This window comes from Chryseobacterium hilariae (assembly GCF_051400735.1).
Classification (GTDB): domain Bacteria; phylum Bacteroidota; class Bacteroidia; order Flavobacteriales; family Weeksellaceae; genus Chryseobacterium.
Window position 1 is genome coordinate 515,368 of record NZ_JBLFFJ010000003.1, and the last position, 56,637, is coordinate 572,004.

59 protein-coding genes, 1 other RNA gene and 1 pseudogene (2 of these 61 cut by a window edge) are annotated in these 56,637 nt (G+C 36.8%); 23 read left to right on the forward strand and 38 right to left on the reverse strand.

Going from position 1 to position 56,637, the window contains the following annotated elements:
* A protein-coding gene (locus ACMGDK_RS12105) for a GIY-YIG nuclease family protein (protein WP_436808192.1) crosses the window boundary here: on the reverse strand, positions 1-206 show its 5' portion. The gene continues 160 nt to the left of window position 1, outside the view; 206 of the gene's 366 nt are visible here — the first part of the coding sequence; its start codon is at positions 204-206; its stop codon lies beyond the left edge, outside the window.
* Between the two features lie 68 nt (positions 207-274).
* Positions 275-2,890 (reverse strand): valine--tRNA ligase, encoded by a 2,616-nt coding sequence (locus ACMGDK_RS12110; RefSeq protein ID WP_436808193.1) that lies wholly within the window; start codon positions 2,888-2,890, stop codon positions 275-277.
* Between the two features lie 129 nt (positions 2,891-3,019).
* Between ACMGDK_RS12110 and ACMGDK_RS12115 the strand changes: the two genes are divergently transcribed.
* Positions 3,020-3,484 (forward strand): DUF1573 domain-containing protein, encoded by a 465-nt coding sequence (locus tag ACMGDK_RS12115; protein WP_436808194.1) that lies wholly within the window; start codon positions 3,020-3,022, stop codon positions 3,482-3,484.
* Between the two features lie 160 nt (positions 3,485-3,644).
* Positions 3,645-4,514 carry a polyphosphate kinase 2 family protein gene (locus ACMGDK_RS12120; protein ID WP_436808195.1) on the forward strand — a complete coding sequence of 290 codons (870 nt, stop codon included), beginning with the start codon at positions 3,645-3,647 and terminating at the stop codon, positions 4,512-4,514.
* A 125-nt stretch (positions 4,515-4,639) separates the two neighbouring features.
* On the opposite strand, the gene rnpB is transcribed toward ACMGDK_RS12120, so the two are convergent.
* Positions 4,640-4,964, reverse strand: an RNA gene (gene rnpB, locus ACMGDK_RS12125) — RNase P RNA component class A.
* 156 nt (positions 4,965-5,120) lie between these two features.
* On the opposite strand from rnpB, the gene ACMGDK_RS12130 reads away from it, so the two are divergent.
* Genes ACMGDK_RS12130 through ACMGDK_RS12140 form a run of 3 tightly spaced genes read left to right on the forward strand, consistent with a single transcriptional unit; the run spans position 5,121 to position 7,967 of the window.
* Positions 5,121-5,612 carry an RNA polymerase sigma factor gene (locus ACMGDK_RS12130; RefSeq protein ID WP_034706592.1) on the forward strand — a complete coding sequence of 164 codons (492 nt, stop codon included), beginning with the start codon at positions 5,121-5,123 and terminating at the stop codon, positions 5,610-5,612.
* On the forward strand, positions 5,605-6,279 hold the full coding sequence (locus ACMGDK_RS12135) for a DUF8845 family protein (RefSeq protein ID WP_436808196.1): 675 nt from the start codon (positions 5,605-5,607) through the stop codon (positions 6,277-6,279). Before ACMGDK_RS12130 ends, ACMGDK_RS12135 begins: the two co-directional genes overlap by 8 nt.
* A gap of 59 nt (positions 6,280-6,338) precedes the next feature.
* The gene (locus tag ACMGDK_RS12140; protein ID WP_436808197.1) at positions 6,339-7,967 is read left to right on the forward strand and encodes an AMP-binding protein; all 1,629 of its coding nucleotides are present in this window, start codon (positions 6,339-6,341) and stop codon (positions 7,965-7,967) included.
* A gap of 113 nt (positions 7,968-8,080) precedes the next feature.
* On the opposite strand, the gene rpoN is transcribed toward ACMGDK_RS12140, so the two are convergent.
* Together rpoN and asnS are read right to left on the reverse strand one after the other, a co-directional pair.
* Positions 8,081-9,544, reverse strand: a complete 1,464-nt coding sequence (gene rpoN, locus ACMGDK_RS12145) for an RNA polymerase factor sigma-54 (protein ID WP_436808198.1) — start codon at positions 9,542-9,544, stop codon at positions 8,081-8,083.
* A 157-nt stretch (positions 9,545-9,701) separates the two neighbouring features.
* Positions 9,702-11,150, reverse strand: coding sequence for an asparagine--tRNA ligase (gene asnS, locus ACMGDK_RS12150; protein WP_436808199.1), 1,449 nt, complete (start codon positions 11,148-11,150; stop codon positions 9,702-9,704).
* 321 nt (positions 11,151-11,471) lie between these two features.
* Between asnS and ACMGDK_RS12155 the strand changes: the two genes are divergently transcribed.
* The 3 genes from ACMGDK_RS12155 to ACMGDK_RS12165 all read left to right on the forward strand — a co-directional run bounded on the left by ACMGDK_RS12155 (position 11,472) and on the right by ACMGDK_RS12165 (position 14,433).
* Complete coding sequence (locus tag ACMGDK_RS12155; RefSeq protein WP_436808200.1) at positions 11,472-11,753, forward strand: DUF3817 domain-containing protein; 282 nt, start codon at positions 11,472-11,474, stop codon at positions 11,751-11,753.
* Between the two features lie 160 nt (positions 11,754-11,913).
* Positions 11,914-12,717, forward strand: coding sequence for an AraC family transcriptional regulator (locus tag ACMGDK_RS12160; protein ID WP_436808201.1), 804 nt, complete (start codon positions 11,914-11,916; stop codon positions 12,715-12,717).
* A 66-nt stretch (positions 12,718-12,783) separates the two neighbouring features.
* Entirely contained in the window at positions 12,784-14,433 is a 1,650-nt protein-coding gene (locus ACMGDK_RS12165; RefSeq protein WP_436808202.1) for a serine hydrolase domain-containing protein, read from the forward strand.
* Positions 14,434-14,497: 64 nt separating this feature from the next.
* On the opposite strand, the gene rimM is transcribed toward ACMGDK_RS12165, so the two are convergent.
* From rimM to ACMGDK_RS12190, 5 genes are all read right to left on the reverse strand, one after another.
* Positions 14,498-15,040 (reverse strand): ribosome maturation factor RimM, encoded by a 543-nt coding sequence (gene rimM / locus ACMGDK_RS12170; protein ID WP_436808203.1) that lies wholly within the window; start codon positions 15,038-15,040, stop codon positions 14,498-14,500.
* Between the two features lie 12 nt (positions 15,041-15,052).
* Positions 15,053-15,616, reverse strand: coding sequence for a 30S ribosomal protein S16 (locus tag ACMGDK_RS12175; protein WP_436808204.1), 564 nt, complete (start codon positions 15,614-15,616; stop codon positions 15,053-15,055).
* Between the two features lie 180 nt (positions 15,617-15,796).
* Positions 15,797-16,309 carry a nitroreductase family protein gene (locus tag ACMGDK_RS12180; protein ID WP_436808205.1) on the reverse strand — a complete coding sequence of 171 codons (513 nt, stop codon included), beginning with the start codon at positions 16,307-16,309 and terminating at the stop codon, positions 15,797-15,799.
* 251 nt (positions 16,310-16,560) lie between these two features.
* The gene (locus ACMGDK_RS12185) at positions 16,561-17,010 is read right to left on the reverse strand and encodes a hypothetical protein (RefSeq protein ID WP_260542815.1); all 450 of its coding nucleotides are present in this window, start codon (positions 17,008-17,010) and stop codon (positions 16,561-16,563) included.
* Positions 17,011-17,128: 118 nt separating this feature from the next.
* A complete protein-coding gene (locus tag ACMGDK_RS12190) occupies positions 17,129-17,659 on the reverse strand; it encodes an SRPBCC family protein (RefSeq protein ID WP_436808206.1) in 531 nt (176 codons plus the stop codon).
* Between the two features lie 240 nt (positions 17,660-17,899).
* Between ACMGDK_RS12190 and ACMGDK_RS12195 the strand changes: the two genes are divergently transcribed.
* Entirely contained in the window at positions 17,900-19,936 is a 2,037-nt protein-coding gene (locus ACMGDK_RS12195) for a M3 family metallopeptidase (RefSeq protein WP_436808207.1), read from the forward strand.
* Positions 19,937-20,067: 131 nt separating this feature from the next.
* Here ACMGDK_RS12195 and ACMGDK_RS12200 read toward each other — a convergent pair whose 3' ends face one another.
* Positions 20,068-20,445 (reverse strand): winged helix-turn-helix transcriptional regulator, encoded by a 378-nt coding sequence (locus ACMGDK_RS12200; RefSeq protein WP_436808208.1) that lies wholly within the window; start codon positions 20,443-20,445, stop codon positions 20,068-20,070.
* An 86-nt stretch (positions 20,446-20,531) separates the two neighbouring features.
* Between ACMGDK_RS12200 and ACMGDK_RS12205 the strand changes: the two genes are divergently transcribed.
* Positions 20,532-21,356 carry an alpha/beta hydrolase gene (locus ACMGDK_RS12205; RefSeq protein WP_436808209.1) on the forward strand — a complete coding sequence of 275 codons (825 nt, stop codon included), beginning with the start codon at positions 20,532-20,534 and terminating at the stop codon, positions 21,354-21,356.
* Between the two features lie 154 nt (positions 21,357-21,510).
* On the opposite strand, the gene ACMGDK_RS12210 is transcribed toward ACMGDK_RS12205, so the two are convergent.
* Positions 21,511-22,911, reverse strand: coding sequence for an MFS transporter (locus ACMGDK_RS12210; RefSeq protein ID WP_436808210.1), 1,401 nt, complete (start codon positions 22,909-22,911; stop codon positions 21,511-21,513).
* Between the two features lie 40 nt (positions 22,912-22,951).
* Positions 22,952-23,515: a TetR/AcrR family transcriptional regulator gene (locus ACMGDK_RS12215; protein WP_436808211.1), complete on the reverse strand. Its 564-nt coding sequence runs from the start codon at positions 23,513-23,515 to the stop codon at positions 22,952-22,954.
* 314 nt (positions 23,516-23,829) lie between these two features.
* On the opposite strand from ACMGDK_RS12215, the gene ACMGDK_RS12220 reads away from it, so the two are divergent.
* From ACMGDK_RS12220 to ACMGDK_RS12230, 3 genes and pseudogenes are all read left to right on the forward strand, one after another.
* The gene (locus ACMGDK_RS12220; RefSeq protein WP_436808212.1) at positions 23,830-24,453 is read left to right on the forward strand and encodes a hypothetical protein; all 624 of its coding nucleotides are present in this window, start codon (positions 23,830-23,832) and stop codon (positions 24,451-24,453) included.
* A 408-nt stretch (positions 24,454-24,861) separates the two neighbouring features.
* Entirely contained in the window at positions 24,862-25,035 is a 174-nt protein-coding gene (locus ACMGDK_RS12225) for a hypothetical protein (RefSeq protein ID WP_436808213.1), read from the forward strand.
* A gap of 12 nt (positions 25,036-25,047) precedes the next feature.
* A pseudogene (locus tag ACMGDK_RS12230) lies at positions 25,048-25,314 on the forward strand (GNAT family N-acetyltransferase); the annotation flags it as partial.
* Between the two features lie 175 nt (positions 25,315-25,489).
* On the opposite strand, the gene ACMGDK_RS12235 reads toward ACMGDK_RS12230, so the two are convergent.
* From ACMGDK_RS12235 to panD, 8 genes are all read right to left on the reverse strand, one after another.
* On the reverse strand, positions 25,490-27,004 hold the full coding sequence (locus tag ACMGDK_RS12235) for a helix-hairpin-helix domain-containing protein (RefSeq protein WP_436808214.1): 1,515 nt from the start codon (positions 27,002-27,004) through the stop codon (positions 25,490-25,492).
* Between the two features lie 2 nt (positions 27,005-27,006).
* On the reverse strand, positions 27,007-28,233 hold the full coding sequence (locus ACMGDK_RS12240) for a PP2C family serine/threonine-protein phosphatase (protein WP_436808215.1): 1,227 nt from the start codon (positions 28,231-28,233) through the stop codon (positions 27,007-27,009).
* Positions 28,234-28,271: 38 nt separating this feature from the next.
* Positions 28,272-29,315, reverse strand: a complete 1,044-nt coding sequence (locus ACMGDK_RS12245; RefSeq protein ID WP_436808216.1) for a TerY-C metal binding domain-containing protein — start codon at positions 29,313-29,315, stop codon at positions 28,272-28,274.
* A gap of 20 nt (positions 29,316-29,335) precedes the next feature.
* Positions 29,336-29,974 carry a vWA domain-containing protein gene (locus tag ACMGDK_RS12250; RefSeq protein ID WP_436808217.1) on the reverse strand — a complete coding sequence of 213 codons (639 nt, stop codon included), beginning with the start codon at positions 29,972-29,974 and terminating at the stop codon, positions 29,336-29,338.
* Between the two features lie 77 nt (positions 29,975-30,051).
* Positions 30,052-30,723, reverse strand: a complete 672-nt coding sequence (locus ACMGDK_RS12255; RefSeq protein ID WP_436808218.1) for a TerD family protein — start codon at positions 30,721-30,723, stop codon at positions 30,052-30,054.
* Positions 30,724-30,754: 31 nt separating this feature from the next.
* The gene (locus ACMGDK_RS12260) at positions 30,755-31,330 is read right to left on the reverse strand and encodes a TerD family protein (protein ID WP_436808219.1); all 576 of its coding nucleotides are present in this window, start codon (positions 31,328-31,330) and stop codon (positions 30,755-30,757) included.
* Positions 31,331-31,505: 175 nt separating this feature from the next.
* Positions 31,506-32,588 carry a lysylphosphatidylglycerol synthase transmembrane domain-containing protein gene (locus ACMGDK_RS12265; protein ID WP_436808220.1) on the reverse strand — a complete coding sequence of 361 codons (1,083 nt, stop codon included), beginning with the start codon at positions 32,586-32,588 and terminating at the stop codon, positions 31,506-31,508.
* Positions 32,589-32,591: 3 nt separating this feature from the next.
* Entirely contained in the window at positions 32,592-32,942 is a 351-nt protein-coding gene (panD, locus tag ACMGDK_RS12270) for an aspartate 1-decarboxylase (protein WP_306843255.1), read from the reverse strand.
* Between the two features lie 398 nt (positions 32,943-33,340).
* Here panD and ACMGDK_RS12275 point away from each other — a divergent pair, with 398 nt between their 5' ends.
* Entirely contained in the window at positions 33,341-33,631 is a 291-nt protein-coding gene (locus ACMGDK_RS12275) for an HU family DNA-binding protein (protein WP_002976900.1), read from the forward strand.
* 232 nt (positions 33,632-33,863) lie between these two features.
* On the opposite strand, the gene pdxH is transcribed toward ACMGDK_RS12275, so the two are convergent.
* Positions 33,864-34,505 carry a pyridoxamine 5'-phosphate oxidase gene (gene pdxH, locus ACMGDK_RS12280; RefSeq protein WP_436808221.1) on the reverse strand — a complete coding sequence of 214 codons (642 nt, stop codon included), beginning with the start codon at positions 34,503-34,505 and terminating at the stop codon, positions 33,864-33,866.
* A gap of 24 nt (positions 34,506-34,529) precedes the next feature.
* Between pdxH and ACMGDK_RS12285 the strand changes: the two genes are divergently transcribed.
* Positions 34,530-35,078 carry a YqgE/AlgH family protein gene (locus ACMGDK_RS12285; protein ID WP_436808222.1) on the forward strand — a complete coding sequence of 183 codons (549 nt, stop codon included), beginning with the start codon at positions 34,530-34,532 and terminating at the stop codon, positions 35,076-35,078.
* Between the two features lie 49 nt (positions 35,079-35,127).
* Complete coding sequence (locus ACMGDK_RS12290) at positions 35,128-35,766, forward strand: N-acetylmuramoyl-L-alanine amidase family protein (protein WP_436808223.1); 639 nt, start codon at positions 35,128-35,130, stop codon at positions 35,764-35,766.
* Between the two features lie 82 nt (positions 35,767-35,848).
* Here the strand turns inward: ACMGDK_RS12290 and ACMGDK_RS12295 are convergent, their stop codons facing one another.
* From ACMGDK_RS12295 to ACMGDK_RS12360, 14 genes are all read right to left on the reverse strand, one after another.
* On the reverse strand, positions 35,849-36,658 hold the full coding sequence (locus tag ACMGDK_RS12295; RefSeq protein ID WP_436808224.1) for an aminotransferase class IV: 810 nt from the start codon (positions 36,656-36,658) through the stop codon (positions 35,849-35,851).
* A 77-nt stretch (positions 36,659-36,735) separates the two neighbouring features.
* Entirely contained in the window at positions 36,736-37,122 is a 387-nt protein-coding gene (locus ACMGDK_RS12300; protein ID WP_202089068.1) for an START-like domain-containing protein, read from the reverse strand.
* 190 nt (positions 37,123-37,312) lie between these two features.
* Entirely contained in the window at positions 37,313-38,488 is a 1,176-nt protein-coding gene (locus tag ACMGDK_RS12305; protein ID WP_436808267.1) for an aspartate aminotransferase family protein, read from the reverse strand.
* Positions 38,489-38,623: 135 nt separating this feature from the next.
* Positions 38,624-39,403 carry a hypothetical protein gene (locus ACMGDK_RS12310; RefSeq protein ID WP_436808225.1) on the reverse strand — a complete coding sequence of 260 codons (780 nt, stop codon included), beginning with the start codon at positions 39,401-39,403 and terminating at the stop codon, positions 38,624-38,626.
* Entirely contained in the window at positions 39,403-40,230 is an 828-nt protein-coding gene (locus ACMGDK_RS12315; RefSeq protein WP_436808226.1) for a hypothetical protein, read from the reverse strand. Before ACMGDK_RS12315 ends, ACMGDK_RS12310 begins: the two co-directional genes overlap by 1 nt.
* Position 40,231: 1 nt before the next feature.
* Complete coding sequence (locus ACMGDK_RS12320) at positions 40,232-41,155, reverse strand: hypothetical protein (RefSeq protein WP_436808227.1); 924 nt, start codon at positions 41,153-41,155, stop codon at positions 40,232-40,234.
* Between the two features lie 258 nt (positions 41,156-41,413).
* A complete protein-coding gene (locus tag ACMGDK_RS12325; RefSeq protein WP_436808228.1) occupies positions 41,414-43,147 on the reverse strand; it encodes an OstA-like protein in 1,734 nt (577 codons plus the stop codon).
* Positions 43,148-43,150: 3 nt separating this feature from the next.
* Positions 43,151-43,624, reverse strand: coding sequence for a Fur family transcriptional regulator (locus ACMGDK_RS12330; protein ID WP_034706517.1), 474 nt, complete (start codon positions 43,622-43,624; stop codon positions 43,151-43,153).
* Between the two features lie 73 nt (positions 43,625-43,697).
* Entirely contained in the window at positions 43,698-45,689 is a 1,992-nt protein-coding gene (locus ACMGDK_RS12335; RefSeq protein ID WP_436808229.1) for a KUP/HAK/KT family potassium transporter, read from the reverse strand.
* A 117-nt stretch (positions 45,690-45,806) separates the two neighbouring features.
* Positions 45,807-46,787 carry a pyruvate dehydrogenase complex E1 component subunit beta gene (locus tag ACMGDK_RS12340; protein ID WP_034709939.1) on the reverse strand — a complete coding sequence of 327 codons (981 nt, stop codon included), beginning with the start codon at positions 46,785-46,787 and terminating at the stop codon, positions 45,807-45,809.
* A 93-nt stretch (positions 46,788-46,880) separates the two neighbouring features.
* Positions 46,881-47,495 (reverse strand): DUF8845 family protein, encoded by a 615-nt coding sequence (locus tag ACMGDK_RS12345; RefSeq protein ID WP_436808230.1) that lies wholly within the window; start codon positions 47,493-47,495, stop codon positions 46,881-46,883.
* A gap of 1 nt (position 47,496) precedes the next feature.
* Positions 47,497-47,994, reverse strand: coding sequence for an RNA polymerase sigma factor (locus tag ACMGDK_RS12350; protein ID WP_436808231.1), 498 nt, complete (start codon positions 47,992-47,994; stop codon positions 47,497-47,499).
* A 108-nt stretch (positions 47,995-48,102) separates the two neighbouring features.
* A complete protein-coding gene (locus ACMGDK_RS12355; RefSeq protein ID WP_306843209.1) occupies positions 48,103-48,522 on the reverse strand; it encodes a DUF2147 domain-containing protein in 420 nt (139 codons plus the stop codon).
* A gap of 278 nt (positions 48,523-48,800) precedes the next feature.
* Positions 48,801-50,729: an LTA synthase family protein gene (locus ACMGDK_RS12360; protein ID WP_436808232.1), complete on the reverse strand. Its 1,929-nt coding sequence runs from the start codon at positions 50,727-50,729 to the stop codon at positions 48,801-48,803.
* Between the two features lie 89 nt (positions 50,730-50,818).
* Between ACMGDK_RS12360 and ACMGDK_RS12365 the strand changes: the two genes are divergently transcribed.
* The 4 genes from ACMGDK_RS12365 (at position 50,819) to ACMGDK_RS12380 (ending at position 53,500) form a co-directional block, all read left to right on the forward strand.
* On the forward strand, positions 50,819-51,532 hold the full coding sequence (locus ACMGDK_RS12365) for a CDP-alcohol phosphatidyltransferase family protein (RefSeq protein ID WP_436808233.1): 714 nt from the start codon (positions 50,819-50,821) through the stop codon (positions 51,530-51,532).
* A 92-nt stretch (positions 51,533-51,624) separates the two neighbouring features.
* Positions 51,625-52,389 (forward strand): 3'-5' exonuclease, encoded by a 765-nt coding sequence (locus tag ACMGDK_RS12370; protein WP_307220630.1) that lies wholly within the window; start codon positions 51,625-51,627, stop codon positions 52,387-52,389.
* 3 nt (positions 52,390-52,392) lie between these two features.
* Positions 52,393-52,791: a putative signal transducing protein gene (locus ACMGDK_RS12375; RefSeq protein ID WP_436808234.1), complete on the forward strand. Its 399-nt coding sequence runs from the start codon at positions 52,393-52,395 to the stop codon at positions 52,789-52,791.
* A 103-nt stretch (positions 52,792-52,894) separates the two neighbouring features.
* On the forward strand, positions 52,895-53,500 hold the full coding sequence (locus tag ACMGDK_RS12380; RefSeq protein WP_436808235.1) for a fumarylacetoacetate hydrolase family protein: 606 nt from the start codon (positions 52,895-52,897) through the stop codon (positions 53,498-53,500).
* A 51-nt stretch (positions 53,501-53,551) separates the two neighbouring features.
* Here the strand turns inward: ACMGDK_RS12380 and ACMGDK_RS12385 are convergent, their stop codons facing one another.
* On the reverse strand, positions 53,552-54,472 hold the full coding sequence (locus ACMGDK_RS12385; protein WP_436808236.1) for a DUF535 family protein: 921 nt from the start codon (positions 54,470-54,472) through the stop codon (positions 53,552-53,554).
* Positions 54,473-54,827: 355 nt separating this feature from the next.
* On the opposite strand from ACMGDK_RS12385, the gene ACMGDK_RS12390 reads away from it, so the two are divergent.
* Positions 54,828-55,265, forward strand: coding sequence for a universal stress protein (locus tag ACMGDK_RS12390; protein WP_436808237.1), 438 nt, complete (start codon positions 54,828-54,830; stop codon positions 55,263-55,265).
* Positions 55,266-55,343: 78 nt separating this feature from the next.
* On the opposite strand, the gene ACMGDK_RS12395 is transcribed toward ACMGDK_RS12390, so the two are convergent.
* On the reverse strand, positions 55,344-55,577 hold the full coding sequence (locus ACMGDK_RS12395; protein WP_111956350.1) for a DUF6341 family protein: 234 nt from the start codon (positions 55,575-55,577) through the stop codon (positions 55,344-55,346).
* 42 nt (positions 55,578-55,619) lie between these two features.
* Here ACMGDK_RS12395 and ACMGDK_RS12400 point away from each other — a divergent pair, with 42 nt between their 5' ends.
* Positions 55,620-56,525 carry a DUF6427 family protein gene (locus ACMGDK_RS12400; RefSeq protein WP_436808238.1) on the forward strand — a complete coding sequence of 302 codons (906 nt, stop codon included), beginning with the start codon at positions 55,620-55,622 and terminating at the stop codon, positions 56,523-56,525.
* A gap of 5 nt (positions 56,526-56,530) precedes the next feature.
* Positions 56,531-56,637, forward strand: partial view of a DUF3109 family protein gene (locus ACMGDK_RS12405; RefSeq protein WP_111956346.1) — the 5' portion only. Its footprint extends 478 nt past the window's final position; only the first 107 of its 585 coding nucleotides appear in the window; it begins with the start codon at positions 56,531-56,533; its stop codon lies beyond the right edge, outside the window.

Consider the following 56,637-nt stretch of genomic DNA (forward strand, 5'->3'; position numbering starts at 1 on the left):
TTCACTTGTTTTTCAAATAAAATAGCCTGCATAATGTCATTAAATTCACAAAAGAAGACCAATTCTACAGGTCTTCTTTTGTGTGTATAGCTTTCAGGAAATTTTCCAGACTGATGCTGAGCCAATCTGGCTTCAATATCATTGGTAACTCCTGTATAATAAGAGCCGTCGGAACATTTTAAAATATATACAAAATATTGTTTCATTTTAAGATATCAGGCTTCGACTCCGCTCAGCCTGACATTCCGACAAACTTACTGTCTATCTTTTAAATTTACAAACTTTTCAGCTTCTCTTCTAAAATAGCAATCTTATCCTGAGCATCTTTCTGCTTCTGGCGCTCTACTTCTACAACTTCAGGTTTAGCGTTAGCTACAAACTTTTCATTGGAAAGCTTCTTATCAACAGAAATTAAGAATCCTTTTAAATATTTCAATTCTTCTTCTGTTTTCTTTTTCTCTTCACCCAAATCTAAATTCTCACTCAAAGGAATAGAAACTTCTGTTGCACTAACAAGGAATGTAAAGCTAGGCTTATCTGTCTTTGCTCCGAAATGAATTTCAGTAACATTGGCCAGCTTTCTAATCACCGCTTCATTTTCAAAGCTTGAGGCACTTGTATAAACCTCAACAGCTTCTTTAGGAGAAATCCCTTTGGTCTGACGGTAGTTTCTGATTCCGGAAATGATCTCTTCAGCAGTTTCGAAGTTTTTAATAATCTCTTCATTAAATGCTCCGGCTTTCTTCTGCTGAGCAATAATTAAAGCTTCTTCAATGCTTCTCTCTGAGATAAGCTGCCAGATTTCTTCAGACTGGAACGGCATAAACGGATGAACAAGTTTCATCAGCTCTTCAAAGAAGGCTATTGTTGTCTGATACACTTCTTCAGAAACTCCTTCCCCATAGTTTGGTTTCACCGCTTCAAGGTACCATCCACAGAAATCATCCCAAATTAGTTTATAGATCAGGTGTAAAGCATCAGAAATTCTGAATTTCTCAAACTGCTGCTCAATCTCACCGATTGTTTTATTTAATTTATGTTCAAACCATTCGATTGCATTTTTATCTGAATCGTTCAATGGTTTATCTTCTCTGTTCCATCCTTGTGTTAAACGGAATGCACTCCAGATTTTCGTCATAAAGTTTCTTCCCTGAAGCATCAGATCCTCGTCAAAAAGAAGATCATTTCCTGCTGCAGAACTCAATAGGATTCCTACACGAACTCCATCTGCACCATATTTATCCATCAATTCAAGCGGATCCGGAGAGTTTCCTAAAGATTTTGACATCTTTCTTCTCTGCTTATCTCTTACAATACCTGTAAAATATACATTTTTGAACGGAACTTCTTTTCTGTATTCCAGTCCGGCCATGATCATTCTGGCTACCCAGAAGAAAATAATATCCGGGCCTGTAACCAGGTCAGAAGTTGGATAATAATAGTTGATATCTTTATTTACAGGATCAAGCAGACCGTCGAATACGGACATTGGCCATAACCATGATGAGAACCAGGTATCAAGAGCATCTTCGTCCTGTTTCAGACCTTCAAGAGTTAATTCCTGTTTTCCTGTTTTTTGTTTTGCCAATTCTAAAGCTTCTTCTTTAGTCTCTGCAACCACAAAATCATTTTCTCCATCTCCGTAGTAGAATGCCGGAATCTGCTGTCCCCACCAAAGCTGACGGGAAATATTCCAGTCGCGGATGTTTTCCATCCAGTGCTTATAGGTATTTTTGAACTTTTCAGGATAGAACTTCACCTCATCTTCCATTACTACATCCAAGGCAGGTTTAGCAATTTCAGACATTTTTAAGAACCACTGAACAGAAACTTTAGGTTCAATAACCGCTCCTGTTCTTTCTGAAGTCCCTACCTTATTTACGTAATCTTCGGCTTTCAGTAAAAGACCTTTTTCCTGTAATTCTTTTGCAATCTGCTTTCTTACCTCAAACCTGTTTTTACCTGCATAATGTAAACCGTGCTCGTTAAGATTTCCATCATCATCCAAAGCATCGATCATTTTCAATTGATGCTTCTGCCCGATTTCATAGTCATTGGTATCATGGGCAGGCGTAATTTTCAACGCTCCGGTTCCGAATTCAATATCTACATATTCGTCTTCGATGATAGGAATCACTCTGTCAACGATCGGTACGATTACATTTTTCCCTTTCAGATGAGCGTATCTTTCGTCATTAGGATTGATGCATACCGCAGTATCCCCGAAAATAGTCTCAGGACGTGTTGTTGCTACGGAAAGAAATTCTTCCGAGCCTTCTATTTTATATTTAAGGAAATATAATTTCCCGTTCTGTTCTTTAAATATTACTTCTTCATCAGAAATATTGGTCTTGGCTTCCGGATCCCAGTTAACCATTCTGTAGCCTCTGTAAATCAGTCCTTTATTATACAGGTCTACAAAGCTTTTGATTACCTGTTGGGAAAGTTTCTCTTCCATCGTGAAACGGGTTCTGTCCCAGTCGCACGAACATCCCAGCTTTTTCAGCTGTTCCAGAATGGTTCCTCCATACTTATCGGTCCATTCCCAGGCATGCTTTAAGAATTCTTCCCGGGTAATATCTGATTTGCTGATCCCTTCAGACTTCAGTTTGGCAACAACTTTGGCTTCAGTGGCAATTGAAGCGTGGTCTGTGCCCGGAATCCAGCAGGCATTAAAGCCTTGCATTCTTGCACGGCGGACGAGAACATCTTGAATGGTATTGTTCAGCATATGTCCCATGTGTAATATCCCCGTTACGTTTGGCGGAGGAATTACCACAGTATATGGTGGTTTCTCATTAGGCTCCGAATGGAAAAATTTGTTTTCCATCCAGAAGTTGTACCATTTCTGTTCAGTTTCCTGTGGATTGTACTTTTCTGAAATCTGCATAAAATTCTATTTCTTTTGCTTACAATTTGCAAAAATAGTCTAAAGAAAAAAAATTTTAAGTATGAATTAAAATAATTTTTAACTTTGTTTCTTGAAATTTATCTAACAAACATATTAACATTCAAGAATATGAAAAATTTAATTGCAGGAATTGCATTATTTGGAACGTTTGCATTGGCCTCTGCACAAACGATTACGTTTGACAAAACTACTTTTGACTATGGTACTATCAAGCCAAGTGCTGACGGTACAAGATTCTTTACAGTAACGAATACAGGTGACAAACCTTTGATCCTTTCTAATGTAAAACCTTCTTGTGGATGTACTACCCCTGAGTTCAGCCAGGATCCTATCATGCCTGGAAAATCTGCTAAGATTAAAGTGGGATATAACACTACTCTTAACGGACCTTTTAATAAGATGATCGAAGTTTTCTCTAATGACCCTGCTAACAGCAGAAGCGTAATCTACATCAAAGGTAATGTAGACCCTAATGCTCCTGAACCAAAGCCTTTAACAGCTGAAGAGCAGAAAGCAGCAGCAAAAGCTGAAAAGAAAGCAGCTAAACTTGCTAAAAAAACAGCAGCGAAGTAATCTCTACTAAAAAAATAAAGGAACCGTCTTCATTTGGAGACGGTTTTTTTATTACATTTAAATAAGATATTAGATTTTAGAAGTTAGATATTAATTAATGATATTTCTTAATTTCTCAATCTTTAAATATTTCAATTTTCAATCATTTAATATTAAAAGTATGGATACCAATTTTTCAGATGACTTCCTGGTAAAGGGAAAGGTTTCGATAAAAAAAATTTCAACAGAATATAAAGGAAAGCTCACAAAAGAAGAAGGCGGGCAGTTGTTAATCGCAGAAAAGGAAAAACTTCGTGAATTGCAGGAAAAACTTTATGCTGATGGCAGCAAATCCCTGCTTGTGATCCTTCAGGCAATGGATGCAGCGGGAAAAGACAGTCTGATAGAGCATGTTTTCGGGGGTGTAAATCCGCAGGGCTGCAGCGTTACCAGCTTTAAAGCTCCAAGTTCAAAGGAATATTCCCACGATTTTCTATGGAGACATTATCTGGCTCTTCCACAGAAAGGAATGATTGGTATTTTCAACAGATCTCATTATGAGAGTGTTCTGGTATGCAAGGTTCATCCTGAATATAACCTCAGCGAAAAAACATGGTCTTCGGTAAAGGATTTCGATGCAAGGTTCTGGGAAAACAGGTATGAAAGTATCCGAAATTTCGAACAGCACCTGGCACAGAACGGAACTACTATTGTGAAGATATTTTTAAATGTTTCTAAGGACGAGCAAAAGAAAAGGCTTCTGGACAGAATCAATGAGCAGGAAAAAAACTGGAAATTTTCTGCTGCAGATCTCCCTGAAAGGGCACTTTTCCCAAAATATATGGAAGCTTATGAAACTGCTATTAATGAAACTTCAAAGGATCATGCGCCTTGGTATGTGCTTCCGGCAGATAATAAATGGTTTGCAAGAGTGGCCGCTATACAGATTATTATTGATACTCTGGAGAAGATGGATCTGAAATATCCACAACTTGGGGACAAGGAGAGGTTGGAACTTAGTGAGGCTAAAAAAACACTGGAAAATGAATAATCAGGAAGGTTATCACAGCTGAATAGTAATAAATAATACGTCAAAAGAAAGTTTGATATGTCTTTAATAACAAAAGCGGAGTACAGTCTCCGCTTTATTTATCATTGAATATAACTTTCTAAAAAATCACGAGAAAATCTGTAAGCCGGATTTTGTTCTTCCGAAGGAAGTGCCTGTTATTTATCTGCGTCTTACATTGCTGCAAAACTTGAGCTGATTACCCCTCGGCTTTCAGGACGAGCCGCCCCTATTTTCATTTCTGAAAAGAACCGATATACTTATCATTGCACCGCAAAGAGTTTACCTGGTTTCACTACAGCCGAACTGTACCTGCTTTCTGTTGCACTTGTCCTACCCTCACGGGTGACGGATGTTATCCGCTTTGCTGCTCTATGGTGTCCGGACTTTCCTACCCCTGCCGAAACAGGAATCAACAAGCCGATTTTCTCGCGGTTGCAAAGATACGCGATAATTTCGACAATTGAGAATTTTAGAAATAGCTCAGTTTGAAATCTTAAAATGGAGTGGCTTTCCAAATTAACAAATTATACCATCACATATCAACAAATTACCGCATTATTATTATCTTCGTGCCATTATATATCTATGACTTCCAGAGAAAAAGAATTTGCGCAGCTTATTAAGGATAATCAGGGCCTGATTATTAAAGTTTCGCGTTTGTACACCAATTCTCTTGAAGATGAAGAAGATCTGTTTCAGGAGATCGTACTGCAGCTTTGGAGAAGCTATGATTCTTTTAAAGGAAATTCTAAAATTTCTACGTGGATGTATCGCGTAGCGCTTAATACAGCCATTACTCTTTTCAGAAAAAAAAGCAAAAGCCTTCTTACGAATGAATTGGATATCAATCACAGAGATTTTGTAGAGGACGACGACGAAAAGCAGCAGCAGATATCGCTTCTGTATACTGTGATCAAAACACTTCCCAATGTAGAAAGAGCAATTGTAATGATGTATCTTGATGACCTGCCTTATAAGGATATTGCAGAAAACCTCGGGATTACCGAAGTTAACGCACGTGTGAAAATGAACAGATTAAAGAAAACCCTTAAAGAACAGATGCAAAAATATGCCTGATTTTGATTTAGACAGTTTTAAGAAAACATGGCAAGAGCAACCTGTTCAGCCGAAATACGACAGCAGTGAAATCCTGCAGATGTTGAACAGAAAATCACGTAATTATGTGAAGTATATTTTCTGGATCAGTGTGGCAGAATTCTTATTCTTTTCCGTTCTGGGATTATTTTATTTCTTTCAGGGCGAGGAATCGGATAGCTTCCGTAAAATCTTAGAAAAACTGGGAGCTCAGAAGTCCCCTGAAATAGAGACTAATTTTGACCATGCTTATTTAGCTATAAAAATTATAAGTCTTTTAATCACCGCCTACTTCGTTCTAAAGTTTTATCAGAATTACCGCAAAATAAAGATCGAAGAAAATCTCAAAGACCTTATTATACGGATCATTAAGTTCAAGAAAACCGTTAATGCTTTTATCCTGATCAGCATTGCGTTGCTGGTAGCTTTTACATTTGTATTCACTGCATTTATTTTCTATGTTTTAAATTCCCAAAATGTACGGCCGGATAATTCCAATCTTATTATTGTTATTATCGGAATTATTGTGAGTACAGTATTATGCGTCCTGCTGATCTGGCTCTATTACAGACTTGTGTACGGAATTATCATCAGAAAACTGGACAAAAATCTGAAACAGCTTAAAGACATAGAATCTCAGGAAAATTAGCATAAGCAGGCATCATTTAAAGATTTTTCATTAATTTTACTTCCACCAAATCTTAAACTATGCCATTATCTTATGTCTATGGAGCTTCCGCCATACCATTACTGGGACAAACCATCGGGGGAAATCTAAAAAAGACTGTTGAAAAATACTCAAACCAGGAAGCCTTAGTCTGTGTTCATCAGAATTACAGAGCTACCTATCAGGAATTTTATAATCAGACCACTGCTGTTGCAAAAGCTTTAATATTCTTAGGCGCCAAAGCAGGAGACCGGATCGGGATCTGGTCCTCGAACCGTTATGAATGGGTTCTTCTTCAATATGCTACGGCCCGGATAGGAACCATACTGGTGAATATTAATCCTGCCTACAGAACTCACGAGCTTACCTATGTGATCAATCAATCCGGAATCCGGTTTATGTTTTCTTCTTTAAGCTTTAAAACGAGCAATTACAAGGAAATGGTAGAATATGCGAAGGAGGTCTGTCCCAGCCTGGAACATGAGATTTTCTTTGATGACAACTGGGAACATTTTTTAAACAACGGACAGGATATTTCGGATGATACGCTTCACAGCTTTGAGGAGCATGTACAGTTTGATGACCCCGTAAATATTCAATATACTTCCGGAACTACAGGCTTCCCAAAAGGCGTCACTCTTTCCCATCACAATATTTTAAATAACGGATATTTTATCGGCATCCGCTTAAAATATTCGGAAAAAGACCGTGTCTGTATTCCTGTACCTTTTTATCATTGCTTTGGAATGGTGATCGGAAATATATGCTGTACAGCTCACGGTGCATGTATGGTGATCCCTAATGACAGCTTTAATCCTGAAATTACCTTAAAAACAGTTTCTGAAGAAAAATGTACCTCTTTATACGGAGTTCCGACAATGTTTATTGCAGAACTGGCTGTTAAGGACTTTGATACCTATGATTTCTCAAACTTAAGAACCGGTGTCATGGCTGGCTCCGTATGCCCTCCTGAAATTATGAAAAAGGTGGAAAACCTTATGAATATTAAAGAAATGAGTATCTGTTACGGAATGACGGAAACTTCTCCGGTTTCTACACAGACACTGATAGGAACACCATTGAAAAAACAGGTCAGTACCGTAGGAACCGTACAGGACCATCTTGAAATAAAGATTATTGATGAAAACGGAAGGACCGTAGCCCGTGGTGAACAAGGCGAATTGTGTACGAGAGGCTATTCCGTAATGCTGAAATACTGGAATGATCCGGAAAACACAAAGAAAGTACTGGATGATGCCCGGTGGATGCATACCGGCGATATGGCTGTCATGGACGATGAGGGCTATATTACAATCTCCGGAAGAATAAAGGACTTGATTATTCGCGGAGGTGAAAACATTTCCCCTAAAGAAGTTGAAGATTTCCTATACACCTATCCGAACATACTGGACGTACAGATTATCGGGGTTCCGAGTGAAAAATTTGGGGAAGAAGTAATGGCCTGGGTAAAAGTCAGGAAAGGATTTGAGGTATCGGAAACTGAGCTCTTAGAATACTGCCAGGGAAGAATTGCTCATTATAAAGTTCCGAAATACTGGAAATTTGTGGATGAATTCCCGATGACGATATCCGGAAAAATAAGAAAAGTGGAAATGCGGGAGATTTCTATAAAAGAGCTGGAACTGGATAAATTGAAACAGCGTTCCTAAGGAAAATGTATAATAAAACTTTGCGTTAAAATATCTCGCAGATCGAGCATATTTTCACTTTAAAAACAAAAAAGCCCAGAAATACTGGGCTTTACTTATGTATAGAAAACTTATTAAAGTTCTTTTCTTAATCTTGCTACCGGAATATTGAGCTGTTCACGGTATTTGGCGATCGTTCTTCTGGCAATATTATAGCCTTGTTCTTTCAGCATCACTACCAACGCGTCATCTGTAAGGGGTTTTCTTTTATTTTCCTTTCCAATCACTTCCTGAAGATGAGTCTTGATTTCTTTGGTAGAAACTTCTTCACCGTCATCATTGGTCAGACTGTCAGAGAAAAGATCTTTAAGATAAACAATTCCGTTCGAGGTATCGGCATATTTACTTTTTACTACTCTCGAAATGGTAGAAATATCAAATCCGGTAATATCAGCAATGTCTTTCAGGATCATCGGTCTCAGTGATTTTTCGTCACCTGTAATAAAATAATCCTTCTGAAATTTTACGATAGCTGTAATCGTTTGCAACAGGGTATTCTGACGCTGGTTAATAGCATCTATATACCATTTTGCAGCATCTAATTTCTGTTTGATGAATAACGCCGCCTGTTTATGCTCAGAAGAGTTTTTATCGTGCGAATAGGTAGTTAAAATATCTTTATATTCTTCAGAAACTCTTAGAGTCGGCGCATTTTTACTGTTGAGCATCGGAATTACCATTCCATCTTTTACCTGGACCACAAAATCCGGAATAATTTCCTGATTAATGGTGATCGTCTGCGTATCAAAGTTTCCTCCTACTTTTGGTGAAAGTTTGGAAATCTCGTCCAAGGCATCTTTAAGGTCATCCTCCTCAATATCATATTTCTGGATAATCTTGTTGTAATGCTTATTAGTAAGTGCATCGAACTGATATCTTAAAATATTGGCTGCCAGAGAGACCGCTTTGTCAGAGCTTACTTTTTTCTCGATCTGAAGCAGCAGACATTCCTGAAGGCCTCTTGCTCCTACTCCTGGCGGATCAAGCTTCTGAATATAATTTTCCAGAATATCTTCCACTTTTTCCTTGGTAGTATAAATTCCCTGGGAGAAAGCAAGATCATCTACAATAGCTTTAATTTCTCTTCTTAAATATCCATCGGTATCTAAATTTCCAATCACATATTCAGCAATCTTCTCATCTTCTTCATTGATATTGACCAAATGGATCTGCTCCAGCAGATAGTCGTACAAGGACTGTCCTTCGGTGAGAAGACTTTCGTTGTCGAATTCTTCATCGTCCGGAGAATAGTTGCTTGATGCAGTTTTATAGCTAGGTTCGTCATCGTAAATATACTCGTTGACGTCAAAATCTGTTTGAATACTTTCTGTTCCTTCATCCTGATAAGCATCTTCAAGAGAAGAGTATTCATCTTCTTTAGGATCTTCCTTAACAATTTCCAAAGCAGGATTCTCCTCTAGCTCTCTTTCCAGCTCCTCTTCAAATTCCAGTGTATGAAGCTGAATAAGCTTCATCAACTGAATCTGCTGAGGTGCCAGCTTCTGTCCTAATTTGAGTTGTAAGTGTTGTTTAAGCATATTAGTCTTTGTGTTTTAACATAAGATATCTACGAATTTAATAAATTAATTCGACAAAAAACGAATTTAGCATGATTTTTGCATTAACTTATTAACATAATAAACTATTAGAAAATAAAAAAAGCCTTAATTTTTATATTAAGGCTTTTTTATGTATCTAGAATTCAGCGCTTTTCGGCGTTCTAGGAAAAGGAATCACATCTCTGATGTTGGTCATTCCTGTTACAAAAAGAACGAGCCTTTCTAGTCCCAAACCGAAGCCTGCATGTGGTACAGAACCGAATTTTCGGGTATCCAGGTACCACCAAAGCTCGTGCTCGTCTACATGCATATCTGCCATTTTCTGCTTCAGCACATCCAATCTGGCTTCTCTTTCCGATCCTCCGATGATTTCCCCGATACCTGGGAAAAGAACGTCCATTGCAGCAACGGTCTTATTGTCATCGTTCAGCTTCATATAAAAGGCTTTGATCTCTTTAGGATAGTCGAACAATACTACCGGGCTTTCAAAGTGTTTTTCAACCAGGTATCTTTCATGTTCAGACTGAAGATCCGTTCCCCAGTTTTCAACCGGATACTGGAATTTCCCTTTTTTATTTTCTTTTGAGTTCATCAGGATCTCAATTGCTTCAGTATAACTTACACGCTTGAAACGTTTCGATATAACATTCTGAAGTTTCTCGATAAGCCCTTCTTTTGCTCTGTCTTTTTCAGGTTTTCCTTTCTGCTCTTCCTCAAAACGTTTGTCCAGGAACTCAAGATCATCTTTACAATTGTCCAGAACATACTGGATCACATATTTTAAGAAATCTTCCGCCAGGTCAATATTGTCTTCAAGGTTGTTAAAAGCCACTTCCGGTTCTATCATCCAGAATTCGGCAAGGTGTCTTGTCGTGTTTGAATTTTCAGCACGGAAAGTAGGTCCGAATGTATAAATTCTGCCCAATCCCATTGCTGCAGTTTCTCCCTCAAGCTGTCCGGAAACCGTAAGGTTGGTTTTCTTTCCGAAGAAATCCTGTGCAAAATCAATTTCGCCTGTTTCAGTTTTAGGGATATTGTTCAGGTCAAAGTTCGTTACCCCAAACATTTCTCCCGCTCCTTCTGCATCAGCTCCTGTGATTACCGGTGTATTGATATAGAAGAACTGGTTTTTGTTAAAGAATGAATGCACTGCAAAGCTAACAGCATGACGCACTCTGAAAACAGCTCCGAATAAATTCGTTCTGAATCTTAAATGGGCCTGGTCTCTCAGAACTTCCAAAGAGTGTTTTTTAGGCTGAAGAATTGTTTTATCTCTGTCTTCTGTAAAGTTATCTCCTAAAATAATAATTTTTTTGGCTACAATCTCTACGTTCTGTCCGGCTCCCTGGCTTTCTACAACTTCACCTACTACCTTTAATGAAGCAGCTGTACTGATTTTACTGATAACCTCTTCATCGAAATTTTCAAAATCAACAACAATCTGCAAATTATTAATCGTAGAACCATCATTTAGTGCTATAAAGCGATTGGCGCGGAATGTTCTTACCCAACCGTAAACCGTAATGTCATGATGTAATACTTTCTTGTAATCCTGTAGGATTTCTTTAATCGTCTGCTTTTTCATTTGTTGATTATAAATTTTCTTATAAAAATTAACGTCTGCAAAGTTACAAAAAAACAGCGCAACTTGATGATTACGCTATCTTTTTAAAAAATCATTTATCAAAATATTGAATCCAAAACTATGTCATGGATATTATCTAGGCGATGATATAGTTTAATGCACCAATTATAACTATTTATTAAGTCTTCTTCAATATGTTATAACTACACATGCTATATTTATTGTTCTGTTATAATTAATTTAGATTTTGTTAGAGCTTTAAATGGTAGATTAAAGTATATTAGTACCAAAAAATAATCTTTTGACAATATAATTATTCAGATGATCATCATATATCGTAAAATAGCTTTAATCGAAGGGCTTTCATATCTGATTCTGCTCTTCATTGCAATGCCTTTAAAATACTTTTTTAATATACCGGAAGGGGTGAAATATTTTGGATGGATCCATGGAGTTTTGTTTATTATATTTCTGATAGCTCTTCTGTTATCCGCAATAAAATACAGGTGGAGTTTAAAAAGAATCATATTGTATCTAATAGGTTCAGTACTTCCATTTGTACCATTTATACTGGATAAAAGGCTCAAAAAAGAATATTCATAAAAAACGGAATGGCTATTCCCTATTATATTTTATCAGTCACAATTATTTAAAGCATCAGATTAAAATTCAAAGTCTCTGAACACTTCCGGAAACCGCGACAGAAAAATATTTTCAATAAAAATGTATGATCAGATTGAAAATTTAAAACAAAAACTATAGCATGAAAAACCTTCATAATGGTGAATTTTTCGGGAAAACCAATGAAACCCTGCGTTTCGATGGACTAACCATCACGGATACGGAGTATACACATTCTTACGTTGACTGGCATTATCACGAAAATGCTTATTTCACTTTTCTGCTGCAGGGAAATATGACGGAAGGAAACAAAAAAGAAACTTATGACTGCCCGGCCGGAACACTGCTTTATCATCATTGGGAAGATGCTCACTACAACATCAAGCCTGAAATTTTTACGAGAGGATTTCATCTTGAACTCACGGAAGACTGGTTTGAAAAGTTTCAGATCCCAAAAGATTCTCTTGAAGGGAGCTTTAATTTGAAAAATCCTGCTTTAAAATTATTAATGTACCGGATCTTCAAGGAAACAAAAGTTAGTGATCTATCATTTGAGCTGTCTGTTCATGAGCTTTTGCTTACTATTTTCGGTCAATTATCCGAGAAAAGCCGGAGTTCTGATAAAAAGCCGGGATGGGTTAATACAATTGATGAGATACTTCACGAAACTTTCACAGAAAAACTCTGTCTTACAGAACTTTCAAAAAGCCTGGATGTTCATCCGGTTCATTTGAGCAGGGATTTCCGTAAACATTTTCACTGTACTTTAGGAGCGTACATCAAAAAACTGAAGATCAATAAATCCATTAATCTCATCAATACTCATCAATCCTTGGCAGAGATAGCTCTGGAATGTGGTTTTGCAGATCAAAGCCATTTCATAAGGCTTTTCAAAGAAAATACAGGAATTACTCCTTTGCAATACAAAAACCTAATGAAGAGGTAAATATGTTAATTTCATTCTATTTTTTCTGAAAATCGATTTATATTTTTGTTCAGATAAAATATTAGAATGAAATCTATACTGCTATTTGTTTTGCTTCTTGGTTCAGGACTTTATTCAGGTCAGTCCAAAAATATTACAGATCCTGATGCGATTATAAACCCTCTTCATAAAAAATACATCAGCAAAGTTATTTTCCTGGACAAAACTATTGCTTTAGATCAGTTAAAAGAATCTGATTTTCTTAAGACAACAATATTTCAGGAAGATAAAGATCTTGACATCCGTGTTTTTATGGACAATTCTCTGGTTAATTATCTCCATCAGATGGATTCTTCATTATCACCCGATGAATTACTAAAAAAAGGAAATTATCAATTCACCTTCTACGTTGACGGAAAATTAATTTATACCGAAAATTTGAATCCCGGAGCCGGAATGCCGGAAGATAAAAAGAAGAAAACCACATTAAGAATTCCTTTATTGAGCTCAAAAAATGAAGATGCATGGGGAAGATATATGTGGATGAGATTTTATCTTGCCAATGGTGGTATTGATGCGCTGGAAGAAGGAAACCATCTTTTAAAAATTGAAATCAAGCCTTATTTAAAAACTACATCATTAAAGATAGGAAATACCATTGCAGCCGGGGAAATTCATTTAACGGTTCCTCATAAAAATATTCCGGAGGAACAAATTGCCATACAAAAAATACAGCCCAGCAGCGGATGGATAGTGTCTGATGAAAAACCGGATGAAGAAAGGATCAGGCTTTTGAACAAAAAAATTGCAGAAAACAGATTCCGGGATATTACAGGTATTGTAATCATCAAGAATGAAAAGCTCCTTCTGGAAGAATATTTCAGCAATTCCGGGAGAGATTCCCTTCAGGATACGCGTTCTGTTGGTAAGTCTTTTGCTTCGGCTTTGATGGGAATTGCCATTAAAGACGGATATTTCAAAAGTGAAAACCAGATGCTGAAAGAATTTTATGACCTGAAACAGTTCAAAAATTATTCCCTACAAAAAGACAGCATTACCATTAAAAATCTTCTGACGATGAGCTCTGGGTTTGACGGAAATGATTCTGATGAAAGCTCTCCCGGAAATGAAGAAAATATGTACCCTACAGAGAATTGGGTGAAATTTGCACTGGATTTACCTATCACAGAAAACAAACCGGGAAAAAACTGGAATTATTTTACGGCAGGTGTTGTCGTAACTGGGGATATCTTAGATAAAACGGTTCCCGAAGGTCTGCAGAACTACGCTGAAAAGAAGTTGTTTCAACCGCTTGGGATTAAGAATTACAAATGGCAGCTGACTCCCCAGCAGAAGCCTTCTCTGGCTGGTGGTCTGCGGATGAGAACGCTGGATTTTGCAAAATTCGGGCAGCTTTATAAAAATAATGGTGTATGGAATGGTCAGAAGCTTATTGACAGAAGCTGGATAAAGAAATCTTTCACCAATTATTTCATAAATGATAAGAATTTTGAGGGATACGGATATCTGTTCTGGAGGAAGGTTTATCAAGTGGGAAAACAAAATTTTGAAGCTTATCAGTCCAGTGGAAACGGAGGAAACAAAATTATTATTTTCACAGAAATACCTGTTGTGATTGTTGTTACGGCTAAAGCTTATAACAAACCTTACGCTCATTCACAGGCCGATAAAATTGTACAGGATTATTTATTACCCTCAATTATGAATAATGAGTGATAAGTAATGAGTAATTGAAATAATGAGAACTTTTAAAAGTAGGGCAAGTCTGCCAGGTTTTAAATTATTCGTCTTTTTTAGAAGACACTAAAAAGACATCGATAAGTCCTTCCGGAAGCTGCATTTTGATGAACCTTTCTTCTCTGTTCACCTCAAGGATCCAGTCTTTGATGATCGGAATTACTACTTCTTTTCCGTCCAGATTGGTCACGAAATAGTTTTGGGCAGTCTGATCATTTACGGATCTTATCACACCGCATTCCCTATCATTTTCATCAAGGATATCGAAACCGATGATCTCATGATAATAGAATTGCTTTCCTGAAAGTTTTGGAAGTGTAGAAAGCGGTAAGTAGACGTTTTTTCCTAAGGATTGGTCTACCAATGCCTCGGAAGAGTTTTTAAACGCAAGATTCAGCGCATCGTTTTTACTCCATGCTGATTTTGCAATAAAAAAAGGAACCAATAATCCGTTGATTTCAACGAATATTGATTCCAATTTATTGTAAAGCTCGGGCTGGTCGGTATCCAGTTTAAGGATAACGTTTCCCGCAAGGCCATGTCTGCGTGTGATTTTTCCTAATAAATAGCAATCTTCTTTACGCATACAGGGTTATTCTTAAGCTTCAGTGTTTTCTTCAGTTTCAGCAGCAGGAGCTTCTCCTTCTGTAGCTTCAGCAACTTCTTCAGCAGGTGCATTAGCAGCTTCTTCAGCAGCTTTAGCATCAGCTTCAACTTGCACAGCAGCAGCGATTCTAGCTTCGTTTACTTTAGCTTCAGCTTCTAAAGCAGCTTTCTTAGAGTCAGCCTGAGCTTTAGATAAACCTTCAACTTTACCTTGTACTTTTTGTTCTTTAGATTCTAACCAAGCATTGAATCTTTTTTCAGCTTCAGCTTCATCAAAAGCACCTTTAGCAACACCACCTTGTAAGTGTTTTTTGTAAAGGGCACCTTTATAAGAAAGGATTGCTCTTGCAGTATCAGTTGGCTGAGCACCGTTGTTTAACCACTTTACAGCAGAATCAACGTTCAAATCGATAGTTGCAGGGTTAGTAATTGGGTTGTAAGTTCCTAGTTTCTCGATGAATCTACCATCTCTTCTAGCTCTAGAATCTGCAACCACGATGTGGAAGAAAGGCTTACCTTTTTTACCGTGTCTTTGTAATCTGATTTTTACTGACATAATGTTGTGAATTTTATGGGAACTCGTCCCAGTTAAATATTTAAGAGTGCAAAGATAAATAAAAATTTTTATTCAACAATTATTAAATGTAACAATTTATCAATCTGGCAATACAACATTGTTTTTATTTTTCTTAACTAAAAATTCATTGGTAAATTGGTCAACTTTTACATGGTTACTTTAATCTACCTTTCCCATATAGAAAAGGCCAAGGCATTTCTGGTTTTCTTCGATGGTTAAAGATTCTTTAAGGTGGCTTACAATTGCCGGAGAACTCCAGTAGCAGCCTACATTATTTGCGGTACAGGTAAGGTACATATTCTGAACCGCCATGGAAACAGCAGCAATCTCTTCCCATTCAGGAACCATGCCGCTGAAATTGACCACTATGGAAACGACAGTATCAGCTTTATTGATTTTGAAGCCGATATCCTGGTATTTTTTCTCCAGAAAAATCTGTTCGGGCTGCGTAGCTTTGTAAATAGCCTGCATTTCTGAAGCTAATTTTGATTTTTCCCCTCCTTTAAAAACCTTAAAACGCCATGGTTTTGTACGCTTATGATTAGGAGCCAAGGTTGCTGAATGTAAAATTTCATCTATAATTTCCTGAGATATTTCGTTTTCGGAATAATCTTTCGGGAATATACTTCTCCTTTGTTCTATGATGTTTTTTAAAATTTCTGCATTATTCATATTGCAAATTTACAATATGTAATTGAATGCATTACATTGATTTATGCCAGATTTTTCAGCAGTAAGCTTCGTTTTATGTACATTTTACATTCCGGATAAGATTTTACAGGATTTGAGAATTTGATAGTTTAAGAGTATGATTTACAAATTAGCTAAGGAAAATATTCAGCACAATTGAGTTTAAAGCTGCAAAAATCTGAAACCAGGTATCTTAACTCTTGATTCCTGGCTCTTGCTTCTTGCACGCGCAATCAAATCACCTCTACAATTTTCTGATGGATATTATTCAATGTAAAAGCATCACCGGATTTCATGCCCATCATTTTTTTAGCCATAGGACTTTCCGGGGAAATGGCGTAAAACCGATCACCTTCATAAAAGAATTCTCCTAATGAAACCGAAATATAGAAACGGGCTTTGTTAGTAATTACCAGAGAGCCCAGCTGTATCTTTTCTGTAGAGGTATTCAGAACTTTTGACATATTTCTTTTAAGATCATTCAAAGCACCTAGCTGACGCTGCATCTGATAAATTTCTTCCTGCATTTCTTCCCTCATACTGTCATATTTTGGGGTCTTTTTAATATCACGGCTTGCTTCCAGGGTAAACTCAATAAAATTTTTAAGTTTTTCTATTTTTTCAGAAATCACTGTTTTTACGTAATCTCTTATATCACTTTTTTCAAATACGATCTTCTCCATGAATCTAATCTTTACATAAAGATAATAATTTTTTAAAATAACCTGAGCCCGGATAATAAAATGTGTGGTCCCAAAAAGGCAGTAAAAAAAGCCTTGCATTTCTACAAGGCTTATATCTTTATTTTTCAGCAATCTTTTTAAGATCTCCCAACCCCTGATCAAACATCTTTTTCATATTCATATCCATCATAGGTTTCATGATCTTCATCATGGTAGTCAGTTCATAATCAATTGCCCAGGTTACTTTGGTTCCGTTTCCGTCAGGAGTTAGCACAAAAACAGTTTTAGCATCGCTTTCAAAAGGTTTGATAAAATGAAGTTTTGTAATTAATTTTTCATTGGGTACAATTTCAGTGATGGACTGCTCGCCCTCTCCTACCTGATCATTCCCTTTCCAGTGGTAGGAATCTCCCAGTTTGTCGCCGGCTCCGGAATAGGTGATCATGATATTTTTGTCTGCTTTGGAAAAAGGGTCCCAGACATTGTATTCTTTTAATGAGCCCACATGCTGCCATACTTTTTCTTTCGGAGCATTGATTACAACTGATCGTTCAAAATGATAATTTTTATCAAAAGCCAACATTGCAATAATTGCATATACAACGGCTAAAAGGATGATTACGCCAAGGATTTTTAAGAGTGTTTTCATAGTTTTTGATTTATTTTGAGTTGTTTTTTTAGCTTTTTAACACTTAGCATATTTAATTCAATAGTGTATAATTCCCTGCTTTCAAAATTAGTCATTCCACCCTCGCCACCTCTTTTCATATGACAAGATTATTAAAGATAAAACTTTTTTGTCACATCTTGATATCCGGGCATTATTTTTGTGCATTCCAGCTCTGAATTCCAATGAATCATTAAATTTACCATACATAAAAATCGAAAAATGAATATTTTAACAGAGAAATTCAGTACACCATATCATGCAGCGCCTTTTAATGGCATTAAAAATGACGATTTTCTTCCTGCCTTCAGGGAACTGATCAAAAAATCTGAAGACGAAATCAATGCTATTGTCAGCAATCCTGAGGCGCCTACTTTTAAAAATGTTATTGAAGCATTGGCTTATTCAGGTGATCAGCTGGATGTGGTCTCGAATATTTTTTTCAATTTACATTCTGCAGAAACAAGTGACGAAATTCAAAAAATAGCTCAGGAAGTTTCTCCGCTTTTAACCGAATATTCTTCAAAGATCTCTCAAAATGAAGCTCTTTTCAGTAAGATCAAAAAAGTATACGACGAAAAAGAAAAATATAATCTGACTGAGGAACAGGCAATGCTGTTGAACGAAACTTATAAAGGTTTTGTAAGAAGCGGTGCCCTGCTAAATGAGGAGGATAAAGAAAAGCTGCAGAAGATCAATATGGATCTGTCTTTGAAGTCACTTCAGTTCGGGCAGAATGTTTTAGCATCTACCAATTCTTATTTTAAACATATTACCAATAAAGAAGAGTTGGCTGGAATTCCGGAAGCCATCCTTGAACAATATGCTGAAGAAGCGAAAGAAAGAGAACTGGAAGGCTGGGTAGTTACATTACAGTATCCAAGCTATATTCCGTTCATGACGTATGCTGAAAACCGTGAGCTGAGAAAGGAAATTACTCTGGCCAATGGTAAAAAATCTTTTGACGGTGGAGAATTCGACAATCAGGAGCTCATCAAGGAGCTTCTGCAATTAAAGCAGCAAAAAGCTGAATTATTAGGCTATCAGAATTATGCAGATTATGTTCTCGAAGAAAGAATGGCAAAATCTCCGGCAAAAGTTTTTGATTTTTTAAATGAACTTTTAACGAAAGCAAAGCCTTATGCAGATAAAGAGATTGAAGAGCTGAAATCTCTTGCCAAAGCAGACGGAATAGATGAATTACAGGGTTATGATCACACGTTCTACGCAGAAAAGCTGAGAAAACAAAAATATGATTTTAATGATGAAGAGCTGAAGCCGTATTTCCCCTTGAACCAGGTACAGGAAGCTGTTTTCGGCCTGGCAGGAAAACTTTTCGGACTCAGCTTTGAGGAAAGAAATGATATTCCGAAATACCATGAGGATGTAAAAGTATATGAAGTTTCTGAGACAGGAAGCGGAAATACACAAAAAAATTTCAAATCATTGCTGTATGTAGACTATTTTCCAAGAAAAGGCAAAAGAGCCGGAGCATGGATGACCAGCTATAAAAATCAGTATAAAAAAGACGGCGAAAACTCCCGGCCGCATATTTCTATTGTCTGTAATTTCAGCAAGCCAACGAAAGATACTCCAAGCTTACTGACATTCCAGGAAGTGACAACCTTATTTCACGAATTCGGGCATGCGCTTCACGGGATGATGGCGGATACACAATATCCAAGCCTTTCCGGAACTTCTGTGAAATGGGATTTCGTGGAACTGCCATCTCAGTTTCTGGAAAATTTCTGCTATGAGCCTGAGTTTTTAAAAACATTTGCCAAACATTATAAAACAGGTGAAGTACTTCCTGATGAAAAGATCGAAAAAATTGAACAGTCTAAAAGCTTTATGGAAGGTTATCAAACCATGAGACAGCTTGGTTTCGGGCTTCTGGATATGAACTACCATACGAAAGTTGGAGAATTGGAAACTGTGAGTGTGAAAGAATTTGAAGATAAATATACAAAAGCCACTTCGCTTTATCCTGTGAATCCTGAAACGGCTATGAGCCCGAGCTTTTCACATATCTTCCAGGGCGGATATTCCGCAGGCTATTATTCTTACAAATGGGCAGAGGTTCTGGATGCGGATGCATTCCAGTATTTTAAAGAAACCGGAATTTTCAATCCTGAAACGGCTGCAAAATACAAGGTTCTTCTTTCTTCAGGCGGAACAAAGGATCCGATGGAACTGTATAAGAGCTTCAGGGGAAGTGAGCCGAAAGTGGAGAGTTTACTGAAGAGAGCATTTGGATAAAATAAACTGAATCATAATCATCTTGCTCGACAGGAAAACTAATCCGACAATAACGGAATAAATCAAAAGAGGCTGCAGATTGGCAGCTTCTTTTTTTGTATTTATAACCAGAATAATGTCATAACACTATTTTAAGCCAGAGGACAAACTGAAATTTCTTTACCTTCGGCATACGTTTTCCCCCAATCGCAAAGGCTTTCCAGAATAGGAATCAGATCCTGGCCTTTGTTGGTTAAAACATATTTAACTCCTACAGGCACAGTCTCAGGGATTTCTTTTTTGACAATGACTGCATGTGTTTCCAATTCTTTAAGCTGGCGGCCTAAAACCTGTTCGGAAATATTCGGCAACTCCTTTTTCAGCAAATGGAAGCGGTTGTTCCCCTGTGAAATGGAATAAACAATTTGTGACTTCCACCGGCCGCTAATCATTGCTATTGCTGAATTTAATTCACAAACCTGAAACAAAAACTGTTCATTAATCGCATTGGTTGAATTTTCTTTACGCATAACTGTCATTTTTTGGGTGCTCACAATTTTGTTCGTTATTGCACACCACAAATTGCTTGCTGAATTTTGCAATAAAAATACGAAATATGAACAAAGCAATAAGTATAATGATTGGATTACTGGCAGCCATTTCATCAAAGGCACAGGAAAAATGGATTATAAAATCTGAACATTTGGCACAACCCGACACTGTTCTGGTTTTTAAGCCCAAAGCATATAACAAAACAGAAAAATTTCCTTTGGTTTATCTTTTACATGGTTACAGCGAAAATTACAAACAGTGGTCGCAAACTACAGACTTGCAAAAACTCGCTGATCAGTACGGCTTTATTATTGTTACTCCAGACGGTTTTACCTCTTATTATATCAACAGTCCGATCAACAGAAATTCGCAGTATGAGGATTTTTTCTTTAAAGAGTTAGTCCCTAAAGTGCATCATTCATTTAATATTGATAACAAAAATATTTTCATCAGCGGTTTGAGCATGGGCGGTTATGGAGCGTTGCGGTATTTCATTTTACATTCTGACTACTTTAATACGGCAGGTTCCACAAGTGGAGCCTTAGAAATTGATTATCCTAATTTTCAGAAGGTAAGCCAGCAATTTTGGCAGAATAACAGAATGCCGGAGGATTTAACAACAAAATTGGGCAATCCGAAAACCACAAACTGGAATCAGTTCAGTATATCAACCCTTTTGAAACAGCATCCGGGTTTTAAGAAAGCCTTTATTTTTGATTGTGGAACAGAAGATATTCTATATTCAAATTCCATCAGTCTGAAACAACAGACCAAAAGTCTGAAGATTCCGGTAACATTTATCAGCCAACCGGATGACCATAACACGGAGTACTGGAGCAGGTCTATTGAGCATCATTTTGTGTATTTCCAGCAGCATTTGATAAAATAACAGACTTCAAAACAAACAAGTTAAAAATCACCAGAAGTATGGCAAAAATTGCATTGCAGTCAGTTAAAAAAATAGCTGATTATGAATTCATGATTCATTTCTAAAAGAAGTATTAGAATCAAATTCTGAACATATGAGTCATATATTTTTCAGGCTATTTTCTTTTAGGAAGTATGTACTCCGGAACCCTTACGATTGAAATTAAAACGATAAAAAGACAAATAATATTGACACCCAAAGCGATGGAAAAAGCATTGCGGTAATTTTGTGGTGAAGGTTTTTCTCCTAAGAAATAATAGAATATGCTTCCTACTATAATAATTCCTACTATCGCAGCAGCCTGCTGAAAAGTATTATAAACTCCCGAAGCATTTCCGGCAAGTGTTTGAGGCAGACCTGACAAAGCGATATTAGCCAGTGAAGGAATAATGGATCCAACGCCTAAACCATGAAAAAACAGCAGCAGACAAAGCATAAAAAAAGAAGTTTCTGTATCAAATAAAAGGATTTGCAGGAGAAGAACCGCTATAATCAAACCTAATCCGGCAATTAAGAAGGTTTTGCCGTACTTTAAAATAAGCTTTGCAGAAAACAGAGAGGCCAGGATAAAACCCAATCCCTGGAAAACAATAATTCCTCCTGCAGTCATTGATCCTATGTGCAATCCGTCCTGGAAAAACAGCGACAGGATATAAAAATAAGAATCCAGCATTATAAAGAAAAAAGAAACTGCCAGTATACCCAGATTGAAATTTTTATACCTAAATAAACCGAAATCCATCAGGTAAGATTTCCCATGCTTAATCCTCACCTTTTGATTTTTAATAAAATAAATTAATAAAAGTATTGAAACCATGGCCATTATTATGCTTTTAACCTGAATTCCCTGATGCTCAGACATAGTAAGCGAATAGGTAAAACAGAAAAGCCCGGCAACCAGTATCATCACACCCAAAAAGTCGAAAGTACTTTTTTCTGCTGAAATTTTAGATTCATTTAATATTTTCTGACTGAAAAAGAGGGCGAGAAGACATACCGGAATATTGATGAGAAAAATAAGTCTCCATGATTCCTGCATCAGGGACATTGATGAAAAATAGCCACCCAGAAACTGCCCCAGAACAGTTCCTGCCCCAATCGTGATCCCGTACCAGCCCATCGCCTTTGTTCTTTCTTCATGCCCGGCAAACAGCACTTGTATCATCGACAGCACTTGCGGAGACATCAAAGCTGCACTGATCCCCTGAATGAAACGGGAGATAACAAGAAGTGCTGCACCAGAAGAAATTCCACATGCAACAGAGCTCAACATAAAAAACAACAAGCCAATCATGAATATCTTTTTCCTTCCATACAAGTCCCCGAGCCTTCCTCCTGTGATCAGAAATGAAGCAAAACCAATTAAATAAGACGCAATCATCAGCTGCATTTCTCCGTTAGAAGCATGAAGATCCCGCTGAATTGAAGGAATGGACACATTAATGATAAAAATATCCATGATTGTAAGCAACTGGCCGGATAATATAACCATCAGTTTCAAATATTTATAATTCATTTTTATATAGATATATCTATTTTAAAATAAGAAAAAAAAATTAAGGCAGCTGGGCCTCAATCATTTTTTGGATCTGATCAAAAGAATCTGGGTTTTTATTGATCGTAGATGTTACTACAGCTCCTTCTATCAGCAGGAAAATATTTTCTGTAATCAGATCTGCATTAATGTTTTTTTTATTTTCTGCATAGTCACCGGTCAGCTTTCTGATCATTTCTTTCTGTTTCAGTTTGTGCTGCTTTACAAAATCAGAAACTGCCGGACTGCTGTCTCCTACTTCCGAAACAATTTTGATGAAATGACAGCCTGCAAATTTTGATGATACCTGTAATTTTTTACGGTAATCAATCAATGCTAATATTTTTTCTCTTGGCCCGGAAACTTTTGCAGAATGCTCTTCAAACCCTTTGAACCATTCAAGTTCTTCTTTGGTAAGATAAGCCTGAAGAAGATCGTTTTTGGAAGAAAAGTGATTGTACAGCGAGCCTATCGCAATATCAGCTTCGGCAATAATCTGATTGATCCCGGTTGAATTAAACCCCTGTCTGTAAAAAAGATCTGAGGCCACTCTGATAATTCTTTCCTGTACTTTCTCTTTTTTCATTTGAAATTTTTTACAAATCTACATAAAAAATAGATAAATCTATCTATTTTTTTAATCTGTATCAATCTAAAAGAATGTCTTATTTTAAAACTGAAAATATGGTTAAAGAACCTATGATTAAAAAAATTTATAAAAAACATTGAAAAACAGGGATATGCTATAGCAAAATTTAAAGATTCTGAAGAAAACAGAAGAGTGTTTCATAAAAACATAAATATGATTAATAATTCACTGCATAACATTTTTAATTTTAATCACTACATATTTTGTATCTTTAGTTACCACTTTACAAAAAAGATTTGTGGTACAAAGCAATGGCAGAAGAACTTTATTTTATCAAAACCAATCCTAATATTGCCAAAATCAATTTGTACAATAAACTTTGCCGCGAGGAAGAAAATATCATAAACTTTCTTCAGGATGATGCAAAAGTAAGTCTTGAGATCATCAAAAATAAAGTAAAAGATTCTGTAGAAAACCTTTCTAAAGATGAGCTTTCAAGTATTTTTACATGGTTCAGTAGTGTTTACCCGACTGACCGGGAAGAAGTTAAAACCCAGCTTTTTATTCACGGACTTGATCTTTTTTATGAAATTCCTAAAAAAGAAAATGTGAAAACGTTCCAGAAAATGCTTTCAGAATATGAAAAATATTCTAAACAGAACCTGAATTTCATGGCAGATTCCCAGAATTTTAATCAATTCCTTGTTTATGGATTATTTTTCACAGATATTTCCTTAAAAGAAAAAGGGAACTGTACGGTTCTTTCCCATTATTTAAAAGCAGATTATCCTTCACTGTATGCTCTTGCAGAAGACCAGTTTCAGAAGAATGGATCTTATCAGAACAATGATCCTGCTCTGCAGCGCTATTTCGGGGATCTGTATGACCTGACTAAATTTTATAAAGGATCAATTATTCAGCTTCACACTTCATAATTTATGTTAGGCTTAAATGTTTTAATTTCATACAATAATCGAGCACACTTCCATCCAGATACTATCTAAAATTCTCCTCACATCCGGACATCAGTAGGTCATGATCATAACAAAAGTAATCAACAACCATACTTTGAAAGTAGAAAACACTGACTGCAGATGTAAGCAAAACGGCGAGATCCTTCTTTGAAAAGATTTTTTTTAAAGTAGTCCAGGAGCAAACCGTCAAGGTAAAAGGGATTGGTATTACCAACTATAAAATGGAAAAAAGAATTTGAATAGAAAACTGCAAAATGTCAGAATTACATCCTGAATATCGCCATCTTAAAATATCAGTTCCAAAAGAATTCGAAAGTGTATTCACCGTTAAAATAATTTTCTTGCTCACCCCGAGCTCAAAAACAACTTATGAACACAAATATCACCTATAGAAAAGCCTCGGAAAACGATATTGATTATCTTCTTGACCTAAGAACGAAGACCATGAATCCGCATTATGCAGATTCCCAACTTCCGACAGACAGGGAGACAACGCTTCAGAGAATTCTTTATCAGTTCGAAAAAGCGAATATCATTCTTTAGAATAATGAACCTGTCGGATTATTGAAAATCAACAGAGCTGAAGATAAAACAGAGGTTCTGCAGCTTCAGATTGATCCCGGACAACAGGGAAAAGGACTCGGCAAAACTATTCTGAGTGATATCCTGGCAGAAGCTTCAGCAGAAGGAAAAACAGTTTCATTAAGTGTTTTAAAGACCAATAAAGCCCAAAATTTATACAAGAGTTTAGGCTTTAGGATTGTGGATGAGGATGAGCGTTCTTTTTTTATGGAATTTCAAGGGGGCTCTAAGAGTCACTGATCACACAAGGTCACCAACGACAAATATTTCTGAGGGCTAAGCTCTCGAAGCCCCATCCAACTAAATTTTTCAACCATAAAAAGTCATAAAAGATATTAAACACTTAAGTGATTTTAAAAGTTAAATACTTTGTGGATAAGAGTACATTTAAGTTTCTAAAAAATCTGTAGATTTTTTATGATTGATTGGCTAAAGTAACAAAGATGAGCCTGCCTCCCTCTTCGGCAGACAAAAGTATTTTCTTTCCATCCGTCAGTTCCACCATAGAGCCGGGTGAAATTTCTTTCTGTTCGGTAACGTCTTTCATCGAAGTCAGGCTCTGATTGACCAATACCCATCTTCCTTCATGAAAAGTGAAGTACCCGACCGGCATTTTATCCTGTAGGGTAAGATTTTCATTTCGGATCACCCTTCTTGACACGTGCCATTTGAATAAATACTGGTTGTTATATACCATCAGTCGGTGGTTTTCGGGCTTCCATACATCTTCATCAAATTTATAATAGAGATCCAAAACCGGAAGCGTTCCCTTATGCGGAGTACCACAGAAAGGGCATTTTGGATTGCTGCTGTTGTCGAAGACATACCATTTTTCTGTACATTCCGGATTGTGACAGGGTTGTATAAGATCAGCTGTTTTCAATAGTGCAGTTTCCCATTCATTGGCTGTAGGGCGCCTGATGGGATCATGAAGCCCGTCTATAAATGCTTTTTTAAACAGTTCGGAAAGATAAGGACCTGCCGCTGTGAACGGAATTTTTTGAGGATCGCCCCAGAATGCATCCCATTTTCTGAGGTGCTCAGCTTTTACCTGATTGGATGGATCCCGGAAATGCTCTATGAATAAAGCTTTTTCACCCATAGAAATGATCTCATCTTTTTCAGAATCAAGATCCCATATTTTTCCTCCTCTTAAAGGATGTCTCCGGAAAAGATACATATAGATGAGCACGGCTAATGCATGAAGATCGGTCTTCTGATTAGGCAGATGCCTGTCGGGATCCTGCATGCTCAGATGTTTGGTCTTTAAAACTTCAGGCGCAATAAAATCTGCGGTTCCAATCACTTCCGGTGGAAATAATTTCGGAACAACCAATCCGTCTATATCAATAATACAGGCCGATTTCGTCACCGGATCTACCAGAATATTATTGTAGGAAAGATCGGAGTGTGCCAATCCCATCTGGTGAAGCTTTTTCACACCCCTGCTGATATTGATGGTAATCTGAAAATAGCTCAGCCAATCCCCAAGTTCTGAATGATCCAGCCTCAACGGATACTGCTGGTTTCTGAACATGGGAGCAGTGAACCATTTTCCAACTTTATCCTGACCCTGAATATTATCTGATCCGATATATCCTTTCGCAAAGAAGAATTTTTTATGATAAACAGGAACCACAATTCCTGTCAGCTTATTTTTTTCTACAATATCATACGGCCATCTGAATATTTCGTTCAGAAAGTAATCCGCTGAGTTTCCGTTCTGTATATTTCCAAGATAAGTGGAGACTATTCTCATAATACGTTCTTTCTGTCCGGCATCCAGAGGATCTCGGTAAAAAGCCACCACATATTCTCTGTCCGGCGAAAAATAAACATCTTTCACTCCGCCCCGGATAGGGCTTTCATCCACATATTCATAGGATTTTGCTGCGTCCAGAATAGAAACAACTTGAATGGTCTTTTTCATGCTTAATAGATTATGGCCAGTGTTCTGTCATCATGATTTCCCCGGCTCCAGAAATCGGTCCATGCCAGAAGCTGCTGATCAATGTCTGCATCACTGGCAAAGTCTACTTTTGTACGGTCATCATTATTTCCTGCAAGGTCATTAAAAAATGTTTTCCAGCTGTCGATATCTTCAAGCCGGCTTTCTGTCATGAATTTCGGATCGTAAATACCATCGGTCATCAGTACGAGATAAGAAAAATCATTCACACAGGTGATTCCAAATCTTGAAGCCATATCATCACTGAAGATCTCTTTCATCGTGATAAAACGGGTTCCACCTCCAAATTCACCCACATCCATGCGGTTCAGAAGTTTTACTTTAGAAAAATCAGGACTAATGAGGTTGATTGGGCAGTCTCCTACTCCAAAAGTAAGAATTACATATCCGAAATCAAACTTTTTTGTCAGTGCAAAAACCAATGTAGTATGAAAATCTTTTATAGAAAAAAAGTTTTCTGTGGCCGTTTTGTCCAAAACATTATACACGTTCAGTATTCCCGCATACAGAGTTCTTATAATATTTCCTCTGGCTTCGGACTGCATTTCTTGTGATTCAGAGGTACTGTAAACGATTTCAATATTTTTTTCGATTTGGGATAAAATCTCTTCTGAATTAAAAAAACTGTTTACTGAAGATGCAGCCAATCTGGAACCTTCTCTTGCCATTAAAGCAGAACCTGCACCGTCAGCAACTGAAACAATGTTCCATCCTTCAGGAAGTTTGTTCACAGCAAAATCATCATCCCTGAATTTTCCTTCATGGGCATGAGAGCGTCCCCGTTTGGATACGACAGCAATTTTTTTGTTTAAAAAACGGCCTTTGTAAGAAGCCTCATCAGGTTTGAAGAAAACAGCATTTATATCAGCAGGAATATTTTTCCACAGATCTTTTGGATCAGCATTGACAAATAAATGTACCTTTTTGGTTTCTAAACAGTTTTCATCATAGATATGGTAGAATTCAATATCAAGATCATGAACACTGTTTACATAGGGAATTCCCGATATTGTATTGTTTTCGAAGGTTAGTCCTGTTTCCCGAAGGTTGACGATGTTTTTGATCCTGATATTCGGAAAGTCTTCCATCTCAAAACGGTATTCATAAAACTGCTTTGAACTGGCATTTTTAAGCACCAGATGGACTTCTTTAAATTCTTCTTTTTCTCTGTAAATCACAGTTTTTTCCATGGTGTTTTCCTTTGGCTTCCGAATAGGTTTTTCTGCCGTTACCCTAATGTTCTGTTAATATCAAATCCTTCACTGGAAAATCCATAATAATCTGAAGTTCCGCACCAGGGGCATTTATTATATCCTTCTCCTTTCAGACAATGAATTCCTCCGCAAGAACAGGTTGCCAGCGCAACGGGATTGGCACAATGAGGACATGAGGTTCCTCCCTGAAGCTCTTCGATGGAAATTTTAAGGTTGTTTTTCTGGGAAGATGAAAGCCTCACATAGGCTTTTTCATCAATTTTATAGGCTCCATCCAGTCTGTAATATCTTGTAGACATTCCAGGTATACTTGACTCGGCAAATGTTTTTTTAAACTTCATCAAATACAGCTTCTCCGTTTCTGAGCATTTTCCGTTTAAGACAACAAAGTTATTGTCCGGAAACTTCTGCTCCAGTTCAGGATCTACTTTTTCAAGAATAATAGAATCGATCTTAGACAGGTTAATTCCTTCTTTATTGGCTTCTGTAACACTCTGGCTGGTTGTTTTAATGGAATCTGTCACCCATTTGAAAAATTCTTTATAGGAGTTTTCATCAGAATTATTGAACAATAAAACATTGTCTGATAAAGTTCCCAGCAGCTTATAGTTGGTATTTTCACCAATAGACACCGCTATAGTATTGGATTTCCCGTGATATTTATTATTCCATCTTTCAATAGCTTTTGTCGCATCATCGGTAGGAACTCCGTCCGTAAAAAGGAAAACAATAGGTTTCCAGTCGCCTTTTCTTTCGTAGGTAGTTTTCACAATATCCCTGTCTATGCAATCCATCACTTTGATCAGACCCTGAGACAGCGATGTTCCACTCCCAATCGGGATCTTTGGCGGATAAAAACTGATGATATCCTGCAAGGGCGTAATAACTTCTGCTTCTCCGGCAAAACCTATAATGGAAATATAGACCGTTTCCAATGAATACGGATCTTTCTTTAATTCTCTGATGATATTGGCAATACCTTCCTGCACCTGCTCAATAGGCTCTCCAACCATAGATTCGGATACATCGACTAAAAAATAAATAGGAAGTCTTCTCATGATTTATAAAGACAAGTAATTTAGATTATAATATTAAGCTCGGACGGTGGTGGCGGCAGCGGTGTGCTTTCTCCCGTTCCCTGTGATTTTCCTCCCATTGTGATCGAAGAGCTTACCCATCTGAAAAATGAAGAAAGCGTGATTGCATCTGTAGTATCCAGTTTTACCACGTGATCTGTAAGCTCTTTCAGGAACTGCTCATCTGCTTTAGGGCCTGCAGCACAGCCTACAATAGCTCCAAATTCCAATTCTTTTATCACCGGAATCATCTGTCTGTATTTCTGGATATCGGAAGGCTTTCCGTCAGTAAATATGAACAGCAGCGGCCGCCAGTCTTCTTTTTCGTCTGAAGATCCTTTAACAAGTTCTTTTTTCACCAGTTCCGAAACCATTTCCAGAGCCGCACCGGTATGGGTAGGTCCGCTGTCCGGGCAGGTGATTTCCATAGGGTAAAAACTGGCCAGATCAGTCAGAGGAATGATATTCTTAACCTCACGGTCAAAAGTAATCACACTCAGATGAAGGCTGTCCATCGCTTGTGGATCTGCACGGAGCATGCTTATCAGCCCGTTAAATCCATTATTGAGTGCCTGGATAGGTTCTCCGTTCATAGAACCGGAAGTATCCAGTAAAAAGTATGCTAATAATCTTCTGCTCATGGTATGGTGTTAATTCTGAAGCCGGCAGCGGAAGTTGAAAACTTCCTGCCGGCCTTATGTTTGATAAAAATCTGGGTTTAATTGGAATATGCGTATTGCTTCAGGATCTCAATAAAGTTATCGGTCTGATGTGGTTCTCCAATAGCTCGGAATTTCCAGTCACCATTATGACGGTAGGCTTCGGCAAAAACCATCGCGCATTTTCCGTTCATACTTGCATCTCCTGAAAGGCTGTATTTTGTAATCTCTTTCCCTTTGGCATCTACCGCTCTGATAAAGGCATTCTCGATCATTCCGAAATGCTGGTTATTCTGTTTTCCCTGGTAAATAGTCACCAGGAATAATATTTTCTGATAACTTTCATCCAGCTGATCCAGTTTAACGATAATCTGCTCATCATCTCCATCTCCGGCACCGGTTCTGTTATCTCCGGTCAGCCATATATTTCCGCTTGGATGCTGCATGGAATTAAAAAAAATCACATCACCCTGATAAAGCGCGATCTGCCTTCCTTCATTAGTCTGCATCGTTTTTCCCAGGTTGGCCACTTTGCCATTTCCGTCTAAAAGAAATGCAACGGCATCCAGATCATATTCTGCTTCTTTACTGAAGAGCTTCCCAAAGAAACCTCCCTGTTTCCTTACATCCCATCCTAAACCGATCGTTACTTTTGAAAGGTCGTAAACACTTTCGCCACGGTCATTTTTTCTTAAATCAATCGTCTGACCTTTCTGTAAATTAATTGCCATAGTTATCGTTTTTGTGTATTTGAAAATATAATTATTTAATGATCTGTCCTTTGTAATATTTCTCAAGGAAAAAGGCCAGATCTGCTCTGTAGCCGATTCCTGATGCTTCAAATTTCCAACTTCCGTTTCTTTTGTATAATCTTCCGAATTCTACTCCTGTTTCGATAGAGAAATCTTCATCCAGCTCATATTTTGCGATCTCCTGGCCGTTACTGTTATCCACAATTCTGATGTATGAATTTCTTACCTGGCCAAAGTTCTGCTTTCTTCTTTCAAAGTCTTCAATGGTTACTACGAAAAGGATTTCTTCAGCTCGGGGATCTACTTTTTCAAGATCTACGATAATTGCCTCATCATCATCGCCGTCACTGTTTTTACCGCTCGGATCGTCTCCTGTGTGGGTCAGTGCACCGTCGGGAGACTGCAGGTTATTGTAGAAAACAAAGCATTCTTCATTTAATAATTTTCTGTCGGAATCAATCATGATGGCAGAAGCATCCAGATCGAAATCGAAGCCGGTCCCTTCATTTGGGTCCCAACCCAGTCCTATCGTCATTTTTGTAAGCCCTATCTCGATCTTTTGTCCTTTCTGTAAATTAATTGCCATAGTGTTTTAGATTATTAATTATTTTTTGTTTAAGATAAATGTGATTTGTGGATTGACCAAATTTATTGATAAAAAAGTGAACAGCATGTGGTAATGCTTCATTTTAATAGGGTTTTAACATAAAAAAAGTCCAATTATAAAATTGGACCCGTATTATTAAAAGTTATTGGTGAACTTAATTTTCAAATTCTTTTTCAGAAACTGCTTTTTCTCTTGCTTTAGCTAACATTGGAATAGAAATAAACCCCATCACCAACATAATGGTGATCTGAAGAGGTAGCGAAATAAATGAATAGGTCAGTCCCATTTCACCTCCTAGCTCAGCACTTTTCCCCATTGAGATAAATAAAGCCATAAATCCGTACTTCATGGCCAGATTAAATGCACCAATTCCGCCACTTGCAGGAACGATCATTCCCAAGGTACCAACAACGATAATGAAAAAGCCGTCTGCAATAGTAAAATTAGAGGTTTCAGGCAGTGCAAAGCACACAAGATAAGCTGCAAAATAGTAGCAAACCCATATTCCTATAGTATAAAGGATGAATTTCCCTTTTTCTTTTAATTTAAATATAGAAGTTAGGCCTTGAAGGATTCCTTTTCCAAAATTGATTACTTTTTCTTTCTTGTATTTATAAAAAACTATTAAACCTAATATTAGTAATAAACCTATTGAAATTTTTAAATAAAAATAGAATGAATCAAAATCTTTAACTCCAATTTTCATTAATAATCTTTCAACAAAATTAGGTTCAAATTTAGTTTTTTTAGCTTTTTGCTCCGTAACAAATTTATAAAATGAAATGATTGCATCAAACTTAAATATTACTGTGAGCCCCAGAAATCCCAGCATACAGATAAGATCTACTACCCTTTCCAGAATAATGGTTCCAAAAGATTTGTCAACAGGAACTTTTTCCACACCATATAAAGCCGTAGCTCTTGCTACTTCACCACTTCTCGGGATGGTAAGATTCATCAGGTATCCGAAAGATATAGACCAAAGTGAATTTGAGTTAGATATTTTATGTCCCATCGGTTCCAGCATCAGATTCCAGCGCACAGCTCTGAACCAGTAAGCCAATATACCGAAAACAGACGCAAACAATACCCACAGATAGTTTGCCTTTGCTAAAGATACCTTGATCACTTTAAAATCAAGACCTTTTAAGGCTAGCCATAAAAAAAAGCCTGCAAAAGCAAGCGATATTACTATTGTTAGTATTGATTTTAAAGGATTCTTTGGTTTCTTTTCCATGGATCAGGTTAGAAGATTTGTTTTTTCATCCGGGAAAACAATTTTCGGCTGGAATGCTTTTGCTTCTTCGGGAGTCATCTGTGCATAGGCAATGATGATAATGATATCATCTCTCTGTACTTTTCTTGCAGCAGGTCCGTTTAAGCATACTTCCCCGGATTTTCTTTTCCCTTTGATAACATAGGTATCAAAACGTTCTCCATTATTTACATTGACGATATAGACTCTTTCTCCCACTACCAGACCGGCAGCTTCTATAAGATCTTCGTCGATCGTTATACTCCCAATATAATTAAGGTCTGAGGCCGTAACCCGTACCCTGTGGATCTTAGACTTGAAAACTTCTATTAACATTCTGCAAATTTATTAATAAAAATTTATAAATCGGGCTTTTGGAATCATTTTAAAACTCCCATAAACCGAGCTATTTAATTTTGTATTACACAAGCTTTCAGGCTATTATTTGTAAAATCAGCAAACATATCGTTAAAAATATTAATACTTTACACGAAATTTAGGATTTAATAAATACAGAAAATAATATTATTTTTTTGCTAAAGTCAATACTCATAAGCATTTGGCATGATTTTAGTGAGCGGTAACGTAGATTTTACGTGAAAAATCAAATTATCATATTTTAACTGTTTTCATCAAAAAGTAAAAAAATTTTATAACTTTTAATAAAATAATTGCACAATTATAAAATAGTATTATATTTGCTATAATTACGAACTAACTTAATATTAAAAATTATGAACAAGTCTGAATTAATCGACGCAATCGCAAAAGATGCAGGAATCACTAAAGTTGCAGCTAAAGCTGCTTTAGAATCATTCATTGGTAATGTAACTACTACCCTAAAGAAAAAAGATGGAAAAGTTTCTTTAGTAGGATTCGGTACTTTCTCAGTAGCTGAGAGAGCTGCTAGACAAGGGATCAACCCTGCAACTAAAAAACCGATCAAAATTGCTGCTAAAAAAGTTGCTAAATTCAAAGCTGGAGCTGATTTATCCAATGCAGTTTCTGGTGCTAAGAAAAAATAATCATTCAGATTAAAAAATTCAAAGGCCATTTCCTAAGGAGATGGCTTTTTTTATTGTAATAACTGAAATATTGATGTATTCCGGTGGCTTCGAGAACCTCAGCCACCTACAGATATCCAGCGAAAAAGAATGCAAAACAGATTAGAAACTTTTTTCTAGAGAAAGACAATAAACATACAACATGTCTACCATAACTCTCATCTTCCAACATCTACCTTCTAACCTCTAAATCCTACGGTGCCAGGCGTGAAATCTTCCAGTCAAGACCCTCCAGCTGATAAACAATCCTGTCATGAAGACGGTTGGGTCTTCCCTGCCAGAATTCAATTTCGTAGGGTTTTGCTATATATCCGCCCCAGTTGGCAGGTCTTGGTACTTCACCGGTTTCATATTCTTTTTCCAGTTCCTTTAATTTTTCTTCCAGAAACTCCCTGTTCGGAATTGCCTGACTTTGGGGGGAAACGACCGCTCCAAGCTGGCTTCCTTTAGGCCTTGAATGGAAATATCCATCACTCAGGTTTTCTGCAATTCTTTCAAGGTCTGCTTTAATAATGATCTGCCTTTCGAGATTTGGCCAGAAAAAACTAAGACAGGCCTTATGGGTGTTTTCTATTGCTTTTCCTTTCCTGCTTCCATAATTGGTATAGAAAATGAATCCTTCATAAGTATATTGCTTAAGCAGCACCATTCTTGTTCTTGGGCAGCCGTCCTCTTCTACCGTAGAAACGGCCATGGCATTGGCTTCTGAGACCGTCGGACTATTGCTGGCCTCGAGAAACCAGTCTCTGAACTGTTCAATGGGATTTTGTTTTATCTCACTTTCAATAAGTTGGGATTTCTCATACACTTTTCTCTTGTCGTGCAGGTTTTCCATAAATATTTTTTATTAAATTTGAGTATGAATTACTCATACAAAGGTAAAATATTAATTTCCACACCTGACATTTCCGGCGATATTTTTTCGAGATCGGTAGTGCTGATCGTTGAGCATAACGAAAGCGGGGCATTTGGTTTGATATTGAACAAAAAAAACAGCCAGATGAGTAGTAAGTTCAAAAACTTTTTTGATTTCAAAATAGAGGTCTATGACGGCGGACCTGTAGAAAATGACAAGGTTTTTTTTATCATTAAAGATAAGAAGGTTACCGAGGTCTATTCTGAGATCAGCAAGGGGTTTTATATCACGGAAGATATTGAAAGCATCATCAGTGCTGTTCTTAATAAGGAATTAAGCATTAATGATGTGAAAATTTTCTCCGGATATTCCGGATGGTCTGCCGGGCAACTTGATGATGAGGTACAAAGGAAGATGTGGACTGTGGTAGAAATTTACAATTTAGACTATACACTTCCTAATGATCAGACCCTTTGGAAGTCGATTATGCAGAACCTGGGCGGGGAATATCTGCTGTGGGCCAATTCACCTGAAGACATTTCTCTTAACTAACTGAATTTCTATCTGATACACTTTAAAAACATTAACAAAATTTAAGATTATGTTAACCAATTTTAAAGAAAGAATTCCCGTTATTTGGAAAACCAAAATCACTGACATGAAAGGAATCAAATTACTTGCTTTATCAGTCTTTTCTGCTTCATTTTTATCATTTACTCCTATCAATAAAAAATATATTGTTATAGATGCCGGACATGGCGGAAACGATATGGGGTCGGTTTTCGATAAATTCTCTGAAAAAGAGATTACAATAAATATTGCCAGAGAGATTCAGAAACTGAATGAAAATCATGATCAGTATGAAGTCGTATTAACGAGGGATTCTGATACGTCTCCAACTCTTCAGGAAAGAACGACTATAATCAACAAGCTTAATCCGGAAATGGTTATTTCTCTTCATATGAATAGCAGTCCTCACAAGGAAACCCCGAAACAAGGCACTGAAGTGTATATTCAAAATACTGACGGTTCAAAAAAACTTGCTGAAAAAATTTCTAAGAAATTCGATGTCGCTAAAATCGAGGAACGTAATCTCCATATGCTGAGAGAAACAAAAGCTCCTGCGGTATTGGTAGAACTTGGCTTTATAAACAATACTAAAGACAGGGAATATGTTACCAGCGAAAGTGGACAGAAAGAAATCGCTCAAAAATTCACAGAAATCATCCGTGAATACTAAATAAAGAAACAATTTCTGATTTATTCAGAATAAAACCCGGTAAAGGACTTGGGTACTTTGTTGTTTACCGGGTTTGTCAATTTTAAAAACTATTCTTCCAGCTTTCCACCATTTCTATAAAACGGGAGCTTCCAAAAGTCTTATTTCTTATTTTACCTACACAAAATATGCCTTTTTCATCAGAGATCATTAAAATCTCTTCTGCCTTTTGTGATTCAAAAGCTATTATCTCATGCTCCTGGATATCTGCAAGGTTATTTTTATGTAAGAAAGTGACAAAATTTTCCATCAAGGGAGAGATGTATGCACCTTCGGACTGCTTGGGAACTTTGATCACGTTTCCTTCTAAAAACAGCAGGTTTCCGGAAGTGGTACGCGCAATCCTCTTGTTCGGATTAAGCAGGATGACATCATCCAGATCATTTTCTTCCGCATAAATGCCTCCGTAAATATTTTCCGGACAGTGTACCCTGATATTACTTAACAAATTATTATTTACATTAATTTCCTTAGTAAGATCCATTTCCAGTGGCCTCTGATGAACTGTAAGTATATCATCCGATTCCGTTACTTCATAAAAATAAGATACGGAAGATTTTGAAACGGTCACCGCATCATTATTTCTGAAAACCTGAAAATTGATAATTCCGTTTTTTATTCCTCTGCCATCGATAACATCTTTATGAAAAAGGGTCTGAAAAAACTCCAGGGTATAGGTAAGCGGAATATTCATTCTCATTTTCCTCATGGAGGCCATTAAGAAGAAATAGCACTCTTCATCCATAATCAATTCTCCGTTTCTCACAAAGAAAGAAACTTTCACTGCGTCGCCTAAAAGGAACGCTCTGTTCTTTACATTTAATCCGTCTGATGTAAAATATTGATTTTCCAATTTTTGATGTGATTTATTTATAAAAAAATAATGAACGATAAATCGTTCATCAGTTTTACCATTTAATAGTGTACGGATTATGCCGCACCTAATTTTATTCTAAGGTTTTCTATAAGGTTTTCCCAATATAATGCATTTTCTTCTTCATCACCTTCCTCACAGAAATCTGTAATATTTAAAGCAAGGTCTTCTGTAATATCATCTATAGTGATAGTCATTTCAAAGAAATTTTTAGTCCCCTCATCTTCTTCCCATCTGAAACGAACAAAACCTTCAGGCTTATATCTAATCAAAGTGGCCTTTTCAGCAGGTCCTCCTCCCCAGCTAAAAAAGAAATCATCGCCTTTCTCTGTTACCTCATCCGCAAACCATTCAGATAACCCCTCTGCCGTTGCCAGATATTCGTATAAAATCTCTGATAAACAATGCATTGGAAATTCGTAATGGACTTTATGTTTCGCCATATAATCTTTGTTTTTATCGTCCCGCAATATATAAATTAATTTTTTTATTACACTAAAAAGCAGTTATTTTTTTAAAGAATCTTCATGATATTTATCACAGCTTTTAAATCTTTTCTGAATATAATTTTCATCCCAGAAACTGCAATGTAACACATAAAAAATTCTCTCCCTATTGGAGAGAATTTATCGTCTATTTTTCATTTAAGGCCTCCAGGATAATCTGGCATCCGTGACGAATTTCGTCCATTGAAATGGTAAGTGGCGGCGAGATTCTCATATACTCGTTTCTATAGAGCTGCCAGAAGACAATAAGCCCCTTTTCCATGCACTTTTTTGCAGCTTCAAGGGTGTATTCAGGTGATCCGAGATTCACAGCCAGCATTAGGCCTTTTCCGTTGATATTTTTAATCTTTGGATGGACAAGCAGTTCTCTGAACAGTTTTTCTTTTTCAGCGGTTTCATCCATCAGTCCACTTTCTAAAACTTCTTTCAAAGTAGCATGGCTGGCTGCTGCAATCAGAGGATTTCCTCCAAATGTTGTAATATGTCCCAGCTTAGGTGAATGCGACAGTGTTTCCATAATCTTCCTGGAGCTCATAAAAGCACCTACCGGAACTCCTCCACCCATGCCTTTACCCATTACTAGGATGTCGGGAACGATTCCGAAATGCTCAAAAGAGAATAGTTTACCGGTTCTTCCGAAGCCCGGTTGGATTTCATCAAGGATCAGAAGTGCACCTACTTCTTCACATCTTCTTTTAAGCTTGATTAAATAATCACCTTCCGGAACTAAAAATCCTGCTGCTCCCTGAATTGTTTCCAGGATGACACAGGCTGTTTTCTCTGTAATTTTGTCAAAATCATTTTCATTATTGAATTCTATAAAGCTGACCATAGGCAACAGCGGGCGGAATTCTCTTTTATGGGTTTCGTTTCCGGATACACTCAATGCACCGTGCGTGTTACCATGATATGAATTTTTAAAGGAAACAATCTCTTCTCTTCCTGTATAACGCTTGGCCAGCTTAAGACTTCCGTCAATAGCTTCTGCCCCACTGTTTACCAGGTAGGTAATTTCCAAGGGATCGGGGGTAGCTTCTGCCAGAAGTTTGCATAATGCTACAGGCTTTTCCTGTGCATATTCTCCATACACCATTACGTGCAGGTATTTGTCTGCCTGCTCTTTGATGGCTTCCACCACTTTAGGATGTGAATGACCTAAAGTATTGGCAGAAACACCTGCAACGAAATCCAGATATTTCTTCCCATCTGTTCCGTAAATATAGCTTCCTTCTGCTTTTTCCACTTCAAAACCTGCTGCAAATTTTGTGGTCTGTGCCTGATATATAAAAAAGTCTTTATGCATTTCCATGTCGCAAAAATTTTCAGCAAAGCTAAAAAAGATTCAGCACATGTAGAAATTATCTGTCGGGAATAAAAAAATCACCCCTGATGATCTCAAGGGTAATTTAATATAAATAATAAAAAGTAGGAGACTAATTTAAAGTACTTTTTCGACTGTTACATAACTGTTGTTAATCACATTATAAGCAGTGGTTCCCCCGACTTCAGAAATAGCTTCTAAAGTAATATACTGTCCCTGAACTGCATACACTGAAAAATCCAGGCTAATTTTTCTGATCGTGCCGTCAAAATTCACCGCATTTTCCAAAAGCTGGAATCTTTTAGCATCATTAACATATAAACTTGCTCCCAATCTGCTGCTAAATGTACCTGCAGCACCTGTAAAGTTCAGGCTTACATTAATTCTGTACAAACCGCTTTGCCGGATATAAAGTCTATTTAAATCTGCTCCAGTTGTAAGAACATTAGTTTTAAGCTTTAATGGATCTGCTAAAAAATTAGGCTTATCAATTAAGGAATTAATAGGAAGCATCACAGCACCTGAAGTCGTATTTACAGGGTTTATTGTAAATCTTGAAATATTATCAGATTCAATTTCAAAGGCTTTGCTCCACACAAGCCCGTCGAATACCATTACCTGACCTGTACTTTTCACAAATATGAGCATACCTCTTAAAACTTCTATCCTTGTGCCGGGAGCGTTTACTCCGGTATAAGGCAAATCAGTAACAGTTTCAACCGCAGGTAAACCGAAACCTTTAACTCCGGTTGCTTCACTTGTATTTGTTATGTACATCATTACCTGATCATTACCATTGGCATTAGAATCAGGGTTTGGTATGTTTGTAAAATTAACTTGCGCACTGTAAATGCCTAACGAAAACAAGAACAGGCAGAATATATATTTTTTCATCATTAATAGGCTTTAATTAAACGAGCTCCAATATATGAGTTTACAGAATTGGAATCTGTTCCGTATGCGGCAAGAGATCCTCCGGAACCACCAATAGTTGTTATCGTCGGAACAACTCTCAGCTCAGCGCCAGCAGGTAAGGATACCGTCTGGGAGAAACTTGAAGTTTTACTTCCCTGAGTGTCAATAATAAATATAATAGAGTAATTACTTTTGGTAACAATAGTCTCCCAATCCGAAGCAGGAGTATATTTAACCTGCAGTGTCAGCTTAAATTCTGTAACACCTATCTGGGCACCCACACTCCCACCTGTAAAACCTAGGGCTGCAGCTATATCATAAACTCCATTCTGTTTTATCGTCACAGAACTTGGATTTTTCAAGAGCAGATTATCCACAAGAACCTGGCTTTTATTATCAGGTGCAAGATAAACCGGAGCACCTAAGGAAAGACATATCCCAAGACCAAAGGCGAAGCAAGGTATTGTAATTCCTGAAGAAATTCCCAATCTTGAACCTTTAGGCTGAAATATTCCCTGTATCTGCCTTGCCGGATTCCAGGCATAACCGTCATATTTATAATACTGATCATCCGCTTTATTATAGATAACCCCGCCTACAAGGTTAGGGTAGTCACTAAAGAGATCCGGTGATGCAGCATCATATTTAGGAAAAGTGGTATAAGTATTGGAATAAGGGAGTATTGCTCCTCTGGTTCCGTCTTTTATTTTTAATATGTTCTGATTGCTGGCAATGTTGTCACCAATAACTACCTGTGCATTTAAGCCGTATTGAAATAAACACACTAAAATTAATATTATCCTTTTCATTTTATTGCATATTTATTTTTTCAACAATGATTTCTGACACTGCGTTTCCTGTAGTATTCATTGAAAAAGACATTATATTTCCGCCAATAATACCGGTACAAACCCCTGTTCCAATATTCTGGTTCCCATAGAACCTAAGTCTTAAATTGTCACCTGCTTCAAAGCTGCCTACATAAGTAAGAACTAGTGACTGTCCTACATCAATAGCTCCCGGAGACAAGCTTCCTAAGGATAATGCACCACTGGTGGAACTTGTGGTATTATTTGTAATAGGCCTCCATGTGGCGGGTGCTGCTGCAGTACTTGTTTCCAGATCAACCTTTGAGTATAGATTAATTGTTACTCCTACGCATAGCGCCGGTGTTTTAACGTCTATAGCACCACTTTTGAAAGAAATTTTATACAAACCTCTTGTCTTGATATTAATAATATTGCTCGTAGCCGATGCAAGAGAAACATCTGCTGAAATATCATTATAACTCGGGCTGGCACTTGTAAATGGAACATCCATTGCTCCTCCTGTTTGGGGACAAAGTCTGTTTACTCCTCCACATCCTAATCCACAGGTTCCGCAATCTGCCGTTATGACAGCGCTTCTTATAAAACGGGCCATCTTATTGTTCTTTAAGGCCGTTACAATAGGATCTGAAATTTTCCATACCGTACCGTCATTCTGAACAATACTTCCTGTTTCTTTATTAAAGATAATAGAACCCTGAGTTCCGTTTCCTGTGGTACCAGTAGCAGATAACGGCAGTACTGAAGCTGTGTTAGCCCTCGGCAATCTCGCTGCGTTATCATCCTGTTTTACATGTAAAAGTGATCTTGTGTCGGGTTGGAAACCTGGGGTTTTCGAAATCCCAACCTGTGCGTTAATCCTTGTAAAGCAAAAAATAAGGACTAAGAGGAAATAGTCGATTTTCATTATATTTTTTTTATCATTCTTCGATTAAATTTATAAAATATTATAACTTAAATCACAAAAAAAACGTTAAATAAAACATGAAAAAAAATAAAACATAGAATTAATGCGGTATCCGAGAACTAAATAATCTATTATAACGATTGAAAAAAGTAATTACTTCCTTATATTTTAAACATATTTTCATTTTTCTTACATAAAAAAATCACCATTTTTAGATTAAAAATGGTGATTTTTCCTTTTCCGTAAAAAATACTGAGTTTATTTTCGTACCCGTTTAGGTTTTTTGGCTTCTTCTTTAGCTCTTTCCTTGTCTATAGCTTCCTGAGCCTGATTAAACAGTTCATTATCCGCGGAATATTTTATTTCTTCGTAATTAGGGCTGTCTACAAGGATGTCCTGCCATTTTCTGATCCGGTCTTTGGTATTCCAATTGAAATCGGAGAACTTTCTTTTTTCCGGTTCTATTTTACTCATAGGATAGGTATCTGAATTGGCTCCTATGCTGCATGATATGATCTGTAAGGCTCTTTCTTCAAATAAAGCTCCAATGATCCCGCAGGTAGAAAGAGTAATCCCTATTCTCTGAGGCTGCTTTGTTTCCTGATCTACATCATCTACATAAACGATTGACTGTGCATTTCCGACTACTCTGGCTTCTTTAATATCATTATTTTCATAGTAAACAGTCATGAATTTACCTTTTACCTGGTTAAACTCATCTTTAAGGTTTAATGAATCTACTTTGCTGATTGCAAACGCGTTTCCAATTACTTTAAGGGAGTCTATATTTTCAGTCTTTGTATTAAAATAAGCTTCAACTTTGTCTCCGGTTACCTGTTTTTCGCCACTCCAAAGAATGGGGTTGGTATACATATGCATAATACCGTCTGTTTCGTTGAAGGCAATGGAATCTGCTCTCCCCTGGGCATTTGATTTGAAGATACGTGCTTTTTTGTAAGCTCTTAAAAAGCTTTTCTTTATCGTAATATCTGCTGAATCAGGCTTCTGGTAGGAAAGAATTTTTTCTGCTGCAAAGTAAATAGAGTCTTTTTCCATGATTTTAACGGCATAGGGACTCTTGGTCATCATGGCAGAATCTTTTTTCTGAAAAACTTCTCCGTAACCGCCTTTGAGATATCTTCTTTCTATAGGATCATCGAGTGTAACATTTCCGGTTGCTTTACCGAACCCGGTGATATTGTTAAAATACATATCATCCCCGGTGAGGATCTTGTCGTTATAAAATATTTTGGAATTTTTATTGAGGAAAGCTTCTTTAGTTTCCATTTTATAGGTTCCTCTTTCGGTATAAATCCGGTTTTTGGGATTAGCACGGTTGGTAATTGTCGTAGGTCCGAAAAACTCTGCAACCTTGGTATTTTGATTCTGTTTGATATTGGGGCCTTCTATGATATAATCTGGGCTGTCTATTTTTACATTGCCCACAAAATCGATCATTTTGGTATTAAGAAAGTAAGTCGCAGATTTGGTATACATTACATTCTGTGCATCGGAAATCGTTCCTCCGGTATTGAAGTATGCCTGATTGGCAAGTCTGTCATAATACAGGATATCGGTTTTAATGGTCTGTTTCGGATCGGTAAGAACAACATCTTTTTTGGCGACTCCTTTTTGGGTAACCCCATTATATTCCATTTCGTGGGCTGTGATCACGGAGCCGTCTGCATTTTGAAGTTTTGCATTTCCAATAGCTTTTACAAGACTTTGATCGTTGTACAGGATAACTTCATCAGCATAAAGAATAGATCCCTGGTGCTCTATCTGAACGTGTCCTACCATATACTGGTTTCCTTCGTACTTGGTATCTTTTCTAAATTCATCGGAATGGATGATCTTAACCTTATCCTCAGGTTTTACAGCAGGTGAGGCATTTCCTTTATTTTGGATATAGGGATCCATCTGCGTGGTTTTATTGTCCTGTGCGGAACTGAACGCAGAAATAAAAATTAACAGAAAAAGGATTATTCTCATTGATTAATCATTCTTAGTACCATAGAAATACAGCGAATGCGAATCAATATTTACGCCAAATGCTTCTTCAATTGCTTCTTTTATTCCCTGAATTCTCGGATCACAGAACTCGATAATTTCTTCAATTTCCTTATCAGAGCCTTTTTTGTAGATCACCAAATGGTCATGCTGCTTATCAAAATAAGACTTCTCGTAAGATGAAGAGGTCAATGTTTTTTCTCCAAACTGATGCTTACGGATCAAACCTGCATCAAGGAAAATTTCAATAGTATTGTAAATTGTTGCTTTTGAAACATGATATTTCTTCTGCATCATGAGAAGGTACAGATCATCCACATTGAAGTGATGATCCATACTATAAATCTCTTCCAATATCGTATATCGTTCAGGCGTGTTTCTGAAACCCTTTTCTAGCAGATAGTTTCTTAACACATCCTTGATCAAAGCAATATTTTTTTCTTTTTGTACTGTATCCATCAAAAAAATTATCTACAAATTTATTGATTTTTATTTAAATAGACCATATGGTTCATTCTCCAGTCCCTCGCTTTTAGGAATTATGACGGAAGAAGCCGGATTGCTCGATCTTGTTATCGTAAACCGTAAGTTCTGTAATTGGTGCAGATTCCACTTCTACATTGTGCGAGGATACGCCCCATGCCTTGAAATCATCACTTCCGATGTACTTCACAAAGTTGTAGATATTGAGTGTAATCTTCTGTTTAACAGTTAAAAGTATATCGTTAATATATGTATTATCAATAATTACATATTTAAGATCCGGTGGAATGTTGTGCGCTCTCAGAGACGGATGACTGCTTCTTGAAGGAATGGTTCCGTCTGCCATAAGATCTTTCAGTACCATATTAAAATAATCATTGATCCTGCGGTCTACTTTAAACCCTAAAAGGAAATTGACTTTGTATACGGTTCCCGGCAGAATTTCGTCTACCGTATATTTGAAAGTATATGGATCTTCCTGATTAACAATACTTAATATAAAATAATGATCCGCTCTTTTGGGCTGCTTCTTGATGATGGAATAGATAATTTTCGACTCTACTTCATCATTCCTTTTCGCTCTGCTCAGATAAGCGAGATTGGTTGCATACTTTGGAATGCTTTCATCCAGCTTCATGTCTTTTATGATGGAGACATATTTTTCAATTTTTACATATTGGATAAAATTAGCTTTGATCAGTCTTCCATTATACCATGCATACATGCAGACTGCAATAAATCCTCCCAATACCATAGTCAGCCATCCTCCATCTACAAATTTAATTACATTGGCATAGAAGAATCCTGATTCCAGGAAGAGATAGACTATAGCAAATCCTATAATGAAGATCTTGTTAACTCTTGTACGGCTTAGCCAGAATAGCAACAGAATGGTTGTCATCAGCATGGTAATGGTAATCGTAAGACCATAAGCAGCTTCCATACGTTCTGATTTCTGGAAAAATATCACGACTACAAAACAAAAAGCCATCAGTCCCCAGTTAATTCTAGGAATGTACATCTGTCCTTTGATCCCTGAAGGATATTCAATATGCTGATTGGGCCAGAAAGAAATAGACATTGCTTCTGAGAACATGGTGAATGAACCTGTAATTACAGCCTGGCTGGCAATGATGGCAGCAGCTGTGGCTAAAATTACTCCCGGAAGAACAGCCCATTGAGGCATAATTCCAAAGAAAGGGTTCACCCCGTTGAATACTTGGTGATAGTTGTCGAGAAGCCATGCTCCTTGTCCCAGATAGTTTAAAATAAGCATTAGTTTAACGAAAATCCAGCTTATCCTGATGTTTTTTGCTCCACAATGCCCTAAGTCTGAATATAAAGCTTCCGCTCCTGTGGTACAGAGGAAAACGGCTCCCATAATCACAATGGCGCTGGAAGAGTGGGTAATCAGGTTATAGGCATACATTGGGTTAAATGCCCTGATGATCTCAATATGATCAAAAATGTGAATTGAACCGAAGATTCCCAAAACCAGAAACCATGTCACCATGATCGGCCCGAAGAATTTTCCGATGGAAGCAGTCCCAAACTGCTGTACGACAAAGACCACGAATAAAATAACGATCGTGATAATGACTACGGGCGTTTCAGGATTGTATATTTTAAGCCCTTCAATCGCAGACATCACTGTTAAAGAAGGAGTGATCACACTGTCTGCAACAAGTGTAGAGGCACCGATAATGGCGACCACGTAGAGCCATTTTTTCTTGAGCTTTTTTACTAATGAATAAAGAGCAAGAATACCTCCTTCCCCTTTATTATCTGCTCTTAAAGCAATGATTACATATTTCAGGGTGGTTTGAAGCGTCAGAGTCCAGATGATACAGGATAATGCCCCTTCAATATATTCATCGAACGGCATACTGGATCCGTCTTTTCTCGCGTTAACAATCGCCTTCATTACGTAAAGGGGCGACGTACCGATATCTCCGAAAACAATCCCAAGAGAAACTATAACGCCTACGAATGAGAGCTTTTTAAGGTCAAAGTGATGACCGCCCTCTGTAACTTCTGCCATATCAGCCAATTTATTTTTAAACGCGCAAATTTATACTAATTTTATGACGTCAAGAACTATTCTTCATGAATAGAATAAATGAAAAAACTTCCTTTCGGAAGTTTTTCTCTATAATAGTTATTTTACGTACATCGCTTTTTTGATCTCCTCTTTTACTTTTTCAAGTTTAGGGAACCATTCTGCAAATAATGCAGCGGAGTAAGGCGCAGGTGCATCAGGAGTAGTAATTCTCTTGATAGGCGCATCCAGATAGTCAAATGCTTTCTGCTGTACCATATATGTAATTTCAGAAGATATCGAAGCAAACGGCCAGGCTTCTTCCAAGATCACTAATCTGTTTGTTTTTTTAACAGAAGCTAAAACAGTATCAAAGTCAAGAGGACGAACGGTTCTAAGGTCGATCACTTCTACAGAGATTCCTTCTTTAGCCATATCTTCAGCCGCCTGAATAGCCAGCTTCATGATCTTACCGAAAGAAACCAAAGTAACATCTGTACCTTCTCTCTTGATATCTGCTTTACCTATCGGCAGGTAATATTCTTCTTCTGGAATTTCCATTTTGTCGCCATACATCTGCTCAGATTCCATGAAAATAACCGGATCATTATCCTGGATAGCTGTTTTCAACAATCCTTTCGCATCGTAAGGATTTGAAGGAACCACTACTTTAAGTCCCGGAACGTTTGCAAACCAGTTTTCAAAAGCCTGAGAGTGTGTAGCTCCCAATTGTCCTGCTGAAGCAGTAGGCCCTCTGAAAACGATAGGACAGTTCCACTGGCCACCACTCATCTGACGGATCTTAGCTGCATTATTAATAATCTGATCAATACCTACCAATGAGAAATTGAACGTCATATACTCTACAATTGGTCTGTTACCATTCATCGCAGCACCTACAGCAATCCCTGTAAAACCAAGCTCAGCAATGGGTGTATCGATTACTCTTTTAGGACCAAATTCATCCAACATTCCTTTTGAAGCTTTATACGCACCATTGTATTCTGCAACTTCCTCCCCCATTAAAAAGATGGATTCGTCTTTACGCATTTCCTCGCTCATTGCTTGCGCAATTACCTCACGAAAAGTATATTCTGCCATATTTATTTGAAAAATTTAGACTACAAAAATAGTGTTTTTTTATTACTAACATAACAAAAAAGGCATCTCATTGAATGAGAAACCTTTATTTAATCAGAAAGGTTTTTCTTCGATCCGGTTGAGTTCCCTGTAGTTTTTCCTAAGATCAGACAGAATTTTACCATAAGTCCTTTTATAAACAGTATATATAATAAAAAGTGCCAACAGCATACAAAACAGGAATACTGCATAATTTCCCCATCCCGGAACCATACTTTCAGGATCTGTATGCACTATTATATTATGCCCTTTATTCCAGCCGTCTTTTGTTCCTGCCATAAAATCTCTCGTATAAAGATCAAAATGGATCAGGTTATCCAGGATGATGAGAAAAAAAGAAATTGCCGCATACCCAAAGATCAGCTTTCTGATATTCAGAATATTTTTCATTAATGACAGGGAATTCTGCCCAGTTTTCAATTTTCGGAAGAGTAAAACCGCCAGGATAATAAATCCGGAAAACAGGATTATCCTTAGATATGAAAATTCACCATTAATATATCCATAGACAGACCATAGTACAATTTCTATTAAGCCTATCAGGAATAAAGTTTTTGCCACAGAAACAGATTTGTTTTTAATCATGATATAAATTTCATTTTCGGAATAATCTTTAAAGCCGTCTTCATTTTTATCCCAGTCTTTTTTTAAAAGTTCCAGTTCCTCCATATTATTTTGTGTTTATTTTGGTTTTTAAATTATTCTTTGCTCTATTCATTTTCACTCGTGCATTACCTTCAGTAATTCCGAGAATCTCACCAATCTCTTTGTACGGCCTGTCTTCAAGGTACATCATAATCAAAGCTTTTTCTACATCGGACAGCTCGTGGATGGCTTTGTACATCCTTCTCAGTTTATACTCATCATCTTCATACACTTCATATTCCATTTTCAAAGAGGAAACATCTACATCCGAGTGTTGTAATACTTTTTTCTGTGGTTTCCTAAAAAGGGTCATCGCCGTATTAAGTGCCACTTTATACATCCAGGTGGAAAATTTAGCTTCTCCTTTGAATCCGGGGAAGGATCTCCAGAGCTGGACGGTAATTTCCTGAAAGAGGTCTTCATGATCTTGGGCATTGTCTGTGTATATTTTGCATATTTTATGGATAAGCCTCTGATTGGGCTTAAAAAAATCAACAAAAGTTTTCTCCAGTTCTGAGTTCATACCTTATGAGTGGGCAGTTTTTATTTTCGTTACAGAATCTCTTAAAAAAAAATAAAAATACGGCATCTCATTTCTGAAATGCCGTATTAAAGTTTTATTTAAACTTGGTTAATTCACTTTGTCCCAAACCTGGGTTCTTCCAAATACAGAAACTCCCATATATCCCCTTACATTCAGTTTGTCACCGCTTTTTGTAATGGTACATTTGTAAGTTTTACCTGTTTTAGGGTCAGTAATAGTTCCTCCTGTAAATTCATCGCCTTCTTTTTTAAGTCCTCTGATAATTTCCAGTCCTAAGATCGGCTTCCCTTTTCTGTCATCCTTACATGATGTACAGTTTGGATTGGCAGGCTTTATAAGCAGCTGGGAAACTTTTCCGTAATACTTCCCATCTGATTTTTTATAGATTTCAACAATAGATTTAGCCTGTTTTGTTTCGTCATCTATAGTCTTCCATTTACCTTCAATCTGTGCAAACGATAATACGCCAAACAGGGAAAGCACAAATGTTAATAATAATTTTTTCATATTTCTTATAATTTTAATTCCGATATACGTTTTTTGTTATGTATCTGTTGTTAAATGTATAAATTAAATCTTAAACAGACAAAAACTTTTATTATACTAAGCATATGATAGGCCAAAGTGTAAAAGGTTAAATTAACAGGTATGATGATTTCAGAGTTCAGACACAAGATATGAGACTTTTGATTGTAGATTTTAGTAACTCATAAAGCTTAGGAATGCGGGGTCCTGATCAGCAACTATCAACCATCAACTAAACCCTAAAACTCTCTGAATTCATGTTATTTAAGCTTTCTGTTGATTACCCTGTCCATATAATCCTGATACCATGCTTTTGCAGTCTTCATTTCTTTTTCTATTTCAGGTGTCTTTAATTTTCCTATTAGGTTGTTTGCAAAGCCTAGGTCGTTCTTCTCATATACTCCTGTAATTTCTTTACCGTCGAAACGGTACATATGGTTTCCAATGATGAACTGTTCTGAGCTTCCATCTGAGTTCACCACAATAGATGGGTATTTTTTATCGCTGACAAGGCTTCGTCCCCAGCTTCTGATCTGTTTATTATACCCGATCAGATCTGCCAGGGTAGGATAAATATCTATTTGCTGCGCTGTTTCAGGATTCACGCCTTTAAGGTTGTATTCCGGATTGGGTGAATATAATAGTAAAGGAACTGCAAAACGGTTCATCGCTTTTTCATATTCACCGTAAGCGATCTGATTGGTATGATCTCCCGTGAAAACGAAGATGGTATTATTGAACCAAGGCTGTTTTTTAGCGGTTTCAAAATATTCTTTGATAGCATAATCCGTGTACTGCATCGGCTCGTGCATTTCTATAGTTCCTTTTTTAAACTTCCCTTTGTACTTTTCCGGGATTTTGAACGGATGATGTGATGAAGCAGTAAATACTGTAGACATAAAAGGCTGTGTTTTTCCTACATTTTTCGCAAAGTACTGAAGAAAAGGCTCATCCCATATCGCCCACATTCCGTCGAAATCTTCATCATGGTTGAATTCATTTTTCCCAAAATAATGTTTAAAGCCCAATATATTTCCAAATCCAAGGAAACCCATCGATCCGTTGGGAGCTCCATGATAAAAGGAAGTATCATAGCCCAAATCATTACACACTGAAACAATAGACTGGATTTTCTGATTGGAATACGGTGAGCTCGTAAAAGCGTCGGTAAGGCTTGGAATTCCCGCCAACACACTGCTCATCCCATGAATGGACTGTCTACCGTTAGCAAACATATTAGGAAAAATCAAACTCTGGCCTGCAAGGCTGTCTATAAAAGGGGTATAAGAAACATAACCGTTTATATTTTTGTCTTTATTAAAAGCTCCTGAATATTCACGTCCAAAAGATTCAACAATAAAAATGACAATATTGGGACGTTTCTCTACTTTCCTGTCATATATCTTATAAGGCTGAATATTATCAGCAATATATTTTTCGTCTACAAAGTGAACTTCTTTAAAGTTATTGGTTCCTAGGGTTCTGAAAAATGAAAATGTACTGTTCAACACTATGTTTCCCTGTAGGGGATTCGCTACAAAACGGTTTGCATCCACTAAATTAATAGGTCTTGTGCTATGCTTGAAATCGCCCCGGATTCCTCCAACAGCCAAAACAGCCGTACCGCAAAGAACCAGCAAAGACCAGATAAAGTACGGGATAAGTTTTACAGGTTTCTGTTCTGTAATTTTCACTTTTTTATAAAGGAAAACCCAAAGTGCCATTAAAATAATGAACCATATGAGAACAAAAGGATGTTGGCCCAATGAAACCGTGAATACTTTAAAAATGTTGGTTTCATGTTTTGCAACCTCTAATGCTGTAGATGTTAATCTTGCCTGTGAAAATTTATAATAGACAAAATCACCGAAATTCATGGCATACGCAATTCCGTTGGTGATAAAATACAGCCAGAATAAAACGGTCTGATATACTTTTTTTGTATTGATGATGATCGGGACCAGGCTTAACAGAATAAATAAAGCGTTGATATATAAGATCGCCGTTGTATCAAAGGCTATTCCATGAAATGCCAGGTTGAAATAATCTGAAACGGAATCCACTTTAATGAGCTCTTTATTGAAATACCAAAACAAAAGCCGGGCAACCTGATAAAAAACGTATGCTAAGAAAATCCGGTAAAAAAGGACCAGAACTTCTTGTTTTCTAAATTCTTTAAAAAATTTCATTCGGCAAATTTACATCAAAAACCTATTAATGTATTTTTTCCTTCATAATATTTCAGGTTAAAATTTGGAAAAACTGTACTTTTGTTGACATGAATTTCATAAAAAATAATCTTGCCAATTTATTGACGCTTGCCAATTTATTTGCGGGCTGTGTAGGTGCAATACATCTTATTTTAGGAGATTACCAGACTACGGCCATCTGCCTCATTCTTTCTTCTGTTTTTGATTTTTTTGACGGGTTTATAGCCCGGGCTTTAAAATCAAACTCCAATCTGGGGCTTCAGCTGGATTCGCTGGCGGATATGGTAAGCTTCGGACTGATCCCCGGTCTTACGATGTATAAAGCCTTAGAAGCTTTCGGAAATGAAATATTAGGGCTGCATCTTCCTTTTGACATTAGCTATTTAGGTCTTCTGGTGACTATTTTTTCATGCCTCAGACTGGCTATTTTCAATCTTGATGAGGAACAGCGTTATTATTTTAAAGGACTGAATACACCTACCAATACAGTATTGCTGTTTGGACTGTATTATGCTTTCAGGGAAAGAGGAGCTTTCGGGATTTTATTTGAAAATTCTTTGTTTTTAGTTTTATTAACCATTATCACATCATGGCTTCTGATAAGTCCAATTAAAATGATGGCGATGAAATTTAAATCTAAAAAGCTCCAGGACAACTACCCAAAAGTTATTTTACTGGGTGGCGGAATTGCTATTCTGATCCTGTTTCAGATCGTTGGCATTCCGATGCTTGTTATTTATTATATATTAGTATCACTTATTTTTCAGAAACAGCTGAAGTAGATATCAGATGTGAGACATCAGGTTTTAGACTTTAAAAGCTACAAATTTAGAAATTAGCTTATTTTCAAATTAACACATTATCAATTATAGACATGAATTTAAAACTCCATAAACCTCTCTGCATTTTTGACCTTGAAACCACAGGAACCAACATCGGAAAAGATAAAATTGTAGAAATCTGCATTTTAAAAGTAAATCCGGATGCATCCAGAGAAAGCAAAACATGGCGCGTAAATCCGGAAATACCTATTCCGAAAGAATGCAGCGAGATACACGGAATTTATGACGAAGATGTAAAGGATGCTCCAACATTCAGAGAAATTGCTCCAAAAATCATGGAAATGCTTTCAGGAAGTGATTTGGGAGGCTTTAATTCGAACCGTTTTGATGTTCCGCTTCTGGCAGAAGAGCTGTTAAGAGTTGAGATAGATTTTGATCTCAGCAAATTCAGATTGGTAGATGCGCAGACCATTTTTCACAAGAAAGAACCGAGAAATTTGGGTGCAGCCTATCAGTTTTACTGTGGAAAAGTGTTAGAAAATGCTCACTCTGCAGAAGCTGATGTGATGGCCACTTTTGAAGTACTGGATGCACAGGTCGGAAAGTATGACGATATCCCAAATGAAATCGCTCCTTTAAGTGAATTTACATTCCACAATAAGAATGCAGACCTTGCCGGATTTATTGGATACAATGAAAAATCAGAACCCGTTTTCAATTTCGGAAAATATAAAGGACAGGTTGTAAAAGCTGTTTTCCAGAAAGACCTGGGCTATTACGGATGGCTTCAGAATGCCGATTTCCCGCTTTACACGAAGAAAGTCTTCACAAAAATTCAATTGTCAGGTAAATTTTAAAAAATGTCAAACCTAGTTCGTTTTAAATTTTACGAAACAGCCCTTGAAGCTAATAGGGACAAGCAAATTCTTGCCGAAAACGGAGTGAATGGCTTCATTGCCAATGAACAGCTCATCCAGTCTGACTGGCTGCTGTCACAGGCTGTGGGAGGTATCCAGCTTCAGGTTTTTGAAGACGATCTGGAAAAAGCGAAACAAATTTTACAGGATTATAATGATAATGAAGCCTATTCTTTAGAAGTGGAACATACCATTAAGGATCCTGCATTTGATTTTGTATGTCCGAAATGTGGCTCAAACCATATTTACAGGGACGACAGAGCAACTAGTTTCTTTGGAATATCAATTTTATCGAGCCAGAATTTTGTATGCTATTACTGTGGAAATCAGTTTACCCATTAATAGATTAAAGGATAATAAAAGATTGCTTCGTTGTGACTGAATTGCATTTGCAGATCTACAGCTCGCAATGACGAATACATAAAACATCAATAATTAAAGACTTATGAAAATCATTTGTATAGGAAGAAACTACAGCGAACATGCAAAAGAATTAGGAAATGAAATCCCTGAAAAACCGGTTATTTTCATGAAGCCTGACACGGCGGTTTTAAAAGGAAATGATTTTTATATTCCTGAATTTTCCAATGATATTCATTATGAGCTGGAAGTGGTTGTAAAGATTTCAAAAGGAGGAAAATACATCCAGAAAGAGATGGCTCACAAACATTATGAAGAGATCAGCTTAGGAATAGATTTTACGGCAAGAGATCTTCAGAGCGAGCTTAAATCCAAAGGTCTTCCGTGGGAGCTTGCCAAGGGTTTTGATGGCTCGGCAGTGGTAGGAAACTTTTTCAACAAACAAAATTATAATCTTGAAGGGCTGCAGTTTTCATTGCTGCAAAACAAAGAAAAAGTCCAGGATGGCCATACTAAAGACATGATCTTCAGTTTTGATGACATTATCGCTTTTGCGTCTCAGTATTTTACATTGAGAGTTGGTGACCTTATTTTTACAGGAACTCCAAAAGGAGTGGGAAAAGTGAACGAAAATGATATTCTTGAAGCTTACCTGAAAGATGATAAAGTACTTGATATTAGAATATTATAAAACTAAACAGGAAACAACAGTTCTGTTTTAAAACTTCAGAACTGTTATTTTCTATTTTTCATGGTTGCTTTTCAGATAATCCCGTAAACTACTCTTTACAGAATCAATGAGTTCATACCTTTTTCTGTAAGAAGCTCTTTTTTCCGATTTTATATCATTGATGTTTTTCCTGGACGTTTCCAATGGTAATGCGTGCCAATTATTCCCCAGATCCTGACCTCCCATTTCTTCCCAAAAATCGCTATACGAAAACTGTATCGTATGCAAAAAAGAAATGTGAATAAAATGTTTTTTGTTTTGGGCCTGGCATTTTCCTCCTATTGCATTAATGGATATTATACCAAGTGTTTTACAAAACTCCTGCAGAATTTCAACCAGAAAAGCTTTGGGCCTTACTCCATTCATCAGTTTCTGGGCTTCCTTAGTAACGTAAACACCATGTACTACAGGCCTGCCCTGCAGACAGCCTACCCTACACATCCATTCATTATTTTCATCTTTTTCTACAGAAAAAGACAGGGCAGCTATATTACCATACAGGTGATCAATTACCAGAGACAAAACCAATTCTCCTTCCTTTCTGTACCGATCATCATAGCCAATCATCAACTTTGCCGGCAATCCATTTTTTAAGGCAAATTCGCATATTATATGATCTTCCTCTTGTATTATTTTCTCAATATGTTTATCATAAATAAAATCATAAGTATCACAAATGATTTTAATTCTTTGATGGATGGAATATTTAGTTGAAAGATAAACCTTAAATGGCTTCAGAAAAAGACGGGGCCTCAGAGAGAGAACTTCTTTGTATCGATCCTTTTCTAAAATTTCAAACCAATATTTTGAAGATTTATAATTAATTAAAGCTAAAACAAAACTTTTATACTGCTGTTTACGCATATACTTATATCTCTCATCACTGAATGCAATTTTTGCAAAATCCCAAGCTTTTATACCAATCTCAAACATTAGCTAATAAATTTAATTATAAAACAAATTCGACAATAATAAATTAATTAATTTACAAATTATAACTAAAATAATTAAAATTAATTTGTTAATTTATTCAATTTAATTAAACATTATTGAATTAATAAGCAAAAATAATAAATATTTAATAAAAAATCAGAAAGTAAAAAAAATAAATGAGACCAGTAAAATAGATTGGAGCTACAGGCCGAGAATCAATAAGAAAATAAATTTGGTAATAAATAGTTTTTGCGGAGTAATGCTTCACTAATAAACAATTGACAGGTAATATTATAAGTATTTAACATAAAGTCTGTCAATTTTTTCTTATCTTTAAATAACAAAATTAAAGGTCATGATAAATATTGTACTACCCGTAGATTTTGGGGACAAAACAGAACAGCTTGTAGATGGAGCTGTAAAATTTGCAAAACAGCTGAACGGCAGAATTTTTCTGATTCACGTCGCACCTTCTGATATCGGTTTTGCTATCGGTGATATGGGATATCAATATTTTCCTGAAGTAGAAGCCAATGAGATCAGAGAGGAGCTTATACAGCTGAATAAGATTGAGCAAAGGATTATTGCCAATGATATAGACTGTGAGCATCTATTAAAGCAGGGTATTGCAAAAGATACCATCCTGGAATATGCGAAAGCCAAAAATGCTGATTATATCGTAATGGGATCGCACGGAAGAAGCGGAATATATGATGTTTTTGTAGGAAGTTTAACGAAGGGACTTACAAAAGATTCCCATGTTCCGGTACTGGTACTTCCTATCCACGACTAAAGAAAATAAATTTTAATCATTAATAAAAAAACCGATCAGACCAAAGTCCGATCGGTTTTTTACTATATAACCAATTAATTAACCTTCTTTTTTATAGATCTTAGGATCGTAATAAGGGTTCTTACCCTCAGTAGGAGAATAATAGTCTTTATCTTTATCACCACCTAGTTTTACAACCAGTACATAACACCAGTAAGTAAACAATACGCAGCAAACGATAAATAAAATCCAGTTTAGAACATTTCCAAATGCATCAAAAAAACCAAAGGCCCATTTGAAAACTTTACTTAAGAATAACCAGAAAGACGTCATTATTTTCCTTTTTTAAATTAACTTTGTACAAATTTATAAAAAATGTTTAAATTACTTTCAAAAGAAAGCAATATTTTTTCAATTCCTGTTTATATTGGTTTTCTTCTTTTAGTAGTCATAATATTTAACATCCTGAATTTCAACACCTACGAAGCAATTATAGCGGGAATAACTTTTCTGGGAATTGCTTTGGGATATTTTTGTTTTCACAGTATTGCTCTTAATTATCAGACGCATCTACCATTATTTTTATATACATTTTTTATTTTTGGACTTTATCCGGGAAATCTGGATATCGGAATTGCCGTTTCACTGCTCACCAATTCTTTTCTACTGCTGCTTTTAACCAGCGCAGATGAAGACATCAGGAAGAAATCTTATGTTCTGGTAGGAGCCATCGTTGCGCTGAATTTTATTTTCCTGCCTACCACATGGCCTATGGCACTTTTCGTGATCGCTCACGTGATCGCAACATCTCAAAAAATAAGCCTGAATCTTTTCAGGTTTCTTTTAGGAACCATATTGATTGCTTTCAGTTATTTTTCGATCATGTTCTTTTTCCGGTTTACTACATGGAATATTGATTATTTTCCTTTTGGAAAAATGAGACTAATGACAGATTATATTGATCTGATACCTTTAATCCCTATTCTCCTGATGCTTATTTATGCTGTATATGACCACTTTAAAAACTATAATAAGAAAAGCCCGATAAGCAGATATAAGTATACGTTTTTGCTTGTATTCTCACTGGCCCAGCTGGTGACTATTATTTTGTACATGAATAAAAACTATGAATATTTACTGCTTCTGGCATTTCCATCGAGCATTATCCTGAGCAGGATGATGAGATTTTTACCCAAATACTGGATGCAGGAGGTGAGCTTATGGCTTATCATTATAAGTTTGATTGCTTTTAAAGCAGGTACGTATTTTAATTTATTTTAAAGATTATGATTCAGATAGACGATAAATTGATTTCAGAGGATATTTTTTCCGAAGAATTTGTTTGCAACCTTACGAAATGTAAAGGTGCATGCTGTGTGGAAGGAGATGTAGG

What these genes read in the sequence shown, in the direction of transcription:
- ACMGDK_RS12255 (WP_436808218.1), bottom strand. Translation starts at nt 30,723, where the DNA reads ATGGCAATTAATTTACAGAAAGGTCAGACGATTGATTTAAGAAAAAAT.
- ACMGDK_RS12340 (WP_034709939.1), bottom strand. Translation starts at nt 46,787, where the DNA reads ATGGCAGAATATACTTTTCGTGAGGTAATTGCGCAAGCAATGAGCGAG.
- ACMGDK_RS12365 (WP_436808233.1), top strand. Translation starts at nt 50,819, where the DNA reads ATGAATTTCATAAAAAATAATCTTGCCAATTTATTGACGCTTGCCAAT.
- ACMGDK_RS12110 (WP_436808193.1), bottom strand. Translation starts at nt 2,890, where the DNA reads ATGCAGATTTCAGAAAAGTACAATCCACAGGAAACTGAACAGAAATGG.
- ACMGDK_RS12385 (WP_436808236.1), bottom strand. Translation starts at nt 54,472, where the DNA reads ATGTTTGAGATTGGTATAAAAGCTTGGGATTTTGCAAAAATTGCATTC.
- asnS (WP_436808199.1), bottom strand. Translation starts at nt 11,150, where the DNA reads ATGAAAAAGCAGACGATTAAAGAAATCCTACAGGATTACAAGAAAGTA.
- ACMGDK_RS12380 (WP_436808235.1), top strand. Translation starts at nt 52,895, where the DNA reads ATGAAAATCATTTGTATAGGAAGAAACTACAGCGAACATGCAAAAGAA.
- ACMGDK_RS12305 (WP_436808267.1), bottom strand. Translation starts at nt 38,488, where the DNA reads ATGCATAAAGACTTTTTTATATATCAGGCACAGACCACAAAATTTGCA.
- ACMGDK_RS12140 (WP_436808197.1), top strand. Translation starts at nt 6,339, where the DNA reads ATGCCATTATCTTATGTCTATGGAGCTTCCGCCATACCATTACTGGGA.
- ACMGDK_RS12355 (WP_306843209.1), bottom strand. Translation starts at nt 48,522, where the DNA reads ATGAAAAAATTATTATTAACATTTGTGCTTTCCCTGTTTGGCGTATTA.
- ACMGDK_RS12325 (WP_436808228.1), bottom strand. Translation starts at nt 43,147, where the DNA reads ATGAGAATAATCCTTTTTCTGTTAATTTTTATTTCTGCGTTCAGTTCC.
- rimM (WP_436808203.1), bottom strand. Translation starts at nt 15,040, where the DNA reads ATGCGTAAAGAAGATTGCTATTTATTAGGAAAAATCACACGCAGACAT.
- ACMGDK_RS12115 (WP_436808194.1), top strand. Translation starts at nt 3,020, where the DNA reads ATGAAAAATTTAATTGCAGGAATTGCATTATTTGGAACGTTTGCATTG.
- ACMGDK_RS12185 (WP_260542815.1), bottom strand. Translation starts at nt 17,010, where the DNA reads ATGGAGAAGATCGTATTTGAAAAAAGTGATATAAGAGATTACGTAAAA.
- ACMGDK_RS12155 (WP_436808200.1), top strand. Translation starts at nt 11,472, where the DNA reads ATGATCATCATATATCGTAAAATAGCTTTAATCGAAGGGCTTTCATAT.
- ACMGDK_RS12240 (WP_436808215.1), bottom strand. Translation starts at nt 28,233, where the DNA reads ATGGAAAAAACTGTGATTTACAGAGAAAAAGAAGAATTTAAAGAAGTC.
- ACMGDK_RS12215 (WP_436808211.1), bottom strand. Translation starts at nt 23,515, where the DNA reads ATGAAAAAAGAGAAAGTACAGGAAAGAATTATCAGAGTGGCCTCAGAT.
- ACMGDK_RS12250 (WP_436808217.1), bottom strand. Translation starts at nt 29,974, where the DNA reads ATGAGCAGAAGATTATTAGCATACTTTTTACTGGATACTTCCGGTTCT.
- ACMGDK_RS12375 (WP_436808234.1), top strand. Translation starts at nt 52,393, where the DNA reads ATGTCAAACCTAGTTCGTTTTAAATTTTACGAAACAGCCCTTGAAGCT.
- ACMGDK_RS12330 (WP_034706517.1), bottom strand. Translation starts at nt 43,624, where the DNA reads ATGGATACAGTACAAAAAGAAAAAAATATTGCTTTGATCAAGGATGTG.
- ACMGDK_RS12175 (WP_436808204.1), bottom strand. Translation starts at nt 15,616, where the DNA reads ATGTCAGTAAAAATCAGATTACAAAGACACGGTAAAAAAGGTAAGCCT.
- ACMGDK_RS12165 (WP_436808202.1), top strand. Translation starts at nt 12,784, where the DNA reads ATGAAATCTATACTGCTATTTGTTTTGCTTCTTGGTTCAGGACTTTAT.
- ACMGDK_RS12265 (WP_436808220.1), bottom strand. Translation starts at nt 32,588, where the DNA reads ATGGAAAAGAAACCAAAGAATCCTTTAAAATCAATACTAACAATAGTA.
- ACMGDK_RS12390 (WP_436808237.1), top strand. Translation starts at nt 54,828, where the DNA reads ATGATAAATATTGTACTACCCGTAGATTTTGGGGACAAAACAGAACAG.
- ACMGDK_RS12225 (WP_436808213.1), top strand. Translation starts at nt 24,862, where the DNA reads ATGAACACAAATATCACCTATAGAAAAGCCTCGGAAAACGATATTGAT.
- panD (WP_306843255.1), bottom strand. Translation starts at nt 32,942, where the DNA reads ATGTTAATAGAAGTTTTCAAGTCTAAGATCCACAGGGTACGGGTTACG.
- ACMGDK_RS12245 (WP_436808216.1), bottom strand. Translation starts at nt 29,315, where the DNA reads ATGAGAAGACTTCCTATTTATTTTTTAGTCGATGTATCCGAATCTATG.
- ACMGDK_RS12395 (WP_111956350.1), bottom strand. Translation starts at nt 55,577, where the DNA reads ATGACGTCTTTCTGGTTATTCTTAAGTAAAGTTTTCAAATGGGCCTTT.
- ACMGDK_RS12320 (WP_436808227.1), bottom strand. Translation starts at nt 41,155, where the DNA reads ATGAAAATCGACTATTTCCTCTTAGTCCTTATTTTTTGCTTTACAAGG.
- ACMGDK_RS12335 (WP_436808229.1), bottom strand. Translation starts at nt 45,689, where the DNA reads ATGGCAGAAGTTACAGAGGGCGGTCATCACTTTGACCTTAAAAAGCTC.
- ACMGDK_RS12190 (WP_436808206.1), bottom strand. Translation starts at nt 17,659, where the DNA reads ATGAAAACACTCTTAAAAATCCTTGGCGTAATCATCCTTTTAGCCGTT.
- pdxH (WP_436808221.1), bottom strand. Translation starts at nt 34,505, where the DNA reads ATGGAAAACCTGCACGACAAGAGAAAAGTGTATGAGAAATCCCAACTT.
- ACMGDK_RS12290 (WP_436808223.1), top strand. Translation starts at nt 35,128, where the DNA reads ATGTTAACCAATTTTAAAGAAAGAATTCCCGTTATTTGGAAAACCAAA.
- ACMGDK_RS12315 (WP_436808226.1), bottom strand. Translation starts at nt 40,230, where the DNA reads ATGAAAAGGATAATATTAATTTTAGTGTGTTTATTTCAATACGGCTTA.
- ACMGDK_RS12275 (WP_002976900.1), top strand. Translation starts at nt 33,341, where the DNA reads ATGAACAAGTCTGAATTAATCGACGCAATCGCAAAAGATGCAGGAATC.
- ACMGDK_RS12130 (WP_034706592.1), top strand. Translation starts at nt 5,121, where the DNA reads ATGACTTCCAGAGAAAAAGAATTTGCGCAGCTTATTAAGGATAATCAG.
- ACMGDK_RS12285 (WP_436808222.1), top strand. Translation starts at nt 34,530, where the DNA reads ATGAATTACTCATACAAAGGTAAAATATTAATTTCCACACCTGACATT.
- ACMGDK_RS12350 (WP_436808231.1), bottom strand. Translation starts at nt 47,994, where the DNA reads ATGAACTCAGAACTGGAGAAAACTTTTGTTGATTTTTTTAAGCCCAAT.
- ACMGDK_RS12370 (WP_307220630.1), top strand. Translation starts at nt 51,625, where the DNA reads ATGAATTTAAAACTCCATAAACCTCTCTGCATTTTTGACCTTGAAACC.
- ACMGDK_RS12200 (WP_436808208.1), bottom strand. Translation starts at nt 20,445, where the DNA reads ATGCGTAAAGAAAATTCAACCAATGCGATTAATGAACAGTTTTTGTTT.
- ACMGDK_RS12120 (WP_436808195.1), top strand. Translation starts at nt 3,645, where the DNA reads ATGGATACCAATTTTTCAGATGACTTCCTGGTAAAGGGAAAGGTTTCG.
- ACMGDK_RS12235 (WP_436808214.1), bottom strand. Translation starts at nt 27,004, where the DNA reads ATGAAAAAGACCATTCAAGTTGTTTCTATTCTGGACGCAGCAAAATCC.
- ACMGDK_RS12400 (WP_436808238.1), top strand. Translation starts at nt 55,620, where the DNA reads ATGTTTAAATTACTTTCAAAAGAAAGCAATATTTTTTCAATTCCTGTT.
- ACMGDK_RS12345 (WP_436808230.1), bottom strand. Translation starts at nt 47,495, where the DNA reads ATGGAGGAACTGGAACTTTTAAAAAAAGACTGGGATAAAAATGAAGAC.
- ACMGDK_RS12310 (WP_436808225.1), bottom strand. Translation starts at nt 39,403, where the DNA reads ATGATGAAAAAATATATATTCTGCCTGTTCTTGTTTTCGTTAGGCATT.
- ACMGDK_RS12205 (WP_436808209.1), top strand. Translation starts at nt 20,532, where the DNA reads ATGAACAAAGCAATAAGTATAATGATTGGATTACTGGCAGCCATTTCA.
- ACMGDK_RS12210 (WP_436808210.1), bottom strand. Translation starts at nt 22,911, where the DNA reads ATGAATTATAAATATTTGAAACTGATGGTTATATTATCCGGCCAGTTG.
- ACMGDK_RS12180 (WP_436808205.1), bottom strand. Translation starts at nt 16,309, where the DNA reads ATGAATAATGCAGAAATTTTAAAAAACATCATAGAACAAAGGAGAAGT.
- ACMGDK_RS12160 (WP_436808201.1), top strand. Translation starts at nt 11,914, where the DNA reads ATGAAAAACCTTCATAATGGTGAATTTTTCGGGAAAACCAATGAAACC.
- ACMGDK_RS12260 (WP_436808219.1), bottom strand. Translation starts at nt 31,330, where the DNA reads ATGGCAATTAATTTACAGAAAGGACAAAAGATCGAGATAGGGCTTACA.
- ACMGDK_RS12135 (WP_436808196.1), top strand. Translation starts at nt 5,605, where the DNA reads ATGCCTGATTTTGATTTAGACAGTTTTAAGAAAACATGGCAAGAGCAA.
- rpoN (WP_436808198.1), bottom strand. Translation starts at nt 9,544, where the DNA reads ATGCTTAAACAACACTTACAACTCAAATTAGGACAGAAGCTGGCACCT.
- ACMGDK_RS12220 (WP_436808212.1), top strand. Translation starts at nt 23,830, where the DNA reads ATGGCAGAAGAACTTTATTTTATCAAAACCAATCCTAATATTGCCAAA.
- ACMGDK_RS12195 (WP_436808207.1), top strand. Translation starts at nt 17,900, where the DNA reads ATGAATATTTTAACAGAGAAATTCAGTACACCATATCATGCAGCGCCT.
- ACMGDK_RS12360 (WP_436808232.1), bottom strand. Translation starts at nt 50,729, where the DNA reads ATGAAATTTTTTAAAGAATTTAGAAAACAAGAAGTTCTGGTCCTTTTT.
- ACMGDK_RS12300 (WP_202089068.1), bottom strand. Translation starts at nt 37,122, where the DNA reads ATGGCGAAACATAAAGTCCATTACGAATTTCCAATGCATTGTTTATCA.